Origin of the sequence: Nonomuraea sp. NEAU-A123 (genome assembly GCF_018603905.1) — a bacterium.
In the GTDB taxonomy this organism is placed as follows: domain Bacteria; phylum Actinomycetota; class Actinomycetes; order Streptosporangiales; family Streptosporangiaceae; genus Nonomuraea.
The window spans coordinates 563,490-620,344 of record NZ_JAHFZZ010000006.1 but is presented as its reverse complement, the minus strand read 5'-3'; the positions used below and the strand labels follow the sequence as shown (position 1 = coordinate 620,344).

The window sequence follows — 56,855 nt, the reverse complement described above, 5'->3', positions numbered from 1 at the left end:
CTGGTGGGAGGAGCACGTCGAGCAGCGGCACGTGGCGACGCTGGGGGCGGTGCACGCGGGGTTGCGGGCCGCCATCGCGCTGGGTGTGCTGAGCGGGCCGGAGTCGGCGGCGGCCGGACAGGCGGTGGAAGGCATCGCCGCCCTCGTGGCCGCCGAGGGTCTGTTCGGCGGGCGTTTCACGAAGTGGCTGGGCAGTGACGCCGTGGACGCCAGCCTGCTCGCGTGCGTCGAGCCGTTCGGGCTCTACGCGGCCGATCATCCGGTCGGCGCGGCGACGGTGGCCGAGGTGGAGCGGCAACTCGCCGTGGACGGCGGGGTGTACCGGTACCTGGCCGACACCTTCTACGGCGGCGGGCGGTGGGTGCTGCTGGCCGGGTTCCTCGGCTGGAACCACGCGCGGGCCGGGCGGCACGAGGAGGCCCTGCGGTACCTGGACTGGATGGCGGCCCAGGCGACCGCCGAGGGTGACCTGCCCGAGCAGGTGTCCGACCGGCTGCTGGCGCCCGAGCGGCTCCAGGAGTGGCTGGACCGGTGGGGCACCGTGGCCACGCCGCTGCTGTGGTCGCACGGGATGTATCTGATTCTCGCCGACGAGCTGGGGGTGCGGGCATGATCCGGCATCGGCCGTACGGGTCCGGGCATCCGTACGCCACGACCGAGGACCAGCGCGTACCGGCCTGGCCGATGGACGGCGAGGCGGTGAAGCTGCGGGTGCGGGCTTCGGCGAAGGTCGTCTCGGTGGTGTGCGAGTGGACCGCCGACGGGGAGGCGCCCGTCGAACTGCCGCTCACCAGGTCGGGTGCCGCACCGGACCCGGATGCCGCGGAACCGGCGGCGGACCCGGACGCGGCGGAAACAGCGGCGGAGGCGGAGGCGGCGGAGACCGTTGACGGCGGGCATCTGGCCGCGGCGCAGGCCAGGGCCGCGCGGGCCGCCGCCGGGTCGTGGGTGGCGCGCTCGCCCGTGCTGCGCGCCGGGCCGCAGTACGCCTACCGGTTCCGGGCCGTGATGGACGGCGGTGCGAGTCGTACCAGCAGGTGGTTCGAGGTGACGGCGGCGGCGTGGGGCCGGACGGGCGGGAAGCTCGTCGTGCGCGGTGCCGACCGGGTGGTGCCGGGGAGCGTGCGGTGGCTGGTCGGCGGTGACGGCGCGCGGCGGGTGCGGTTCGAGCTGGCGCTGGCCGAGGGTGAGCACGTGGTGGGGTTCGGCGAGCGGTTCGACGCGGTGGACCAGCGCGGGCGGCGGCTGGACGCGGTGGTGTTCGAGCAGTACAAGGCGCAGGGGGCGCACGGCAGGACATACCTGCCGATGCCGTTCGCGCTCGTGGTCGGCGGGGCGGCGAGCTGGGGGTTCCACGTCGAGACGTCCCGGCGGACCTGGTACGACGTCGGCGCGTCCCGGCCGGACCGGCTGGTCGTGGAGGCGGAGGTGGGGCCGGACGGCGAGCCCGCGGTGCGGCTGTACGACGGCGAGAGCCCGGCCGGCGTGCTGCGGGACTTCCTGGAGGAGGTGGGGCGGCCGACGGAGCTGCCCTCGTGGGTGTTCCGGCTGTGGGCCAGCGGCAACGAGTGGAACACGCAGGACCGTGTGATGGCCGAGATGGACCGGCACCGCGAGCACGACATCCCGGTCGGCGCGCTGGTCATCGAGGCGTGGAGCGACGAGACGACGTTCACCGCGTTTCGGGGTGCCGAGTACGAGCCGTCGGAGGAGCCGCATCGGCTGGCGGACTACGCCTTCCCGCCGGACGGGCCGTGGCCGGACCCCAAGGGCATGGTGGACGAGCTGCACCAGCGGGACGTCAAGGTGCTGCTCTGGCAGATCCCGTTGCAGAAGATGCGCCCGCACCCACGGCATCAGGCCGCCGTGGACGCCCGGCAACTCGTCGAGAACGGCTACGGGGTCAGAGAGGCCGACGGCCGGCCGTACCGGAACCGGGGCTGGTGGTTCCCGCTGGCGCTCATGCCCGACCTGTCGTCGCCCGAGGTCCGCGACTGGTGGACGGCCAAGCGGGCCTACCTGGTGGACGAGGTGGGCGTGGACGGGTTCAAGACCGACGGCGGCGAGCACGCGTGGGGCCACGACCTGCGCTACGCCGACGGACGCAGGGGCGACGACGGCAACGGCCTCTTCCCCGTGCACTACGCGCGGGCCTTCGGCGAGCTGCTGGAGCGCTACGGCAAGGCGCCCGTGACGTTCAGCAGGGCCGGGTTCGCCGGGTCGCAGCCGCACGGCGCGTTCTGGGCCGGGGACGAGGACTCGACCTGGGAGGCGTTCCGGTCGTCCATCAGGGCCGGGATCACCGCCTCGGCCTGCGGGATCGTCTACTGGGGCTGGGACCTGGCCGGGTTCTCCGGGGACCTGCCCGATGCCGAGCTCTACCTGCGGGCGGCCGGGGCGTCGGCGTTCATGCCGATCATGCAGTACCACTCGGAGTTCAACCACCACCGCGTGCCCGTCAGGGACCGCACCCCGTGGAACGTGGCCGAGCAGACCGGCGACGACCGGGTGCTGCCGGTCTTCCGGCGACTGGCCAAGGTACGCGAGCGGCTCGTGCCGTACCTGGCGGGGCAGGCCGGCCAGGCGGTCGGCGGCGGGGCGCCGCTGATGCGCGGGCTGTTCTTCGACCACCCGGACGACCCGCGCGTCTGGGACCGTCCGCTGCAGTACAAGCTGGGCGACGCGCTGCTGGTGGCCCCGGTGACGACGCCCGGCGTCGCCGAACTGCCGGTCTACCTGCCGCGGGGCGAGTGGGTCGACGTCTGGACCGGCCACACCCATCACGGCGGGCGCGAGGTCACGCTGCCCGCGCCGCTCGACCGTCCGCCGGTCCTCTGTACGGCGGAGCACTGGCCACACCTCTCCCCCGTGTTCACGACCTGATACCTCGAACTTCACCCTGTAACTTCCCCGGCACCGCCGATCATTGGCAGCCCGGTGCCAACAGCACCTTCACCAGCCCCGCCTCGGGAACGGGAGGCACTGCCACAGGGGCCTTCTGACCGCCGGATCCGGCGCGTCCATCGAGGTCGCGGTGTTAGCCTCGAAGACGTGCTCGGATCCGGGACCACACTCAACGATCGCTACACGCTGGTCAGCCGCGTGGGCGGCGGTGGCATGGGCGAGGTGTGGCGGGCCTCCGACACGGTGCTCGGCCGGACCGTGGCGGTCAAGGTGCTGATTCCCGCGCTGACCGAGGATCCGAAATTCGCCCAGCGGTTCCAGAACGAGGCCAGGGCGATGGCCACGCTGCACCATCCCGGCGTGGTCGACGTCTACGACTACGGCGCCAGCGAGGTCGACGGGCGCCGGGTGAGCTTCCTGGTGATGCAGTTCGTCGAGGGCGAGTCGCTCGACCGCGTGCTGCGCCGTGAGGCGCTCGACCCGGCGACCACCATGCGGCTGGTCGCCGAGGTCGGCGACGCGCTGGCCGCCGCCCACGCGCAGGGCATCGTGCACCGCGACGTCAAACCGGCCAACCTGATGATCCGTCCTGACGGCAGCGTCGCGCTCACCGACTTCGGCATCGCCCACTCGGTCTCCGCGGTCCAGTTAACGGCCACGGGCGCCATGCTCTGCTCGGCCGGCTACTGCGCCCCCGAGATGGCCACGGCCAGTGACGTCACCCCGGCCGTCGACGTCTACGCGCTCGGCGTGGTCGCCTACCGGTGCCTGACCGGGCACCTGCCGTTCGATGGCGACACCCCTGTCCAGATCATCTACAAGCACCTGCACGCCCCTGTCCCGGCCCTGCCCGACGACGTGCCGCCGGGGCCGCGCCAGATCGTGACGAGGGCGCTGGAGAAGACGCCAGAACGGCGCTGGCCGACGGCCGCGCTGATGGCCGAGGCGGCGAGGAGGGCCTTCGACGCGCCTGACTCGCTGGCCTCGCTGGACTCAGTGGACCCACCGGACCTGCCGCCCACGCCGTCCTTGCCGGATTTTCCGGATTTGCCGCCCAGCCCACGCGGCCGCCGCGCGCTGACCGCCGCGCTGGCCGTGGCCGTCGCGCTCCTGGTGAGCGTGCTGGTCGCCGGGTCGGTGTGGATCCGCAGTAACCAGGCGGCCGAGCAGAGCGGCAGCGTCCTGCCCCCCGTCACGACCGCCTCGAGCACCCGCCCGGCCTCCGCCACGCCGAGCAAGAAGCCGCTGGCGCCTCCGTCGAAGTACTCCCCCACCGCGCGGCCGATCGTCTCCTACACACCGACCGCCACCGCGACGGCCACCCCCCGCCCGACCGTGACCAAACCGACGGCCACCCCGACCTCCGACGACCCCAAGCCGACCGACAAGCCCACCACCACGCCCAAACCGACGGAGCCCACGGTCGAGCCCTCGGTCAGCGAGCAGCCGAGCGACATCCAGTGCATCAAGGAGCCCTGCCCCAGCTAGCCGTCTGGCCGCCTCGTCCGGACAGGTGGTCATCCGGCCATGAGAAGGTAATCGGGTGGATACGACTCGCGATCTGCTCGTAGCGCTGGCCCGTCGCTACGCCTTCGCCGACCTCGGGGCGCTGGCCCCGTCCGAGGAGATCGCCGGCGTGTGCGAGTTCGGTCAGCGGCTGCTCTCACTGGACGCCGAGGACTTCGCGGCCGAGGCGAAGCCCGTGCCCGCGGAGCTGCGGCGGCGGGCACGAGCCTGCCACATGCCGCAGACCGCGCGTGAGCAGCCACGCGGTGCCCTGGAGTCGTTGCGGCCCGCCTACGGGCTGCTGCTGGAGGTCATCGCCATCCGCTGGCACCGCCGCGAGCTGAGCTCGATGATCGCCGCCGTCCACATCGCCAGCGAATACCTGCCGCTGCTGGCCTACGAACCCCACCTCGGCCATGCGGGCGACCCCGCGCGCTGGCCCGCGGGGCTGAGTGCGCCGGGCAGCAGGTTCGGCGTGATCGGCGACCGCGAGTGCGACCACACCAAGTCCGAGCAGTCGGCCACCAACCGGACCCTGCGGGTGGCGAGCGAACCACCCGAGGGCTGGCGCGCGTACTTCGACCGGCAGCACAGTCAGGTGGCGGGCGCGTTGGCCGTCTGCATCGCCACCTGCCGCAACCCCTGCACGGCGATGGACTGGATCGAGCCGGAGGAGCGCGCCGACCTGCACGTGCGGGCCCGCACCGCGCTGGCGTTCGCGGAGACCCCGCTCGTACGCCTGCGGCACGCGGCGCCCGTCGGCCACGGCTTCGGCGTGCCCTCGCCGGAAGAGGTGCTCGACGCCTGGGAGCGCAGCCGGTTCGCGCTCGACAAGAACGAGATCGGCTCGGCCGCGCTGAAGGACGACGGGTTTCCGCTGCCCGGCCTGCCCGCGCTGTTCTCGGCCGTCGCCCGCGCCCCGATCGCGCCCGCCACACTGCTGGCCGGCGTCAGCGAGCACGTCGCCGGCCTGCTGCTCCGCTGACACCCTGGAAGCCTCCAGGCTGCCCCCGGCGCCTACCTCGCTTAGAAAGGCGGGGTGGGCGTCGCCCACCGCGGGGGCGCAGGCGACGCCCGTTCTATCGCCCGGCGGTGACCCGCTCCACCTGACGGCGGCCCGCTTCATCACCCGGCGGTTGCCCGCTCGGCTGCCTGACGGTGACCCCCTTACCGTCTGGCGGTGACTCGCTCTACCTTCTGGCGGTGGCCTGCTCGCCCAGCGTGCCGATGCCGTACAACAGCCCGCCCACCAGGTCGCCGACGCTGAACGCGGTGGCCATGGACATCGCGGTCATCCGGCACGTGCTGTCGGGCAGCCTGCGCCGGGCGCTCTCGCCGGTCACGATCTCCAGCGCCCGTCCGGCCACGTCCACGAAGATCACCACCGCCTTGTCGGCCTCGTCACCGAGCGCGGCGTGCAGCCGCTCGGCGAAGTGCCGCCGACCGCCGACCGGCGCGCCGAGGAAGGCACCGAAACGCAGGCCGCTGCGCCGCTCCGCGAGGGCGAGCGCCTGCCTGATGTCGTCGGCCTGGGCCGAGGTCAATCCACGCATCGTCATCACCACCCCGCCGAGGCGCCGCCGACGCGCCTGCCGGGCTCGGCCGTCGCCGCCATCGCGACCCAGTCGGACTCGGGCACCGGCGCCCACCGCGCGACCTGATCGGCGAGCACCAGGCCCGACGTGCTCACGCCGTGCTCGCTGCCGGACGGACCGCCCAGCCACACCGGGCCCGTCTCCGTCCTGCGCGTCGAACCCCGCCCGGGCACCATCACCACCAGGCTGATCAGCACGAACAGACCGAGCGAAACCCCCAAGAGAAAAGCCAGAATCTCCAGCGCGCTGTTCACACCACGAACGTAATCCCGGTTCGGCTGTCCGGCCAGACCCGGTCGTGAGAGAGTCTGACTCAAGATCCCCCAGACGAGGTCAACTTAACTGTGGATGCGATCGGAAGGTATCCCGTCGAGCGCGTTCTCGGCTCGGGCGCGTTCGCGTCGGTGTGGCTCGGCCGCGATGACCGGCTCGACTCCTATGTGGCGATCAAGGTGCTGGCCGACAACTGGTCAGCCGAACCGGCCGTGCGCGAACGGTTCGTCAAGGAGGCCCGGCTGCTGCGCCAGGCCGACTCGCCGCGCATCGTACAGGTGTACGACATCGGCGAACTCCCGGACAGCCGTCCATACTTCGTCATGACTTATGCCGACATGGGGTCTTTGGCGGGGCGTGTCCTCGACGGCCCGCTGCCGGTGCCCGAGGCGCTCCGCATCCTCGGCGAGATCGCCGAGGGCGTGGCGGTGCTGCACCGGCTCGGCATCGTGCACCGCGACCTCAAGCCGTCGAACGTGCTGTTCCGCGCGCTTCCGGGAGGTGGCGAGCGCCTCATGGTGGCCGACCTCGGGGTCGCCCGATCGCTGGCCGACGCCACCAGCCACACCATCGCGGCGGGCTCGCCCGGGTACATGGCGCCGGAACAGATGCGCCTGGACGGCGCACCGGACGAGCGAGCCGACGTGCACGGGCTGGGCGCCATGGCCTACCACCTGCTCACCGGCCAACTGCCCGCCTCGGGCCCGGTACGCCTGGCACCGCACCGGCTGCGGCCGGAGGTGCCGGTACGGGTGGGGGCGGCCGTCATGAAGGCCATCGACCCGGACCCGGACCACCGCTGGCAAAGCATCGCCACCTTCGCCACCGCCCTTTTGGCCCCTGCCGACGGCCCCCCAGAGCCGGACTCCGAGCGGCGACCGATGGCCGCAGACGTCGACCCCACGAACGACACGGCCACGGTTCACAGGAGCGACCGCGCCGGTGCGGGCGCAGCGGTAGACGATGACGCGGACGCGGGTGTCAGCGCGGGCCCCGGCGCAAGCGCGCAAGCTGGCCCAGGGCCAGGCCCAGACACGGGCGAGGGCGAGGATGTAGGAGCGGGAGTTGGCGCCGACGCAGGTGCGAGGGCGAGAGCGGAGGCAGGGGCGGTTGTTGCCCCAGATGCGGGCGCTGTAGTGAACGCGGGTGCGGATCCGGGCGCGGGTGCGGATCCGGGCGCGGGGCGGGGCAAGGGGGTGGTGGCCGGGGTGGGAGCTGTGGCTCTTGCCTTGGCTATGGTCGTCGCGGTGCTCACGCTGCGTCCCGTTGACCAGCCGTACACTCCGCTCGGCTCACCGTCCGGGACGGTACGGCCGTCCGGGACGGCGGCTCCGCAAGCGGGGTTGCGGGGCGATGCCGACATCCCCCAGAAGTACCGGGGCCTGATCATCCAGGCGGGCACCTGGTGCGGCGACGTCGAGGGGCTGTCGCCGGCGCTGGTCGCCGGGGTGCTCAAGATGGCCGGCGACTTCGACCCCGACCTGAGCGACCCCACCGCCGACGAGTACGGCATCGCCAGGTGGACCCCCAGGGTCCTCCAGTACTGGCAGCCCAACGGCATCAACGACCCGATGCCCAAGCAGCCCTTCTCCCCCGAGCTGTCCATCCCCGCGATGGGCCGCTTCTTCTGCGGGCTCGGCCCCCAGGTCGCCAATGTGCCCGCGGATCCGGCCGCCAAGCTGGCCGCCCTCTTCGTCTCCGGCGTGGTGCCGGTGCGGCGGGAGCAGGGCGTACCGGCCAAGTGGAAGGCCCACGTGCAGCAGGTCCTGAAATATCGGGACCAGTATCAGTCCTGACGGAAGACGCACACCGTACAGGCAAGCCGCAGGTTGTCACGGCAGCAGTCGCAGGTCCGCGTCCGTGACCAGGTCGAACCGGAGTGCCAGGTTGATCAGCGCGGCCCGCTGCCAGTCGGCCTTGCCGCCCTCGTCCGGCCGCTTGACCCTGAGCTTGGTCCCGGCCAGGTAGTCGATGTGGAAGTTCACTCCGCTTCTGGTCAGCTCGTGTCCCGCCAGCCGCTCGATCAGTTGCGGCACCGTCGGGACGACCGTGCTCGACGGGTCGTGCAGCCGCGCCTCACAGAGCGCGACCAGGATGAGGAAGTACTTGGCCGTCCGGTCGAGCGGGAAGACGCCTCTCGTCGTCGTGCCCGTGCCGGGGACCGCCGCCGACGTGCCGTACACGTGCTCGGGCGCGAACACCAGGAAGCCGGTCGTGCCGTGCTCGGCCGGCAGGATCACCCGCGAGAACTCGAACGGCACCGGCATCCCCATCCGCAGCGGCGGCACCTTGACGAACTCGCCGCCGCCCTCCGGGTTCTCGACCACATAGGTGCGTTCGGCGCTGAGGTTGCTGATGAGCCAGTAGTCCTCGACCGCCTGGATCCGTCCCGCCAGCCGCGACACGGCCCGGTCGGCCACCACGATGTCGACCGGGACATCGTCGGCGCCGCGACCGAACGTGGCGGTCTCGCCTGGCTTGAGGTCGGCCGCCACGGCCGTGTCGGTCTGGATGAGTACGGTACGCATGCGGATGGTTGTACGCCTTTGCCCGCTGTCCCACCAGCTATAAGGTTCCAGGGGCTACCAGACGGGCGGTCGCCGGTCGCCCCAGAAGGCGCCTCTGGCCGACTCGACCTGGGCCGACAGCGAGATCAGCGTGCCTTCGCCGCCCAGGCGGCCCGCCAGCATGACGCCGATCGGCAGCCCGTCGGCGGTCCAGTGCAGGGGCAGGTTCACGGCGGGCTGGCCGCTGACGTTGTAGATCGCGGGGAAGGCGGCGAACCGCTTCATCCGCTCGAACGTCTCCTCCACGTCGTCCACGTCCTCGAACCAGCCCACCGGCCGCGGCGGCATGGTGACGGTCGGCGTGAGCACCGCGTCGTAGGCGTTGGTCACCGCGAGCCCCGCCCGAGTGGCCAGTTGCAGCGCGCCCTGGGCCTGCAGGAACGCCGGGGCGGAGGTGGCGAAGCCACGCTCACGCAACCACCTGGTGAGCGGCCGGAGCAGCTCGACCTGGTCGTCGGCCACGGGGTGCATACAGGCGAAGGCGAACCACATGACGGTGAACTCCGGCACGGTCTCGGCCCCGAACGGCGGATCGATCTCGACGACCTCGTGGCCGAGCGCGGCCAGCGTCGCGGCGGCGGCCTCGTAGGCGGCGAGCACCTCCGGAGCGACGTCGGCGCCGGGCACGACGGGCCGGGCGTAGCGGGCGATGCGCAGCCGTCCCGGCTCGCGCGTGGCGCACTCCAGGAACGTGCCCTCGTGCGGCGGCGCCAGGTAGAGATCGCCGGGGCTGTTGTGCGCCATGACGTCGAGCAGCGCCGCGGCGTCGGCGACGGTGCGGGCGAGGGGACCGTTCGTCGACAGGCCGGCCAGGTCGGGGATGATCGGCGCGAAGCTGATCCGGCCGCGGGTGGGCTTGATGCCGAACAGCCCGCACACCGACGCCGGGATGCGGATCGAACCGGCCCCGTCGCTGCCCTGCGCGGCCGGCGCCAGTCCGGCGGCCACGGCCGCGGCGGCGCCGCCGCTCGACCCGCCCGCGGAGGTGCTCAGGTCCCACGGCGAGCGGGCGGGCGGCGAGAGGTAGGTCTCGGTGTAGCAGGGCAGCCCGAACTCCGGCGTCGCGGTCTTCCCCAGCATCACCGTGCCCGCGTCACGCAGGCGCTCGACCACCGTGTCGTCCACGGGTGCGACGAATCCCCGGTATGTCGAGGACCCGAACATGATCGGGACGTCCTTCACCAGGTTAAGATCCTTTATGGGGATCGGCACTCCGGCGAGCGGTCCGTCTGGCAGCTTCTTCGTCAGGCGACGCGCCTGTTCGAGTGCTCTCTCTGCGGTCACGGTCACATACGCGCCCACTCGCGGATCGATTCGCTCGATCCGATCGAGGTAGTGCTGTGTGAGTTCGACCGGCGAAATCTCCTGGTCACGGATGGCTTGCGCCTGCTCGAGCGCCGAAAGCTCGTGAAGTTCTCGCACGCTACCGCACACTAGGCATCTCTAGAGAAGAACGTAATAGATACCCGGAAAACGGGCGTAGAACACGGTGAGCTGGGCCATAAAACTATGGACAAGGCAACACTAGGAAACGACAAGACCCTCGGGCTACGGTGAGTTACGTGGACTCCGATCATCAGCGAGAAGACGGTCACACCTCGTCACCCATCTGGGTGAGTGACCGACCCGAAGGCGAGCCGGCCCCCGCCAAGCACTCGGCGCCCACGTCAACCTACGCGCCTATCGAGCGCGCGTCCCTGGGCAGCCTGCTCCAGCAACCGCGTGTCCGCCGTGTGCGCAATCGCGCGCTGCTGGCGATCCCGGTCGGCGTGGTCGTGGGCTTCCTCGTGGGCGACTGGCGGGTAGGCGTGACCGCGGGCGTGATCGCGGCCATCCTCGACACCGTCTACCGAGCGCGGTCCAAATCGACCGTGCCGGCCTGGCGGCGTGCCTCCATCGCGGAGCGCCGTACCGAGGCCCAGCTGCGCAAGCTCGAACGGAACGGCTACCGTACGCTGCACGCCAGGGCGATCCCGGACAGCGAGGCCCAGATCGACCACCTCGTGGTGGGCCCGACAGGCGTGTACGCGGTCGACTCCGAGAAGTGGGACAAGCGGCTGCCCGTACGCGTCCAGATGGGCAAGAAGCTCTTCCACGGGCCGTTCGACATGAAGCCGCGCCTCACCGAGGCCAAGTGGGAGGCGTCGCGGGCCAGCGAGCTGATCAGCGAGGCCTACGGCAAGGAGATCTCGGTCGTGCCCTCGCTGGCCATCTACGGGCCACCGGTGCCGTGGAAGATCATGACGATCCGAGGTGTGGACGTCTATGAGGGCGGCCGTGCCCGCAAGTGGATCACCAAGCGGGAGCGGGCGCTGACCAAAGCCGAGATCGACCGCCTGCACGAGATCGCGGCCCAGGTCCTGCCCGCGAGATACGGCGAGGACTGAGCCGCAAAGCCAGGTCCGGCTGCGGGCCTGGGACGTGAGCGGCGACCGCGTGGACGAGCCGACCGGTGTCGAGGACGGCAAGGGCCGGTTCGTGGCCAGGTAGACCGAGCTGGCCCCCCGTACGTGTTCCGAGCGATGGACAACTGTCTCAGTAACCGGGCGATGGTCGTACCATGTGAGGACTCGTAACGATGGGAGAAGTCCAATGCCCGCCCTCAGGTCACGTACGGTCACCCACGGCAGGAACATGGTCGGTGCCCGGGCCCTGCTCCGGGCGACCGGCGTAGCCGGGAGCGATTTCGGCAAACCCATCATCGCCGTGGCCAACAGCTTCACGCAGTTCGTCCCCGGCCATGTTCACCTGCGCGACGTCGGCGACGTGGTGTCCGCCGCGATCCGTGAGGCGGGGGCGATCCCGCGTGAGTTCAACACGATCGCGGTCGACGACGGCATCGCGATGGGCCACGGCGGCATGCTCTACTCGCTGCCGTCGCGCGAGCTGATCGCCGACGCCGTCGAGTACATGGTCCAGGCCCACTGCGCCGACGCGATGATCTGCGTCTCCAACTGCGACAAGATCACACCGGGCATGCTGCTGGCCGCCTTCCGGCTGAACATCCCGACGGTCTTCGTCTCCGGCGGGCCCATGGAGGCCGGCAAGACACCCGGCCGCAAGCTCGACCTGGTCGACCCGATGGTCGCCGCCGCCGACAGCAGCGTCTCCGATGAGGATCTGCTGGAGATGGAGGAGAACGCCTGCCCGACCTGCGGGTCGTGCTCGGGCATGTTCACCGCCAACTCCATGAACTGCCTGGCCGAGGCGATGGGCCTCGCGCTGCCGGGCAACGGCACGATCCTGGCCACGCACAAGGACCGCAAGAAGCTGTTCGAGGACGCCGGGCGCCAGCTCGTGGAGATCACCCGCCGTTACTATGAAGAGGACGACGAGTCGGTGCTGCCGCGCTCGATCGCCACCAGCGAGGCGTTCGAGAACGCGATGACGCTGGACGTGGCCATGGGCGGCTCCACCAACACGATCCTGCACATCCTGGCCGCGGCCCGTGAGGCCGAGGTCGACTTCGGGCTCAAGGAGATCAACGAGATCTCCCTGCGCGTGCCGTGCCTGTGCAAGGTGGCTCCGGCGACGAACAAATACCACGTCGAGGACGTGCACCGCGCGGGCGGCATCCCGGCCATCCTGGGCGAGCTCGACCGCGCCGGGCTGCTCCACCGCGACGTGCCGACGGTCAACGGCGGCACGCTCGGCGAGACGATCGCCGCCTGGGACCCCCAGTCGCCCACGGTGCGGCCCGAGGCCCTCGAGCTGTGGCACGCGGCGCCGGGCAACGTCCGCACGGTCAAGCCTTACTCCCAGGACAACCGCTGGGACTCCCTCGACCTCGACCGGGCCGATGGCTGCATCCGCGACCTGGCGCACGCCTACAGCGCGGACGGCGGGCTCGCGGTCCTCTACGGCAACATCTCGCGTGACGGCGCCGTGGTGAAGACGGCCGGGGTCGACGAGTCGATCTGGAAGTTCAGCGGGCCGGCGGTGGTGTTCGAGTCGCAGGAGCAGGCGGTCGAGGGCATCCTGGGCGACCAGGTGAAGGAGGGCGACGTGGTCGTCATCCGCTACGAGGGGCCGAAGGGCGGGCCCGGCATGCAGGAGATGCTCTACCCGACGTCGTTCCTCAAGGGCAGGGGTCTGGGCAAGGCCTGCGCGCTGGTCACCGACGGCCGCTTCTCCGGCGGCACGTCCGGGCTGTCGATCGGGCACGCCTCTCCGGAGGCGGCTGAGGGCGGCATGATCGCGCTGGTCGAGGACGGCGACACGATCGAGATCGACATCCCCAACCGGTCGTTGGAGCTGCGCGTCCCCGAGGCCGAGCTGGCGGCCCGCCGCGAGCGCCTCCTCGCCGACCTGGGCGGCTACCGTCCCCGCGACCGCAACCGCCCCGTCAGCGTGGCCCTCCAGGCATACGCGGCCATGACCACGTCGGCTTCTACCGGCGCGTCTCGCGACCTCACCCAGCTGTCTAAATAGCTATTTTTTCTAGAGAGCTTATTTTTTACGGCTAAGCACGGTGGGCCCCACCCACCGTGCGGGGCTGGGGTCTGTCCAGGGGCACGCTCCTCCGGTTCCCCGGCTGGGCGCCGTGACGTGCGTCTTCTTGGCCATGGCTTCCGTGTGGTCGTGCCGGTCGTGATGGCGGGCGATTTCCTGGTCATGGCTTCCGTATTGGCCGTGGTGGCGGGCGGCTTTTCACCCTTATCCGGGCGATACAGGGTGCTTACCAAGCGTACAGGCTTTCGAAAACTGTCGGTGGTCGTCTCTATTGTGGGGGTATGGCTACAGGCGTGAACTCTCACACTCGCCCGCTGACCACCGCCGAGATCGCTGCCCTCGCCCTGTCCCTCGCTCATCTGGGGTCCGGTCCGCAGGCCGTCACCGCCAGGCGCGGTCTGCAACACGTGTTCGAGCATCTGGAGCTCGACGACGACGTCATCGCCACCACGCTCACGACGCTCACCGAACCGTTGCCCGTGGACATCGCGTCGCGGGCCAGGCTCATGGCGGATGCCATCACCAGCCGCCTGATGGTTCGCCTGCACTATCGGGATGCCTCCGGACATGTCACGACTCGGGATGTGGAGCCCGTGACGTGTCTGGTGCACCGCGAATACTGGTATCTCGTCGGGGTCTGCCGGATGCGGCGGGCCATCCGGGCGTTCCGGTTCGATCGGATTCTCGCGGTCGAGCCGACGCTGACTCCGTCCCGGCCGCACCTGGCCGACCGGTTCCTGCCGTTCCAGCGGCGCAAGCGGGCTCGCGCCGCGTAAGAAGCTCCCCGCCGGGAAACTGGGCGGGTCTTGACCCGCCGCGCCCCAGCCGTTGGCGCGGCGGGTGGCAGGCTCCCGCTCATGCTTCTTCGAGGGATCCTGCTGGCCCTGGTGGCCGGGGTGTCCGGCTGCGCCAATGGCGGCGCGGCCGCCGCTCCTCGCGCGGTGACGGTCGCCCCTGAGCGGCTGCCCGAGGGTGGGGCGTCGGGCGCCGCCGCCATGCGGGTGGGCAACGCCGCCCAACTGCCGAAGACCGCCCGGCAGGCGCTCGACCAGGCGCTGGATCACTACCTACAGGGGCGGCCGGGCCGGACGGCGGTCTCGGTGCAGGACCTGACCACCGGCGTCCGATACGCCTTCCACGAGGAACGGTCGTTCATGCTGGCCAGCGTGGCCAAGGTGGACATCCTGCTGGCGCTGCTGCTGCGGGCGCAGCGCGAGCACCGGCAGTTGGACGCCCACGAGCGCGCGCTGGCCGACCGCATGATCCGCTTCAGCGACAACGAGTGCGCGCACGATCTCTACGTGGCGATCGGCGGCCAGGCCGGCCTGACCAGAACCCTGCACCGGCTCGGCGTGCGCGACACGCGTCCCGGCACCGGACGGTTCTGGGGCTCGACGCGCAGCAACCCATCAGATCAGGTGAAGGTGCTCGGCGTGCTCACCGACCCGGACGGCCCGGTCTCGGCCGCCAACCGCCGCTACGCGCTCGGCCTGATGTCGTCCGTGACCCCGAACCAGGCTTGGGGCGTCAGCGCCGCGGGCGGCCAGGTGGCCCTGAAGAACGGCTGGCTGCCCGCCGAGGCGCACGGCGGCCTGTGGACGATCAACAGCGTGGGCCGCCTTCTCGTAGCGGACCACGAACTCCTGATCGCCGTGCTGTCGGAACGGAGTCCGGACATGCCCACGGGTATCGCGACAGTCGAACGCGTGGCCGGCCTGGCGGTCAAGCGATTCACCGGTGCACGTGCGCACGTCACGGCGCTCGGCCGGTGAACCGGAGGAGCGTGCCCCTGGAGAGACCCCAGCCCCGTGCGGCGGGTGGGGCTCACCGGGCCTGCCGTAAATAAGAGCCTCTAACCACCAACTGCGCGCGGGCTGCGCCGATTGACTACAGCAACCCCCGCCTGACTAACCCCGCGCCTAACTACAGCACCCCCCACCACAGCAACCACCCGAGCGCGGGGCGGCGGCGCCGCCGGTCATCGCGACCGTGGAGAGCAACCTGACGGTGTCGTCGTGCCCCTCGGGGCACGCGGCCGCCTCGTCGGAGGCGGACATCGGACGGGTCACCTCGAAGGTCGACCCGCAGGCACGGCAGCGAAAGTCATAGCGCGGCATGCCCAAAGACTACGCCAAAGCTCCGAAGCTCACCTGGGCGTAGTCGGAGACGGGTTCGTAGCCGATCGACCGGTAGACGGCGTTGCTCGTCGGGTTGGCCAAGTCGGTGAAGAGCACCACCTGCTCGCAGCGCGTCTCCAGCGCGACCTGGCTGGCGAACGCGGTGACCGCGGCACCGTACCCACGCCTGCGACGTGTCGGCGGCGTGTACACCGGCCCGATGCGGCAGACCCCGCCCGCGGCGGGCGACAGGGCGGCCAGCGACACCGGGGCCCCGTCCGCCTCCCACAGGAAGAGCTGCCGACCGGCCAGCCGGTGCTGGACCTGCTGCGCGGGATCCCGGCCGATGCCCAGCCCCACCTCGTCGCCGAACGCCAGGAACCAGGCGACCAGCAGGGGAAAGTCGGCGACGTCCGCCAGACGGCCGTGGCCCGCCGTGTCGGGGATGGTCAGGGTGCCGAGGCGATAAAGGCGCTCCGACAGCACGGAGCCGGGTTCGCCGAGCGCCTTGGCGAGCGCTTCGGTCAGCTCCAGCGGGCCCATGACCTCGGGTATCTCGCCCTTCAAGGCGCTGACCAGCGGCGCGATGGACTCGACCGGCATGCGGGCCAGCCCGACCGGATGCGGCGGGGTGCGGAACGCCGCCCCGCGGACTTCCCCGTCGCTGGTCCACCAGCCGAAGTAGGCGTCGTCGGCCGGCATTCCGGCGCGGATGTTCGCCAGCACGGTCAGCGGCACCGTGTTGCCCACGGGGTCGGCGAGCAGGAACGCCTCGACGACGGCCGCGTACTCCTCGACGTCGGTGGTGAAGGTCCACATGTCCTGGATCCTGCCAGGAGCCGCGAAGCAGGACAAAGACATTTCAGGCCCGGATCCGAGGGATCCGGGCCCGAAGGTCAGGCAGCCGCTTCCAGGTAGGGCGCCCATTGGGGATCGCCGACGAGTGAAGCGCCGATGAGCCGCCAGTGAGCGCCCCGTGGCACCGCCGGGGCGACGCGTAGCGTCCACCCCAGCTCCTCCAGGAACTTGTCGGCCTTCCGGTGGTTGCACGGCGTGCACGAGGCGACGCAGTTCTCCCAGGTGTGGGGGCCGCCCCTGGACCGGGGGACGACGTGGTCGATGGTCTCGGCCCGCAGGCCGCAGTAGGCGCAGCGGTAGTCGTCGCGCCGCATGAGCGCGGCCCTGGTCAGGGGGATGCGAGACCGGTAGGGAATACGGACGTATCTGCGGAGCCGGATCACCGAGGGGACGTCCAGCGTGCAGGTCGCGGAGCGCAGGACCGCGCCCCGGCCGTCACGATGGACGATGTCGGCCTTGTCCCGCAGCACGAGCACGATGGCGCGATGCAGCGAGAGAGTGGTGAGTGGCTCGTAAGTGGCGTTGAGCAGCAGGACTTGGCGCGTCATCGGGCCGCTCCCTGCTGCATGGGTATCAAGGGGGACATGCCGTGGCATGTCCCGGCTGTCGGCCCCTCCTGGGGCACTGGTGCTTCCGTCACGTGGACCTCCGCCGGACGGTCCAGCGGATGGTCACCACGGCACCGTCCTATCACCAAGTCTGACGTTTACCGCATGGTCCCCGCCACCCCATAACCCCCAGCCGGAATGACCAGAGAGACGCACGGTACGTTTTATGCCCACTTCACCAGGGCTTTACGCACGCTGCATGGCAGTAGGGTTCGGGCATGACGCGAGAGCCCTACCCCACAGCACGCCGCGCGGAAAGCGACGAGATTTTGCACAAAACTCCCGTCGCGGACCCCTATCGCTGGCTTGAGGATCCCGACAGTCCGGAGACACAGGGATGGCTGCTCGCGCAGGCCGACCTGTTCAAGCGGCAGAGTGAGCCGCAGCGGTTCAGGGACCGCATCGCCGAGTTGCTCAGGTCGGGTTCCGTGGGGGTGCCCGCGTGGCGCGGCACGCGTCACTTCTTCAGCCGCCGCACGCCGGACCAGGAGCACGCGGTCTACTACGTCGCCGAGGACGACGGAGCCGGCGGCACGGAGCGGGCGCTGATCGACCCCATGGCGCTCGACCCGTCGGGCCTGACCACGCTCGACGCCGTACAACCCGACAAGGAGGGCCGCCTGCTCGCCTACCAGATCTCGGTGGGCGGCAACGAGGAGTCGGTTCTCTACCTCATGGACGTGGCCACCGGTGCCCGGGTGGAGGGCCCGATCGACCGGTGCCGCTACTCCCCCATCGCCTGGCTGCCCGGCGGCGAGGCGTTCTACTACGTGCGCCGGTTGCCGAGCACGGAGCTGCCGGAGGGCGAGTCGCAGTTCCACCGCCGCGTCTACCTGCACCGCGTCGGCACGTCCACCGAAGACGATGTGATGATCTTCGGTGAAGGCATGAAGATGACCAACTACTACGGCGTCTCGGTCTCGCGTGACGGCCGCTGGCTGCAGATCTCCGCCAGCGAGGGCACGGCGCCACGCAACGACCTGTGGGTGGCCGACCTGACCGCGTCCGCGCCCGACCGGCCCGATCTCCAGGTCGTACAGGAGGGCGTGGATGCCCAGACGGGGCTCTCGTTCGGCCGCGACGGCAGGCTGTACGTCCACACCGACCGCGACGCGCCGCGCGCCCGGATCTGCGTCACCGACCCGGCGACGCCCGGTGTCGAGGCCTGGCGCGACCTGATCCCCGAGGACGCCGAGGCGGTGCTGTCCGACTTCGCGATCCTCGACGACCTCGACCGCCCGGTCATGCTGGTGGGCTGGACCCGCCACGCGATCAGCGAGATCACGGTGCACGACCTGGCCACCGGCGAACGGATCGGCGAAGTGCCCGCGCCCGGCCTCGGCTCGATCGGCGGCATCGCCGAACGTCCGGAAGGCGGCTACGAGGCGTGGTTCGGCTACACCGACAACACCACGCCGCCGACCATCCAGCGCTATGACGCCAGGACCGGCGAGACCACGCTCTGGGCCGCCTCACCGGGCGCGGTGGACGTGCCATCGGTGCGCACGTCCCAGGTCGTCTACCGGTCGAAGGACGGCACCGACGTCCGCATGCTGGTCATCTCGCCGGTCGACGGCGACGGGCCGCGTCCGACCATCCTGTACGGCTACGGCGGCTTCGGGCTGTCGATGACCCCCGGCTACTCCGCGTCGGTGCTCGCCTGGGTGGAGGCGGGCGGCGTCTACGTGATCGCCAATCTGCGCGGCGGCGGCGAGGAGGGCGAGGACTGGCACCGCGCCGGCATGCTCGGCAACAAGCAGAACGTCTTCGACGACTTCCACGCCGCGGCCGAGCACCTCATCGCGACCGGAGTGACGACAGCCCGGCAACTGGCGATCTCCGGCGGCTCCAACGGCGGGCTGCTGGTGGGCGCGGCGCTGACGCAGCGTCCCGAGCTGTACGCGGCCGTCGCCTGCTCCGCTCCGCTGCTCGACATGATCCGTTACGAGCAGTTCGGGCTGGGGGCGACCTGGAACGTCGAGTACGGCTCCGCCGCCGATCCCGAGGGGTTCGGCTGGTTGCTGGGATACTCGCCGTATCACCATGTTCGCGAGGGTGTGGCGTACCCCGCGACGCTGTTCACGGTCTTCCAGTCGGACACGCGGGTGCATCCGCTGCACGCGTGGAAGATGTGCGCGGCGCTCCAGCACGCGTCCACGGGTGAGGGGCCGATCGTGCTGCGCAACGAGACCGAGGTGGGCCATGGCGCCCGTTCGATCAGCCGGTCGGTCGAGCTGTCGGCTGACACGCTGACGTTCCTGGCCAGGCATACCGGCCTATAGTCGGAAATATGAGCATGCTGGGGCTGGCCATGGTGGAGGCCGTCCCCAGCTCTGCTCTGCGGCCGTACGTGACGCGGCTGACCGCGTACCGGGAGCACTACGTCTCGCCGTTGACGCGGTCCGAGGCGGCGATGCCGGGTGCGGTGCTGATCCTCGGGTTCGGCGCGGCGATGGGGGTGGGCGGGGCGCGCGTCACGTCGTTCACCGGCGGGCTCAGTGACCGCTTCACCGTGACCCGCACGCTCGGCCCGGCCGAGGGCGTGCAGGTGTTCCTCACTCCGTTCGGGGCGCGGCGGCTGTACGGAATGCCGATGCGGGAGCTGACGAACCTCGTGGTCCCGATCGAGGACCTGCTCGGCGGCTGGGCCCGCACGGCCGTCGAGCGGCTGGGCGGGACGGCGTCCTGGCCCGAGCGGCTGGCCCTGACCGACCGGCTGCTGACGGAGCGCATCCTGGCCGGGCCGGAGATCGGCCCGGAGGTTCCGTGGGCGTGGGCGCGGCTCCTCTCCTCGGGCGGCCGCGTGGGGCCGTCGTGGCTGGCCTCGTCGCTCGGCTGGAGCCACCGCCATCTCGTCGCCCGCTTCCACGACCAGGTCGGCCTCACGCCGAAGACGGCCGCCCGGGTGATCCGCTTCCAGTCCGCGCTGCGCCTGCTCCGCTCCGGCCGGGCGATCGCCGGCGTCGCCGCCGACTGCGGCTTCTACGATCAGGCGCACATGAACCGCGAGTTCAGGGCGCTGGGCGACACGACGCCCGGTCAGATTCGTCCAAGACCCGCGGCTGTCCCCGTCTGATACTGACCGCATGACACGAACCGTTTACGCCCTGGCCCGCTACCAGAACTGCGCGACGGCCATCGACTTCCTGACCGCCGCCTTCGGGTTCCGGGTGCACGAGGCGTCCAAGAACGACCAGGGCGTGGTCAACCACGCCGAGCTCCTCGTCGGGGACGACCTGATCATGGTCGGGGAGGGCAAGCCGGGCGGTCCCGGCATGTACATCGCCGTCGACGACCCCGACGCCCACCTGGCCCGCGCCCGGGCCGCCGGGGCCACGATCACGATGGAGCTCACCGATCAGCCTTACGGGTCGCGCGAGTACGCCTGCCAGGATCCCGAGGGGAACGTCTGGTACTTCGGGACTTACCGCCCTTAAGCCCTTTTGGTAGCCCTGCCGGTTTTGGTGGCCCTGCTGGTGCCCGTCTTGACGCGGCCTCCCTCACCCGCGCCGGAACCGGCAGGTTGGGGCATATGACCAGCGAAACAACGGCCATCGGCCGTCCGATACGGGTTGAGGTGTACGCCGACCTCGCGTGCCCCTGGTGCCGACTGGGCACGCACCGTTTCCACCGCGCGGTGGAGGCGTTCGGTGGTGCCGCCGAGCTCGTCCACCTGCCCTACCAGCTCGCCGCCGACGCCCCGCAGGAGGCTCGGCCGCTGATGGAGGCGGTGGCCGAGATGTTCGGCCGTGAACAGGCGGCCTTGATGACCTCGGGCATGGCCGAGTTGGGGGCGAGGGAGGGGGTGGAGTATCGGTTTGATCGGGCGGTGGCGGTCAACACGTTCACCGCGCATCGGCTGCTGTGGTTCGCGCTGCGGGAGTACGGTGCGGGGGCCCAGGCAACGCTCGCTACGGCGCTGTACGAGTCGCACTTCCGTGACGGCGGCGATCTCGGCGACCACGCCGTGCTGAGCGACGCGGCGGCGCGGGCCGGCGTGCAGGGGGCCGAGGAGTTCCTCGCCTCGGCGGAAGGCGTCACCGAGGTACGCGAGCAGGTCGCCGCGGCTCGGGCGGCCGGGATCACGACGGTGCCGACCTTCGTCTTCCCCGGCGCCGAGCCGCTCAGCGGCGGGGTCGACACCGCCACCCTGCTCGCCACCCTGCGGCGGTCATCCGGCACGTCTCCCCGCCCCGAGTCGCGGCTGCCCGCCGCGCCTCTCGGCCCTGACCGGCCATCCGGCGCCGCGTCCTTCGACGCCGGGCCACAACCGGCCGCCGCGTCGCCCGACCCGGTGTCGCGGCCGTCCGCCGCGACCCGCACCGACCCTCGGGGATCGCGGGAGGGGGCATGACCACGTTCACCGAGGCGGAGATCTCGTATCTGATCAGCCAGCCGCTGGGCCGCTTCGCCACGGTCGGTGCCGGGGGCGGGCCGCACGTGACGCCGGTGGGCGTCTTCTACGACCCCGAGACCGAGGTCGTTGTGATCGGCAGCGTCGCGGACATGGTGGCGAGCAAGAAGTTCCGCGACGCCAGGGCTCGGCCGGACGTGGCGCTCGTGGTCGACGACCTGGCGTCCGTCGATCCGTGGACACCGCGGGGCATCGAGATCCGCGGCCTCGCGGAGACGCACCTCGACGGCGGCGAAGAGCTGGGTGAGCGGCTGGGAGCCGGGTTCCCGTTCGACGCCGCGTGGATCGGCATCCGACCGCGCCGCGTCCTGGCCTGGGGCCTCGACGGCGACACGTACGGCCTCTCCGCCCGCGACGTCTGACGACACGGAGGCCACGCGCTGAACGCCGGCCCACTCCCGACACGTCCTGAACGCCCGTCCACGCCCGACGCGCCCTAACGCCCGACGCGCGCTAAGCGACCGCCCACGTCGGACCCATCCCCAAGACCCAATGTGCCCCGAACGGCCGCTCAGGCGCGGTGTGCCGCCGCTGTGAAGTGCGTCTCCTCCGGAGCGGGGACCGGGAGCGGGTGGGCGGCCGCGGGACGCAACCCATCGAACATCATGCTGAGATAGCGCCGCCAGAGCCCAGGCACCGTGTCACCGAGTGGCGCGGTGGCCTGCGAGGCGGCGTTGATCAGCAGCACGATGTCGTGTCCGGTGACGTCGTCGCGGACAGACCCCTCGCGCCTGGCCTCGGCCGTGAGCGCCTCCGCGACGGCCGCCAGGCGCTGGCTGGCCCGCCGCACCTGCGGATCGGCCCGGGCGATCGCCCCCGCCGCCTGGCAGAAGGCCCGATCGCTGACCTGCGCCTCGACACCCGCACTCATGAACGCCAGCAACGCGTCCGCGCCACGCGCCGCCATCGCGGGGCCCGCGCCTGCCTGCACGCTCGCACCAATACCTGCGCCCACCTGCACGCTCGCACCGATGCCCGCGCCCGCCTCCGCACTCGCATCAATACCCTCGCCAGCACCCATACCTGCCCCCGCTCCCGTCCCCCGCAGGAGCGCCTCTCCGATGGCGGCCAGGTCGTCGAGTTGGTCGGCGAAGATCGCCGTGATGAGCTGCTCCTTGGTGGCGAAGTGGCGGAACACGGTCCCCTTGCCGATCCCGGCCCGCACCGCGATCTGCGCCACCGAAACATCCATCCCATGCTCCGCGAACTCCGCGGCAGCCGCGTCGAGCAGCAACCGCCTGTTACGCATGGCATCGGCCCGCATCGTCCCCACAAACCGACCCTATCCCAACCGGACCGGCCGGTCATATTATGCTGAGCACTCATAACATGACCAACCGGTCCGGTTAAGCGAGGAGACGCCCATGCGGGCATTGGTGGCAAGGCAGTACGGCTCGGCGGACGTACTGGCGATGGAAGACATCCCGGCACCGGAACCGGGCCCCGGCCAGGTGCGGGTGCGGATCACCGCCGCGGGACTGAACCCGGCCGATCTCCGCATCCTGAGCGGGGTGATGCGGGAGTCGGCTCCGCTGGCGTTCCCGCACGTCCCGGGCAGCGACTTCGCCGGTACGGTCACCGGCGTCGGCGACGGAGTCTCCCGATTCGCCCCAGGGGACGAAATATTCGGCCTCGGCCTCCCCTACGCGGCGAAGGCCATGGCGGACCTCACTGCCACACCGCCTTCCCTGACCACGGGCACCATGGCCGAATACGCGCTCTTCGACGCCGACACCCCGGCCCTGGCCCACCGCCCGCCGGACCTGCCCGCCGACCACACCGCCACTCTCCCGATCGCCGGCCTGACAGCTCTGCCCCTGCTGCGCGCCGGAACGTTCACTCGCGGCACGAAGGTGGTCGTGATCGGCGCGGCCGGCGGGGTCGGCGGCGCGGTGGTCCCGCTGCTGGCCGCGTGCGGCGTCCATGTGATCGCCACCGCGATACCCGACGACGAGCCGTACGTTCGCGCGCTGGGAGCCGCCGAGGTGATCGACTACCGCTCGACCGATCCAGGCGCGGAGACCCTGCGCCGCCACGCGGACGGCGTGGACACCCTGGTCAACCTGGCCCAGTCGGGCCCCGCCCTGGTCGGCACGGCCCGCGCCATCCGGCCGGGCGGGCGGCTGCTGAACATCGCCTTCCCCAGCCCCGACCCCGCGGCCTTCGCCGACATACGGGTGGACACCGTCTACACCCACGCCGACCCCGGCGACCTGGACGAACTGGCCGCGCTGGCCGTACGCGGAACCCTGCCGAACACCATCACCCACCGCTACGGACCAGCGGAAGCCACGCGAGCCTATGCAGACCTCGCGAACAACCACACGATCGGCAAGCTTGTCGTCATGTGGCCATAAGGCCGCAGGTCAGCGAGGGAAGATGACCGTCTTGTGGCCGTCGAGCAGCACCCGCTGCTCGGCGTGCCACTTCACGGCCCTCGCCAGCGCGACGCACTCCACGTCCCGGCCGAGCGCCACCAGGTCCTGTGCGGAGTGGCTGTGGTTCACGCGCGCCACCTCCTGCTCGATGATCGGCCCTTCATCCAGGTCCGACGTGACATAGTGCGCGGTCGCGCCGATCAGCTTGACGCCCCGGTCATGCGCTTGGTGGTACGGCCTGGCGCCCTTGAACGACGGCAGGAACGAGTGATGGATGTTGATGGCCCGCCCCGCCAGCTTCTCGCAGAGATCCTCCGACAGCACCTGCATGTATCGCGCCAGCACCACCAGGTCCACCTGATAGTGCTCGACCAGTGCCAGCACCTCCGACTCCTGCCTCGCCTTGGTCTCGGGCGTGACGGGCAGGTGGTGATAGTCGATGCCGTACGACTGGGTCAGGGGGCGGAGGTCGGGATGGTTGGACGCGACGGCGACGATCTCGATGTCCAGGGACTTGGCGCGTACGCGGTAGAGCAGATCGTTCAGGCAGTGGTCGAACTTACTGACCATGATGAGCACGCGCGGCTTCCTGGCCACCTCACGCAGCTTGACCTCCATGCCGAACTCCGGCGCCAGGGCGGCGAAGGCCGTACGCAGGTCGTCTTCCGGCAGCGGCGCCGCGAACTGGACCCGCATGAAGAACCGCTGCGCCTGCTGATCCCCGAACTGCTGGCTCTCGATGATGTTGCAGCCGCGCCCGGCCAGCAGGCCGGAGACGGCGGCCACCACACCGGGCCGGTCGGGGCAGGACAGGGTCAGGATGTACTCGGCAGAGCTCATGGTTTCACTCTCGCGGACAGGGGATCATGGGGTGGCTTCTGGCTGACCTGGGCAGACTATCTCTCACCGGCCTACTCATGGAGCGCCCGCCTGTGGAATCCGCCGTACTGATCGCGATCGCGTGCCTGTTCGCGTTCGTGTCCGGGATGAACGACGGCGGTGCCCTGCTCGCGACCGGGCTGAAGCTGCCGGCGATACGTCCAGCGGTCGGCATTCTCACCCTGGTGGTGCTGGTGGCGTTGGTGCCGCTGGTCACCCATCGGGTCGCGCTGACGTTCGTGAATCGGCTGGCCACGTTCCAGGGGGCGGGGGCGAAGATCGCGATGGCGGTCGCGGTGGTCGCCGCGCTGATCGTGGTCATGACGCTCAGCGCGAGAGGCCGCCCGACCAGCCTCACCCTGGCCATCGTCGGCGGCCTCACCGGGGCCGGCCTGGGCTGGGGGCTGCCGGTCTCGGCCGGGTCGGTCTCCCTGGTGCTGGCCTTCGGCCTGGCCGCACCCGTCGTGGGCGGCTTGCTGGCCTGGGTGATGATCCGGCTGCTGGTCAAGGTGACGACCAGCCACGGGCTGACGCGCTGGCACTGGGCGGGCTTCCTGCTGCAGACCATCGCCTACTCCGCCAACGACGGCCAGAAGATGCTCGCCGTCTTCATGATCGTGGTGGGCTTCTCGGACGCACCGCTCACCTACACCTCGCTGGGGGCGCTGCTGTTCGGGCTCGGCACCGGGTACGGCCTGCCCAGGGCGGGACGTACGCTCAGCCGGGAGATCATCGTCTCCCGGCCCCTGCACGGCGTGGCGGCCGAACTGGCCTCAGGCATCGCGGTGATCGCCTGCTCGGCACTGGGTATGCCGGTGAGCATGACCCAGGCCATCGCCGGCGGCCTGATCGGCGCCGGCGTGGCGCAGGGCGCCGGCCGGGTCCGCTGGTACGCCGCCGTCAAGATCGTCATCGCCTGGCTGCTGACGCTACCGGCGAGCGCGCTGCTGGCTGGCGTCGCGGCGTACGTGGTGAAGGCGGTGACGGCGTGAACCACCTGGGGCGAGGGGGCTGGACGTGAAGCGGTTGCGGCGGATCCGGGCGCTGATGTCGGGACACATGGACAGCGCGCTGAGCGAGGCCCTGCTCGGCCAGTTGGCGGCGACCAAGGAGGGCGCCTGGCTGGCGATGGCCATGATCGGCGGAGAGGTGGGCAGGACGGGCGCGCACGAGAAGATGCGCGTGATCGAGCACCTCGGCGACGAGGAGCGACGCCACCTGGTGGAGGAGCTCAAGTCGGCCCTGGTCACGCCGATCGACCGGGAGGACCTGTTCCGCCTCTCCCGCTCGATCGACGACGTCCTGGACTCGCTGCGCGACTTCGTCCGGGAGTCGTACCTGTATCGGGTGCCGGACCAGATCCGCTTCACCCCGCTCCTCGACCAGGTCATCGAGGGCATCGACGCCCTGGAGAACGCCGTACGCGTCCTCGCCTCCCACCCCTCGGCCGTGGTCCACGACGCGCTGGCGGCGAAGAAGACGGGCGGCTCCATCAGGCGCATGTACCAGTACGAGATCGCCCGCATCTTCTCGGGCGAGCTGACCGCGAACGCGATGAAGGAACGCGAACTGGTGCGCCGCCTGGAGATCGTCGGCGTGGCCATCGGCGAGGCCGCCGACGCCATCGCGGACGGCGCCATGAAGCGTTGACCCATACGCGCTTGAGGTGGCTGGAGGAGGAGAAGGACGCGTGGAGGCCCAGATCAACAGTGACCGTCCCGCCGCGCGGGTGGTCTGCATGGACGCCGACGGCCGGGTACTGCTCCTGCGATGGCGTGACCACGTCAGCGGCGAGGCGCTCTGGGAGCCGCCGGGTGGCGGGATCGATCCCGGCGAAACGCCCCTGGAGGCGGCCGCCCGGGAGCTGGCCGAGGAGACCGGCCTGCCGGGGGCGGCGGTGTCCGGTCGGTGGGTGCCCGTCCATCGGGACTTCACCTGGCTCGGTGTGCGGTACGTGAAGACCGAGCCGTTCTACCTGGCCTGTTTCACCAGGCGAACCCCCGAGGTGGATCCGGGTGAGCTCACCGAGGAGGAGGTTCGGGCCTACCTCGGCTACCGATGGTTCACCACCGACGAGCTGCCGCACGGCGTCCAGCCGCCCGAGTTGGCCGAAGTGATCGCCGAGCTCACCGCACCGAGCTGAGTCCGATACGAGTCACAGTTCCAGGGTGAGGCCGCCCGTGGCCACGGCGAGTTCGCCGCCATACGTCTTGGCGGCCGCTGCCAGCGCGGGCTCGGGTGGGCTGTCCGGCCACAGGTGGGTGAGCACCAGCCGGGCCACACCGGCACGAGCCGCCGTACGGCCCGCGTCGAGGGCGCTCGACAGATAGGGCGCGTCCTCGTCGGGCACCCGTTCCGGATAGGTCGCCTCGGCCAGCAGCACGTCGGCGTCGCGCGCCAGCTCGGCCAGGGCGGGGGCGGGCCCGGTATCGCCCGTGTACGCGACCACCCGGCCGCCGCCGGTCAGCCGGAGTCCCGCGTTGGGCACATGGTGCGGAAGCGACCAGGTGTCCAGGCGGAAGGGCCCGATCTCGTACGGCCTGCCAGGAGCCAGGTCGTGCAGGAGGAAACTGCCGGCCAGCATGCGAGCCTTGTCCAGCGCGAGCACGGCGGTGAGGGCATCAGGCGGCGCGTACACCGGTAGGGCGGCCGGCGGTGCGTCGCCCAGGGCGCGGGCCCGGAGCAGCGGGTTCAGGTCGGCGCAGTGGTCGGGGTGGCCGTGCGTGACCAGCACCGCGTCGATCTCCTCGGCGGCCGTCAAGGCCAGCAGCCTGGGCAGCGTGGCGTAACCGGGGTCGATGAGCACCCGGAAGCCCTCATGCTCGACCAGATAGCCGTTGCACGCCTGCCCGGCCGCGGGCCACGCGCCGCAGCCACCCAGCACTGTGATTCTCACCATAGCCAGGAAACATAGCGGCTTCAGGCGCCGCGACAGTGGCCTCCGCCGGCGGGGTCAGCATCAGCCCGAGCGGCGGTGGCCCAGCTCCGTCAGCGTGGTCAGCATCAGGCCGCGCAGCAGCCCGCCTGCCACCTTCTCGTGTTCGCCCTCCACCGGCAGCCCCTCGGTCACCCGAGCCCGGTAGATCTCCCGCTCTCGCGGGTCGGTATAGGGCTGCGCCGTCATCCCCACCACGACCGTCGCCCGGGTGCCGCCCCTGGGCAGCACCGCCACGGCATGCGTGCGCAGGCAGGTCTCGTCCGGGGCGCCGTACCAGCCGCACTTGATCCCGGCCTCCGGCGAACCGAGCGCCTCGCGGGCGCCGAACTGCTGCTTGCCCGTGACCTCGCGCATCCACTCGAGGATCGTGCCCGCCACCGGGTCGCCGGCGGCGGCGGTCTGGGCGAGCGCGGCGTAGGCGGTGGCGACCTCGTCGGCCGCCACCTCCACCGAGCCGAACCTCGACGGGTCCCCGTTGGGCGGCGCCCAGAGGACGCCCGTGCGCTGGTAGATGTCGTCCAGGATGACCCGGGGTCCGACCGCGAGCCAGAGGTTGAGCGTGTCGGCGTTGGACGAGACGACCACGGCCGGCTCGGCGTGGCGGCGCCAGCGTTCGTGGTCGGGGAAGTGCGCGGCCGTCACCCACGCGTACAGCGGCTTGAGCAGCGAGGCGCAGCGCAGCCGGGCCAGGCCGACACGGACGCTCACGGCGCGGGCGGGCGGGCCGCCGTAGCCACGCCTGATGCCCGCTGCCTGGGCACTGGCTCCTTCTTGGAGGTCACGCAACAGCTCGTCGAAGGACACAGGGCCAACCGTAGTCCTTATGAGCGAGCTCCCAGCGCGCTTCGTACCGATCCGTGTCCGGAGAGTCGCTGTGGCGCCGGGCCGTCTGGTGCGATGGCCAGGAGGCGTTCCACTCGGCTCCACTGTTCCGTATACGGAACGACACTCTCCCAGGCCGGCTACCGTGTCAAGAGCCACGCCACCGCGATAGGCGCGGCACCGCAGACCGGGCTAAGGGCCGCGCCACCACCAGGCCAGCGCGATCGCGCCGAACACGAGAGCCGGCCCGCCGACCGCGACGAGCAGCCGCCTGCCCCTGGCCACCTCCCCGTCCGTCACGAAGGCCGCCATGGCACCTGCCACCGCGAACGCCACCGCCGCCGTCACCACGTGGGCGAACCTGGACGACCAGGACGGGAGCACCTCACCCGCCAGCGTGACGAGCAGCAGCATGGCCGCCGTCACCCAGGCCACCCGGAAGGCCGGGCGTACCTCCACCCGGTTGAGCGCCACGACCGACAAGGCGAACGTGCACACGGTGATCGCCAGGAGGGTGCCGAGGGCAGGGGGCAGGCAGTTCCAGTCCTCGCAGGCGATGGCCGTCCATCCGATGCGGGCGGTGGCCCACCAGAGAACGCCCAAGGCGGCGTAGACGGCGGCCGCCCTGACCGCCCGTTGTTTCGGCATGCCTACATACTGGTCGACCGGAGACGGGCCGCCTGCTCGTCGTCGGCCGCCGCTTCGGCCGGGTGGCCGAGGGCGCGTTGGACGATGGCGCGGTTCTCGTAGAGGGCGGGCTGGAAGGGTTCCAGCGTGATGGCCCGCGTCAGGTCGGACAGCGCGCCCTCCCAGTCTCCCGACTCGTAGCGCAGGACGCCCCGGTTGCCCCAGGCCGACACCAGCTCGGGAGCCGCGTCGACGGCCAGGTCCAGCGCCCGGCGCGCGTCGCTCAGCCGTCCCGCCGCGGTCTCCAGCTGGCCCAGCACGACCAGCAGGTACGGATTGCCGGGCGACTGGACGAGCCCGATCGTCACGTCGGCCCTGGCCTCCTCGTCCCGCCCGAGCATGGCCAGCAGGCCCGCCCGGTTGATGTAGGCGTCGAGGTAGGCCGGGTCCAGCTCGATCACCCGGCCGAGGTCCATGAGGGCGCCGGCGAAGTCTTCGCGCACGATGCGCAGCTCGGCCCGGTTGTAGTACGCCTCGGGCAGCGGCGGTCCGGCCAGCATCGCCCGCTCGTAGTCGGCCAGCGCCTCCCCGTGCCACCCGAGCCGGTAGAGCAGGTTGCCGCGGTCGAGGTAGTAGTCGGGGAACGTCGGGTCGATCGCGATGGCCGCGCCGTACTCGTCCAGCGCCTCCTTGTCCCGCCCGAGCGACGCCAGCAACTGGGCGCGGTTGGCCAGCAGCACCATCCGGTGCACCGGGTGCCGTTCCCCCAGCTCATCGGCCAGGTCGAGGGCCGACTCCACCAGGTCGAGCGCCTCGTCGGCGTGACCCCGCCGCAGCTCGATCAGCGCGAGCCCGTTGCGGTCGAAGCCGAGCTTGAAGGCGCGTTCCACGGGGTCGGGCAGCAGGCTGGAGATGGCTATCGCCTGGTTCATCCAGCCCGTGGCCCGGCCCAGGTCGCGCTGGGCGGGGTCGGGGTGGCGGGCGTCGAGCATGGCGGTGCCGTACGCGCCGGCCGAGTGGACGGCGGGATCCTGGCTCGACCGGCGGGCGGCCTCCCACAGGATGCGGGCCTCGAGTGTCTGGCCGAGCGCGCCGAGCGCGGTCGCGGTGCGCTGCGCGAAGAACCACCACTGCGCACTGCCGGGCTCAGTGAGCGAGAGCCCGCGCTGCCCCAGCTCGGCCAGCGCGGGCAGGAAGCCCTCCCTCGTGCAGCGGTCGACGAGTTCGCGCAGTTCATCGGCGTCACGCGCATCCTCGGGAGGCTCTGGCCCGGCAGCATAAACCATGATCATCAGGATGTCCGGCGGGATCCGGCGCATCATCACGTCGAGCAGTTCGGCGTCGGTGGAGTCGGCCTCGGCGGCGTTGCACACCGCCAGCGCTCTGCCGGGCGGCACCACCGCGCGGACGAACTCCGCGATCCCGTTGGCCAGCCGCAGAGTCCGGCGCGGCGCGGGCACCAGAATGCGCTCCTCATCGGCCAGGTCCACATCCAAGGACATCCTTCGGGCAGGCACCCGGTCGCGTAGACCGGGTGCCGCCGCTCGGATCTCGATGTCATGGGCCGCCACGAGATCCTTGGAGCTGTCCAAGGCGGCCGGGACCAGGTGGTGCAGCAGCGCGGATCCGACGGTGTAGGGACCGAGCGGTCGTCTGTGCCCGTTGATCACCGGCATCAGCAGCTCTACGGCCTCCCATCGGGCGGGCGGTGCCCCCTGAGCCCTGAGATGGGATCTCCCCTCGATCACCCCTTATGGATGACGCTGGAGGTCCCAGCAAGCCTGGCGGTGCCAGGCTTGCGGACGGCGATGCGCTTCATGATGCACCTTCCACTGTGGGTTAATATTCACCACTATCGGACACTTCAGCGAATATCAAGATTTATGGCGAATAAGTGGTTGGTGCATCAATAAGAACCTCTTGTTTTTTGACTGCAATTAGTGGCCTATTGGGACCGAAACCAGCGGGAGATTGACACCGTCCTCTTCTGTCCAGATTTTTCGACCAACGCGCACAGACAACGGCCGGTGAGGTCGATCGACTGGCAGCCTTCGTGAGAGAGATTCTTCGCTTTGACGATGTTGATGGCCTGTTCGATCAGCCGATCAAGACTGGGCTCCCTTGTCCCCTTGTGCGAATGCGCGTTCCACGGGCACGCCTCAGGGCGCACACAAGCGCTCTTCGTGGGGTACGACACCGCGGACCGCTCTAACTTCAGCGGGTCGTCCCGCTTGACCTTCAGGTCGGCCAGCACCTTCCTGGCCTTCCTGCTCGCCATGACCAGGGACCGGTCTCGTCCGTCTGCCGGTGAGCCCCTGCCGGGCACCGCCAGGAGCATCGCCACCGCCATCAGCCCGCCGCCCACGATCATGCTCAGGCCCACCTGCTCGTGGAACCAGATCACCGCGATCGCCGTCACCCACAGTGGCTGCGACGACATCAGCACGGCGCTGGGGACGGCCGGCACGTGCGCCTGGCCGTACGAGCGGGCCAGGAAGCCCAGAGCGCACGAGACGACGGACAGGTGGGCGAGTATCCCCCAGTCGGACAGGGTGGCGGGCACGGCGAACCCGTCGCGCGCGGCCAGCACGCCGGTCATGGCGCCGATGGTGGCGAGCTGGATGACGGTGAGCGCGTACGCGTCGAAGGCCTTCTCGGCGCGCGAGAGCCGCGCCAGCAGCAGCGTGTGGCCGGAGTAGAGGGCGGCGGCGCCGAGCGTCACCCCGAGCGCGAGCACGGAGATCTCCCGGTCCTCGGTGCCGCGCATCAGCGTGAACGCGGTCATGCCGGCCAGGGCCAGCCCCACCCCCGCCCAGACCCGGCCGGGCACCCTGACCCGGAACATCACCAGGGCCAGGATCGGCGTGATGACCACGTTGCACCCGACGGCGAATCCCGACACCGCCGAGGGGAGGCTGTCGAGGGCGATGGCCTGGGCAGACTGTCCGACCCCGAACATGATGCCCAGGATGACCCCGTTGATCCAGGTGTCCCGCGACAGGCGCCAGAGGCTGCGCGGCCGGATCAGAAAGAGCGTCAACGCCGCGAGGACGTATCGCTCGGCGAGCAGATCCTCGACGGGTAACCGCAGGATGAGATCTTTCATCAGCGGGAACGCCGACCCCCACGCGGCACTGACGAACAACAGAAGCACGGCTCCCATAAGGGGTCGGGGAGCGGGCACGACTGCCATGTCAAAAAGCATCTCACTACTATCAGCAGCCGTCGGTGTACAGGCAGCAGCCGGTGATGTTCCTCTACCACCGAGAGGAACGAGCCTCACCCGCAGTTGCGTACATCCGTATCCGCAGGAGTGTTCAGTGCACTATTTCCGCCACATCCGCTCCCCGCACCCACGGCCTGACTACGGAGCGTGCCCGCCCGCGCCACGGGCGCAGGCGGGCGCGTCCGCATAAGGGCACGTCCGTAAAGGAGAGAGCAAGGATGGGCGAGCGCGGCGCTACGACTCCAGCGCGTCCGCCGACTCGACGGCCAGCCGGTCGCTGCCCCGCCGGAGGCGTTTCTCGCCATAGACGACGACCAGGTCTCCGACCTGCCGCCGGGAGATCTCCCGCCAACCGTGCCGCTCGTACAGTGCCAGAGCGGCTCCCTGGTTGAGCGTGGTGTCGCCGCGTACAAGGTGGAATCCCAGCTCCACCGCTCGTTCCTCCAAAGCCAGCAGCATGGTGGCGCCGAAACCGCGCCTCTGGAAGCCGGGATGGACCCGCAGCCGGCACACCTCGGCCGTCTCCGAGTCGATGGGTCTCAGGCCGCCCATGGCCACGACCCGCGAGCCGAGCTCGCCGACGAGGAAGTCGCCACCGCACGCCAGGTAGAGCTCCTGGATGCGGGGGAAGTCGTCGTCGTAGTAAACACCGTCGCCCGGCGCCAGTCCCACCTCGGCGAGGCAGATCTGATGCAGGGCGAGGATGGTGTCAAGGTCAGACCAGCGATAGCGCCGGATCTTCAGCTTCATGCACCGCCATTCCCTTCCCCGATGGCCAACTCAGAAGGACGCAGTTGCTCCTGGAACGCGGCCAGGTCGGGATGATTCGCGTCCCGCGCCTTGATCGACTGTTCGAGCGCGACAGCCGGGCGCATGATGAAATCGGTGCGGTACTCGGGGCCGAGCAGCTTCATCGCCTCGATGCCCATGGCGATGGCCTCCCCGACTTCCCCCTCGATCACGCGGCATTGCGCGCGGTCGAGCCTGATCAACGTCTGGTCGATGATGTGATCCTGGTATTTGTCGAGGGCCTGGTCGAGTACGACCTCGGCCTCCAGGGTCTGACCGAGCTTCGTGAGCACGTCACCCTGGTAGAAGTACAGCTGGCGTTCGGTGTAGCCGAAGGCCATATCCTCGCGTTCGTGTGACTTCATGTGCGAGAAAGCGTTCCTGGCCCGCGCCAGCGCGCGTTTGGCCTGGTCGACGACCTCTTTCTTGCTGTCGGTGCCCGAGATCATGGCCAGCGCGCGGGCCTCGACGACCGGGGCCATGGCCTGCGCGGCACACGGTGTCTGGCCGGCCAGGTCGCGGCTCTTCTTGGCCAGGTTGAGCGCCTCGCGGGCGTCGCCGTAGTAGAGCGGGACGAGCGCCTCGCGGGCCGTCACCCAGGCACGCAGCGCGCGGTCGCCGGTCTCGTCGGCGGCGGTGCGGCCGGTGCGGAAGAACGCGCGGGCCAGCCGGTGGTCGCCGAGGTTGATCATGATCATGCCGCTCAGCCCGGCGAGCTGCGCGGCCATGCGGCACAGGCGTTCCTGCAGGTCGATGGGCTGGCGGAACGACATGGCGCTGCGGACGGCGCTGAGTTCGAGCAGCACGTCGCACAGCAGCCGCAGCGGCGCGGTGGTGGTGTACTGCCGCCCGAAGGCGAGCGTGGCCTCTTCCCACTGGTCGAGCATGGCGGGAGAGACGGTGGCCGAGACGAGGATGTTGTCCATCCGCCGCCTGATGCCCTCGGCGGCGCCCAGCACCTCGCCGTCGAACTTGGCGGTCTGGGTGCTGTTGGACAGCAGCTTCAGCAGCGTGCGCCGCAGGATGTTCTCGTCCTCCTCGTCCGAGGGGGACGGGATCGCGTCCGGTCGCTGGTGGATCAGCAGCTCGCGCGGGGAGTTGCTCCCGGCGTTGGTCCGCTCCTTGACATCGGCTCCGAGCACTCCCGGCATCCGGTGGCCATGGCCGCAGATGCACGGACCGTCATAACCGAGGGCGCCCGGCTCGACCCGGTAGACCGAGCAGAGGTAATGGAGATATTCGGGGCCCGGCCGTTTCAGCCCGCTCTCGTAGGCGGACAGCAGGGTCTCGCCGATGCCGGGCGGGGCCTTGGCGTCCCGATCGAACAGGGCTCTGACCTGCTCGATGACGTCAGCCAGCGCGATGCCGTGCGCGAGACGATGCCCTTTGATCTTGGTGGTGCCGAACTGGGGCCCACAGTTTTCGTGGATCTCCTCAGCGATCTGAGCGGAGGTGCGCCCGGTGGCGAGCCCTTTGGCCCGGATCCGGCGCGCCATCTCCGTCTCTCTGTGCTGCCTGCCGGACATCCCGGCCCCTCTCACGCATGTCCCGTCGGTCCGCAACTGCTAACCGAGCGTAGCCTTCAGGTCGCGCTGTGCCTACCAATGACTATGGCCCATTACTGACAGGTTGGAAACGCCTTCTTGGAGGTTCCGGTTAAGGATCGTCCTCCGGCGGACTGTTTCTTACAACCTACGAGGTAGAAGCGGCTCCCCGTGAGCAGAAACACGTCGTTGCGCACTCCGCCGAGTTGAGTCATCTTTGGCCCACCAGCAACGATTCAAGGGAGGGACGAAAGGTGGGGGACGACAACTTCGGGCACCTGGAGCGTTTAGTGTCAGAACTCGACGCTCGCGGGTTGCTCGCACGAGTGGTTCGAACCCAAAGCGGGCGGGTGTTCGTCCGGGTAATCAACCCGAACGCGACGAGCCTTACCGAGAACGTCACCTGCCGGCCTACTGCGGTCGCCGAGCTTCCGGACTGGTGGTACTGCTGGTCCTGGGGCGAGCGCATGCACACGGCCGACGACCCGGCTGGTGCGGCGACCAAGGTCGCACGCGTACTCGCCGCTGTGGGCGAGTGATCCAGCGGTGATCCGGGTGGAGCGCAGCCACCACGGCTCATCGCACCCACGGCGGCTCCTCGGGGCCGGCGGGGTGGTCGGTGCGGAGGGTCTCCTGCTATACCGCAGGGGCTCTGGCCATCCCGCCGGTTCCGCTTCTTGCGGGACTCGTGCTTGTACGGCCAGCCAGCCGTACACAGGAGATGCCCTCCAGGTCCGCCTGGAGGGTGTTCGGGGGACCCCTCCCGGAAACGGCGCGGGACATGCTTCCGGGTGTGTGTCCCAGCCGAGCCGTACGTCACCGGAGCGTCAGGCCTCGCCCTCCGCGGCCCAAGGGGCCTGATGACCCCGTCTTCCCCGGCGTGATGTGACTGCGGCCGGTTCGGTCGGCGGTATCTTTTGGAGCGATCCGCTCGAAAAGACCGTCGACCGAACTGCTTCCGGAAGGGGATCCAACCAGTGTCCCTGCTGGCACCGCCTACTAGCCCTGCGCCGAGTCTCCTGGACCCGTCAAAGATGATCAACGATGTGGGTGCGGCCTGTGAGGGTGACAAATTCCTCTGCGGGTTCTTGCAAGACTGGCTACCCGTGGGCGCCTTCGCCCCGATCATCGCCACGCTCATCACGGTCATCCTGATCCTGGTGATCGCCCTCATCGTGCGGAACATCGCCAAGCGCCTGATCACCCGGGTGGTCAGCAGCGCTTCGACCGGCAGTTCGATCACCGGCCGGTTCCGCAGGTCCAGCGCCGCGACCGAGGGCATCGACGCCCTCCTCAACGAGCGCCGCAAGCAGCGCGCCGAGACGATGGGGTCGGTGCTCAAGCACATCGCCTCGGTCGTCATCATGGGCACCGCCGTGCTGACCGTGCTCGACCGGCTGACGATCCCCATCGCTCCCCTGCTCACCAGCGTCGGCATCCTCGGCGTGGCGATCGGCTTCGGCGCGCAGGAGCTGGTCAAGGACTTCATCGCGGGCATGTTCATGCTGCTGGAGGACCAGTACGGTGTGGGCGACGTGATCGACTCGGGCGCCGCGGTCGGCACCGTCGAGGCGGTCACCCTGCGGATCACCAGGCTGCGTGACGCCGACGGCCGCGTCTGGTACGTCCGCAACGGCACCATCACCAGGGTCGGCAACGAGTCGCAGGGCTGGTCGCGGGCTTACCTCGATGTCCCGGTCGCCTGGAACAGCGACGTCACGACCGTACGGGCCATCCTGGAGAACGTGGCCGAGGAGATCTGGGCCGACCGCGACTTCCGCGAGACGCTCATCGTGCAGGAGCCCGACGTGTTCGGCGTGGAGCAGCTCTCCGACAGCTCGCTGGTGTTCCGGATCTCCGCCAAGACGCTCCCGGCCAAGCAGGCGCAGGTCGCGCGGGAGCTCAGGCTCCGGGTCAAGACCGCGCTCGACGGCGCGGGCATCCCCATGGTCGCCAGCGCATAGGCTTGTACGGTGACTGAAACCTCCTTCTACGACGCCGTCGGGGGCGAGGAGACCTTCCGGCGACTCGTACACCGCTTCTATGAGGGGATCGCGCAGGATCCGCTGCTGCTCCCGCTCTACCCGGAGGAAGACCTCACCGGGGCCGAAGACCGGTTGCGGGGGTTCCTCGTTCAATACTGGGGCGGCCCCAGCACCTACAGCCAGGAGCGCGGGCACCCGCGGCTGCGGATGCGGCACAACCCGTTCGTCATCGGCGAGGCCGAGCGCGACGCCTGGCTGCGGCACATGCACGACGCCGTCGAGTCGCTGGAGCTGCCGCAGGAACTGGAGACCAAGCTCTGGGACTACCTGGTCTACGCGGCACACAGCATGGTGAACTCTCCGACATAGCGGGCATGACCGCCCCATGGACATCCCCTGGTGGCGTGACGCCGTCGTCTACGAGATCTATGTTCGCAGCTTCGCCGACGCCTCGGGAGACGGCGTCGGCGATCTCGCGGGAGTACGCGAGCGCCTGCCGTACCTGGCGGAGCTCGGAGTCGACGCGATCTGGCTGACCCCCTTCTATCCCTCCCCGATGGCCGACGGCGGCTACGACGTGGCCGACTACCGCGGTGTCGATCCGCTGTTCGGGACGCTGGGCGACTTCGAGTCGCTGGTCACCGACGCGCACGAGCTCGGGCTGAAGGTCATCGTCGACGTGGTGCCCAACCACAGCTCGTCCGCGCACCCCTGGTTCCAGGCCGCGCTGCGCGGCGAGCACCGCGACCGCTACATCTTCCGCGACCAGCCGAACAACTGGCAGTCCACCTTCAGCGGCCCGGCCTGGACGAAGCTGCCGGACGGCCAGTACTACCTGCACCTGTTCGCCCCCGGCCAGCCCGACTTCAACTGGCGCAACCCCGAGATCCACCGGGAGTTCCTCGACGTACTGCGGTTCTGGCTCGACCGGGGTGTCGACGGGTTCCGCATCGACGTCGCGATGGGCCTGTACAAGGCGAAGGGGCTGCCGGACGTCAAGGACCAGTCGTTCAAGGCGGTCTCCCCGGTATGGGGCCAGCCCGAGGTGCACGAGGTCTACCGGGACTGGCGCAAGCTGCTCGACGGCTACCCCGGCGAGCGGATGGCCGTGGGCGAGGTGTGGACGGACAGCTCCGAGGACCTGGCGCTCTACGTGCGCCCCGACGAGCTGCACCAGAGCTTCAACTTCGCCTGGCTGCAGGCGCCCTGGTCGCCGACCGCGTTCAAGAAGGTCATCGACGACACGCTGGCCGCGGTGCCGTTCGCCACGTGGGTGCTGTCCAACCACGATGTCGTACGGCACCGCACCCGCTACGAGAGCGCCGACCCGGGCACGGGACTGATGAGGGCCAAGGCGGCGCTGCTCACGATGCTGGCGCTCCCCGGGTCGGCATATCTCTACCAGGGGGAGGAACTTGGCCTCCCCGAGGTGAAGGATCTTCCCCCGGAGGCGCGGCAGGACCCGGTCTTCATCCAGTCGAAGGGCGAGCTGGTCGGCCGTGACGGCTGCCGGGTGCCGCTGCCGTGGTCGGCCGACGGGGGGTCGCTCGGGTTCTCCCCCGATGGGGTGGCGCCGTGGCTGCCGCAGCCGGCCGGCTTCTCGGCGCTCAGCGTGGCGGCCCAGAACGCCGACTCCGCCTCGACACTGGCCTTCTACCGCCGGGCCCTGGCCTGCCGTCGTGAGCTGGTGCGCTCGATCCCGTACACGCTGGAATGGCTGGACTCCCCCGAAAGCGCGCTCTTCTTCACCCGCGGGTCGCTGATCTGCGCCGTCAACTGCGGCACCGAGCCGGTGCGGCTGCCGCCGCACGACGGCGTCCTGCTGCCCAGCGGGCCGCTCGATGGCGACCTGCTGCCACCCGACACCGCCGTCTGGCTACGCGCCCGCTCATGAGGGCCGGGGCACGTCCTGTTCCGCGGTGGCGGGCCGCTCGCCGCGGGCGGGGATGACGGGCAGCGAGATCAGCGCGCACGCCAGCCCCGCCGCGAACCCGGCCCAGTAGCCGGTGGCCGTGATCAGTACCCCGGCCACCGGCGTGACGGCCAGGGACACGATGTTCTGGATGGTGTTGTGGGTGCCGAGCACGCGCCCCGCCGACGCGGGACCGGCGAGCTCGCCCGCCGAGAGGTAGGCGAGGCCGTTGCCCGCCACGGTGATCACCGCGGCCAGCGCCAGCATGGCCGGGCCGAGCCAGGATTCGGTGACCGTGCCCAGCACCAGCAGGGCCAGCACGGCCAGCGAGCCGAACGTCAGCAGCCGCAGCGGCGCCATGCGCAGGCCGGTCCTGTCGGACCAGCGTCCGGCCGCGATGCGCACCGCCGCGCCGCCGATCGCCGCCACGCCGAAAAGCTGCCCCGCCCGTACGCCGTCCCAACCGTAGACACCGACCAGACAGGCCACCCCGTACGTGCTGACGACGACCTGAGGCACCACGTGCAGCGCGCTGGTCGCGTGCACCCGCCAGAGCGCGGGCTGCCGGTACGGCGAGGCGGCGGGCGCCGTCCGCGTGCCCGAGATCGTGTGTGGCGGCTCGGCCAGGAAGAGGGCGGCCAGCACGGCGGCGAGCAGGCTGACTCCGGCGCAGACGACGAACACGCCCGAGATGCCGTGGGCCCGTGCGATCGGCGGCAGGACGAACGCGGCGACGGCCATGCCGAGCGTGTAGGAGACCTGGCGCAGGCCCATCGCGACGCCGCGCTCCGGCGGCTCGAACCAGCGCAGCACGATCCGGCCGCCGCCGACCATGGCCGCGGACCCCATGGCCCCGGCCAGGGCGAGCAGCGGGATCACCGCCCAGATCTCGGTCACGGAGGCCGCGGCGGCGAGCAGCGCGGCGGCCAGCCCGACGCCGATGCCGAGCACCAGCCGCTCACCCCGCCGGTCGGCCAGCATGCCCCAGGCGACCAGGGAGAACAGGATGCCGAGGCCGGGGGCGTTGCCGATGATCGCGGCGACGGGCAGCGAGACACCGAAATATCGCTGGATATCCGGCATGACGAGCGGCAACCCGAACAGTCCCAGCGTGACGCTGGCGTGCGCGTTGACCCCCAGCCCGAGCATCACCCAACGCTTCATACGGCCATGAATCGCCGCAGATAGTCGCGTTCATCGGAGCTGAGCCGGCGCGGCGCGGCACGCTCCACGTCGTAGGCGACGATCACCGAGGTGGCCCGGACGAACAGCTCGTCGTCGTCGCGGATCTCGTGCTCCAGCGTGAACCGGACCGCTCTGAGGTCCGTCACCCAGGTCTCCACCCGGACCGGCTCGGCACGGAAGCCGAGCGGGCGCAGGTAGTCGATCTCGTGACGGGAGACGACGAGCCCTTTGAAGGGGGCGTCACCGGCCTTGTACGGATCGATGTGGAGCATCCCCAGGCGGGCGTCCTCCAGATAGTCGAAGAAGCGGACGTTGTTCACATGCCCGAGAGAATCGATGTCCGCGAATCTCACCATTCGGGGGAAGATATGCCGCTGGGCCAGGGAATGTTCAACCACGGTGGCCACCGTACCCGTCCCGGTCGGGTGGCCTCGCTCCGGGCCGTACAGGCCGGCACCACGGGGCCTGTCATTTCTAGATTTCGATACTAGAATTTAGTTCGCATCGTCAGGCAGTCGAGGATCGAGGTGCCACATGAGCGGGATCGTCGAGGGTCGCGTGGTGATCGCCACGGGCGCGGCCAGGGGCATCGGGCGCGGCCACGCGCTCGAGTTCGCCCGGCAGGGCGCGAAGGTCGTGGTCAACGACCTGGGCGCGGAGGTCGACGGCACGGGCTCGTCCGACGCTGCGGCCGCGGTGGTCGAGGAGATCGAGGCGCTGGGCGGGGAGGCGATCGTCAACGGCGAGGACGTCTCCGACTTCGACGGGGCGGCCCGGCTGATCCAGGCCGCCGTCGATCGCTTCGGCGACCTGCACGTGCTGGTCAACAACGCGGGCATCCTGCGCGACCGGATGCTGGTCAACATGACGGCCGACGAGTGGGACGCGGTCATCAGGGTGCACCTGCGCGGCACGTTCGCGCCGCTGCGCCACGCGGCGGCCTACTGGCGGGCCAAGTCCAAGGCCGGCGAGCGGGTGAACGCGCGGATCATCAACACCACCTCCTCCTCCGGCATCTATGGCAACCCGGGCCAGGGCAACTACGGCGCCGCGAAGGCCGGCATCGCGGGCTTGACGGTCATCGCGGCCAAGGAGCTGGAGCGCTACGGCGTGACCGTGAACGCGATCGCCCCGGCCGCGCTCACCCGGATGACCGAGAACCTCGCCCCGGGCGGCACCGGCGCCGATCCCGACGACATCGCCCCGCTGGTGGTCTGGCTGTCCAGCGCCGAGGCCAGGGGCATCACCGGGCGGGTGTTCAACGTGCGGGCGGGGGTGATCAGTGTGGCCGAGGGCTGGCACGCCGGTCCCGGTGTCGACAAGGGCGGCCGGTGGGACCCGGCCGAGCTGGGCGCGGTCATCCCGGCCCTGGTCGACAAGGCCGCGCCCAACGCGCTGACCGACGGCCGGATCCCCGGACGGGAGGACTGACATGGCGCTCGACCACGACCTGATCGGCGTCGAGAGCCCGCCGTACGACCGCGGGTGGTCGGCCAAGGACACCATGCTGTACGCGCTGGGCGTGGGCGCGGGCGTGGCGGAACTGGCCTTCACCACGGAGAAGGGGCAGCGGGTGCTGCCGACGTTCGCGGTGCTGGCCGCGCAGGCGCCGTCCGGGCGGCGGCTCGGCGACTTCGACCCCGCTCTGCTGGTCCATGCCGAGCAGGCGTTCGAGCTGCACCGGGAGCTGCCGGCCGCGGGCGGCGTACGGACCACCTCGAAGGTGACCGGGATCTACGACAAAGGGTCCGGCGCCCTGGTGACCAGCGAGGCTCGTGCCGTGGACCAGGAGAGCGGCGAGCCGGTGATCACCAGCCGCAGTGCGGTCTTCATCAGGGGCGAAGGCGGTTTCGGCGGCGACCGGGGGCCGCGCGACGAGCTGTGTACGTACGGGGTTACCGGGCGGGCGCTGCTGCACGCGGTGGCGGGCTCGGATCCGGGGCGGTTCGGGGCGATGTCGGGCCGGTTCACCAGCCCGGTCTTTCCCGGCGAGTCGCTCACGGTCTCGATCTGGGTGGACGGCTCGGCCGTACTGTTCCGGACCGCCAAGGACGACGGGACGGTGGTGATCGACAGAGGGCGGGCGGTGATCAGCCCTCGGCCAGGACTCTGAGGGGGTCGAGGCGGCGGATCAGCGTCATCGCCGCCTCGATCACGTCGTGGGCGTCGGTCTCGGTGTCGCTGGTGGCGACCTCGCGGGCCGCCTCGCCGATGATGCTGGTCAGCGCGGCGACGGTGAACCGGTCGAGCGGGTCGGCGCCGGCGCCGAGCAGCACGGCGTTCTGGCGTACCCACTCCCTGCCCCGGGTGCGGCGGACCAGCTCGAACCCAGGCGGCCCGTCACCGTCGATGAACAGCCTGACCAGGTCGCGCCGCTCCCACGCGCCCGCGAGGTAGGCCCGCGCCCCGGCGATGAGCAGCTCGACGGGGTCGTCGACGCCCGCCTGCTTGGCCCGCGACACGCTGGCGGCCGCGGCCTCCTCGTGCGCCGCCTGGTGGCCCTCATAGAGCGCGAGGAACAGCTCGGTCTTGCCGCCGAAGTGGTGGTAAAGGCTGCCGACACTGGAGCCGGCGCGGGCCACGACCTCGGAGACGTTGGCCTCGGCGAAACCGTGCTCGCCGAAGACCTCGCGGGCCGCCATCAGCATGCTCTGGCGGGTCTGGGCCGTCCGGCTCCACTCCCACGACGACTTCCTTGCCATGCGTCCCATCGTACCGGGATCAATTCTAGAATTTGATTCTTGACAGGATCGCGTCCTGGCTGGCTTCCTGGAGGAACGTTCTAGAAATTGGGGAGGCGGTCATGGACTTCTCGCTCAGCGCCGAGGAACGTCAGATCCGCGACACCGTCCGCTCCTTCGTCGAGAAGGAGATCATGCCGCTGGAGCCCGAGGTCCTGCGCAACGAGCGCGAGGGCCGCCCGGCGCTCCCCCCGGCGGTCGTCCGCGACCTGCGGGACCGGGCGAGGAAGATGGGCTTCTGGGGCATCAACACCCCCGAGGAGTACGGCGGAGCCGCGCTGGGCCCGGTCATGTCCGCGATCATCGTCATGGAGCTGGGCCGGACCTTCGTCCCGTTCATGTTCGGCGGCAGCGCCGACAACATCCTCTACGCGGGCACCGCCGAGCAGCAGGCGCGTTACCTGCTCCCGACGATCGAGGGCGAGCGCCGCTCCTGCTTCGCGATCACCGAGCCGGGCGCGGGCTCCGACGCGCGTAACATCCGCACCCGCGCGGTCCGTGACGGCGCCGAGTGGATCATCAACGGCGAGAAGACGTTCATCACCGGCGGCAGCGAGGCCGACTTCGTCATGGTGTTCGCCGTGGCCGAGCCGTACGGCGTGACCTGCTTCCTCGTCGACCGCGACATGGGCTGGACGTCCGAGCCGATCCAGACCATGGGCGAATGGGGTCCGGCGTCGCTGGTGTTCCAGGACGTCCGGGTCCCGGAGGCGAACATCCTCGGCGAGCTGGGCAAGGGCTTCGAGCTGGCCATGCAGTGGATCGGCCAGGGCCGTTACATGATCCCGGCGCGGGCCATCGGCTCGGCCGAGCGCATGCTGGGGATGGCCATCGACTACGCCAAGATCCGCAAGTCGATGGGGCAGACGATCTCGGAGTACCAGGCGATCCAGTGGATGATCGCCGACTCGCAGGTGGAGATCGAGGCGGCCAAGTGGCTGACGCTGTACGCGGCCTGGCGGGTGCAGGAGGGCCTGGACGCCCGGCACGCCGCGTCGATCGCCAAGCTCAACGGCGCGGTCATGGCCAACCAGGTCGTGGACCGGGTGCTGCAGATCCACGGCGGCATGGGCTACACCAAGGAGTTACCGATCGAACGCTGGTATCGCGAGCTGCGCCTGCTGCGCATCTTCGAGGGCACCGACGAGATCCAGCGCCGTACGATCGCCCGCAATCTGATCAAGGGCCACGCCCGGCTGGGCACCATCGGGGAGTGACATGTCGGCCGACGCGCCTTGAGAGCCGGCCTTGACCCCGCGAACGAAGAGCCGGGCCTTCTCCGTTCCGGTGAAGCTCAAGGGCTGGGGACTCCGTTGCCGTTGCGGCCGCGACCGGCGAGTACGTCGTCCAGCGACGGCCGGGGCTCCGCGCCGCGGGGACCCACCTGGGCGAGCTGGATCAGCACGCCGTGCACCTCCTTGGGGTGCAGGAACACCTCACGCCAGCGCTGGTCGCGGACGTTCAGGCCATGGAGCCGGTAGCCGCGCTCGGTCAGCCTGGCCACGGCGGCGTCGAGGTCGTTGACGTGGAAGTTCAGGTGGTGGACGCCGCCCCGGCCGCGGGTCAGCTCGAAGAAGCTGTCGAAGAAGTCCGACCCGGCCAGCGGCTCCATCAACTCGACCTTGCCGCCGCCCTCGTACGTGAGCTGCAGGGTGCGGTAGCCACTACGCCGGTTGTCGCCACCGCCGCCGAGATGCCGTCCCCCGAGCAGGTCGCGATAGATCGGCAGCAGGTCCCGGATACGGGGCGCCGCCACGGCTGTGTGATCGAAGGTCACCTCTAGCCCGTCCAGTTCCAGGTCCATACCTGACTCCCTTCCTAGAATTCGATTCTAGATCTTAGCGGAGCGCGCCGCACTCTTGACGTGGGGCGTTGTGAGGCGCAGCATTTCGTAAACGGATTCTAGAGCTACCTTCTAGAATTTGTAGCGAGGGGCCTGCACGACGAGAAAGGCGAGTCATGAGGCTGTCCTACGTTCGCGAACTCGACGAGTACCCCACCGGCGCCCGACGCATGAAGATCCTCGCGATGGCCGTGCTCGCCATCCTCATCGGTTCGTACGAGGGGCAGATCGCCCCCGTGGTCCCGCTGCTGCTCAAGGACCTGCACATGACGCTGGCCACCTACGGCGCCGTGTCGGGCGCCGCGGCCATCGCCGGGGCGATCGCCTCCATCCTGGGCGGCCGGCTCACCGACCGGCTCGGCCGGGTACGGCTGCTGGTGCCCCTGATGATGCTGACCGCCGTGTGCTGCTTCGTCATGACACTCGTGCACAGCCCGCGCGACCTGCTGCTCGCCCGCATCCTGCTGGCGTTCGTGGACGGCGTCGCCATGGCCAGCACCGCGCCCCTGATCCGCGACTTCTCGCCGCGGCTGGGCCGGGCGCAGGCGTTCGGCTTCTGGACCTGGGGGCCGGTCGGCGCCAACTTCCTCGCCGCGGCCATCGCGGGCTGGACATTGCCGATCTTCGACGAGTCGTGGCGCTCGCAGTTCGTCATCATGGGCTGCTTCTCGCTGGTGATCTCGCTCGTCATCGCCGTCAACATCGCCGACCTCTCCCCCGAGCTGCGAGCCAGGATCCAGCACACCGAACAGGCAGCCACCCAGGTCGTCGATCTGAGCGAGCCGGCCCGCCTCCGCTCGCTGTTCGCCAGGCGCAACATCTGGGCGCACGTGGTGGGCATCTCGCTCTGGCTGGTGCTCTACATCACGCTGTCGCTGTTCGGGCCGACGATGCTCGTCCAGTCACTCGGCATCAGCGCCGCCCAGGCGAACACCATCATGGCGGCGTTCTGGAGCCTGAACCTGATCACGCTGATCATCACCGGGCGCCTCTCGGACCGTACGCAGCTGCGCAAGCCGTTCTCACTGGGTGGCACGATCGCCGCGGTGCTCGTCACCGCCTACCTCGCCGTCGTGCTCGGGCAGGAAGGCGTCTCAACGGGCACGCTCATGCTGGTGGGCGCCCTGCTCGGCGGCTCGCTAGGCGTGGCGTACGCGCCCTGGATGGCCAACTACTCCGAGGACGCGGAGGACGCCGACCCGCGTCTGCAGGGCACGGCCTGGGGGCTGTTCGGGTTCCTCACCAAGGGCATCGCGGTGATCGGGCTGCTCGCCATCCCGTACGTGGTCAAGGTCACGAACTGGCAGACCTGGCTGTTCATCGCGCTCGGCTGCCTGATCCTGTTCATCCCGGCGATCGTCATGTTCAACGGGCCGTGGCGGCGCACCGCCCGCACCCCCGTCACCGTCGCCCTCGGAGAGGCCGAAGGCTGACCAAGCCGTCCGCCGTCGCCGGGGGACGTGCCTTCACTTGGCGCGAGTAGATGGCGTGCCCGCGGGAGTCGGCCGTTGGTGCGGCGGTCGCGCCGGGTGGCGGGGGCCTTTGCGCACGTCACGGCGGCCGACCGCCGCCGCTGGAGGAGCGTGCGCGCGAGACTCTGCCACCGCGAAATGCCAACGGTGGGTGGCTGCCCGGCGCTACGATGAGCGGCCATTGATCAGCTCGTTTAGGGGGCATGTCGGTGGATTTCGGGGTGCTCGGCGTGCATGCGCATCCGGACGATGAGGCGATCTGGACGGGTGGGACCCTGGCCAAGTACGCCGACGAGGGGGCCAGGACCGCCGTCGTCACGTGCACCTGGGCGGAGGGAACCCAACGGGCCGGTGAACTGGCGCGTTCTCTGGACATCCTCGGCGCGGGCAAACCACGGGTGCTCGGGTACGCCGACGCGCACAAGCCTGAGTCCGCGCCGGACAGCCCCCGCTTCCTGGACGTGCCCTTCGACGAGGCGGTGGGACGGGTGGTCGAGAACATCCGGGAGTTCAGACCCGACGTCGTGCTCACCTTCGATGGGTACGGGTCGTCCGGACATCCCGACCACATACATGTGCATCGGGTGACCATGGCCGCGGTCGAAGCGGCCGGCTATGACCAGCTCTATCCGGACGCGGGCGATCCCTGGCGACCGCGCGCCCTCTATCTGGCGACCATTCCGCGATCTGTGGTGATCTCACACTGGCAGGCGGTGTTCGGAACGCCTCCTGAGCCGGGCCAGACACTGCCGGGTGTCTCCGATGAGCAGGTCACCACCCACCTCGACGTCGCGCGGTGGGCTGAGCGCAAGTGGGCGGCCATGCACGCGCACGAGTCCGAGGTGGGACGCGGCGCGTCAATGACGTTGCTCACTTCACTGCCGGAGCAGGCCCGCGCCCAGATGCTGGCGAACGAGTGGTATCGGCGCATCTCCTACACCGGCGCCCAGGAGACCACCCTTGCAGGGTCTTGACCTCAACTCTTGAAGCGGGCGCCGCCGGGGGCTCGGATCACCATGCTCCCCTTGAGGAAGGCCGCGCGAGGTGGCTACCGGAATCTGGGCTGAGCCTGTCGAACGCAGCGACACCCACGACTCCATCGGCGGCAAGAACAACGACAGCGGCCCCGTGATCACATCCGTGACCATGGGGCCGCTGCTTTTGGTCTACTTCGCCAACGCTGTCTTACGGAGGGCGACTGGCCGTACACGGGCATGAAACGCCAGCCGCCTGGGCGGGCGGGGTGAAATCAGTCGCGGTGGAGCTTGCGGTAGGTGATGCGGTGGGGGCGGGCGGCATCCGCGCCCAGGCGCTCGATCTTGTTCTTCTCGTAGTCGGCGAAGTTGCCCTCGTACCAGAACCAGTTCGACCCTTCCTCCCACGCCAGGATGTGCGTGGCGATGCGGTCGAGGAACCACCGGTCGTGGGAGGTGATGACCGCGCAGCCCGGGAAGTCGAGCAGCGCGTTCTCCAGCGAGGAGAGCGTCTCGGTGTCGAGGTCGTTGGTGGGCTCGTCGAGCAGGAGGACGTTGCCGCCCTGCTTGAGGGTGAGCGCCAGGTTGAGGCGGTTGCGCTCGCCGCCCGACAGGACGCCGGCCTTCTTCTGCTGGTCGGGCCCCCTGAAGCCGAACGCCGCGATGTAGGCGCGGGATGGCATCTCGACGTTGCCGACCTTGATGTGGTCGAGCCCGTCGGAGACGACCTCCCAGACGTTCTTGTTCGAGTCGATGCCGCCGCGGCTCTGGTCGGCGTAGGAGATCTTGACGGTGTCGCCGACGGTGATCGAACCGCTGTCGGGCGTCTCACTGCCGGTGATCATGCGGAACAGCGTGGTCTTGCCGACGCCGTTGGGGCCGATGATGCCGACGATGCCGTTGCGCGGCAGGTCGAACGAGAGCTTCTCCATGAGCAGCCGGTCGTCGAAGCCCTTGCTGAGGTCGTCGGACCTGATCACCGTGGTGCCCAGACGGGGGCCCGGCGGGATCTGGATCTCGTCGAAGTCGAGCTTGCGGTGCTTGTCGGCCTCGGCCGCCATCTCCTCGTAGCGCTGCAGACGCGCCTTGCTCTTGGTCTGGCGGGCCTTCGGGTTGGAGCGAACCCACTCCAACTCATCCTCGAGGCGCTTCTTGCGCTTGACGTCCTTCTGGCCCTCGACCTTGAGGCGCTGTGTCTTGGCCTCTAGGTATGTGGAGTAGTTGCCCTCGTAGGCATAGGCGCGGCCGCGGTCGAGCTCGAGGATCCACCCGGCGACGTTGTCGAGGAAGTAGCGGTCGTGGGTCACGGCCAGAACGGTGCCCGCGTACTTCTCCAGGTGCTGCTCCAGCCACTGCACACTCTCGGCGTCGAGGTGGTTGGTGGGCTCGTCGAGCAGCAGGAGGTCAGGGGCCTCCAGCAGCAGCTTGCACAGGGCGACGCGGCGGCGCTCACCACCGGACAGCGTGGTCACGTCGGCGTCGGGGGGCGGGCAGCGCAGGGCGTCCATGGCCTGTTCGAGCTGGCTGTCGACGTCCCACGCGTTGCGGTGCTCAAGCTGGTCCTGCAGCTTGCCCATCTCGGCGAGGAGCTCGTCGCTGTAGTTGGTGGCCATCTCTTCGGCGATCGCGTTGTAGCGCTCGAGCATCGCCAGCGTCTCGGCGACCCCCTCCTGCACGTTGCCGAGGACGGTCTTCTCCTCGTTGAGTGGGGGCTCCTGCTGGAGCATGCCCACGGTGAAGCCCGGCATGAGTTTGGCCTCGCCATTGGACGGCTGCTCCAGGCCGGCCATCATCCGGAGCAGCGTCGACTTTCCGGTGCCGTTCGGGCCGAGGACGCCGATCTTGGCTCCCGGCAGGAACGACAGCGTGACGTCGTCAAGGACAACCTTGTCGCCGTGCGCCTTGCGCACGCGCTGCAGCGTATAGATGTACTCCGGCATGGCATCTAGCTTAGGGGCTCTCGACCCGGGCTTCCGCCGCTGTATCGCCGAGCTGCGGTATAGCAGGCCGGGCAGGCGCGTCATGCGGCGGGACGGTGGTGCGCATGGGCATGGTGGTGGAGGTCTCGTCGCACGGGACGATCTAGCTGCGGCCTCGTCGGGTGGCCCCTCTACCAGCAGACCCACCCCAACACCGGGCGGTCGGCCATCCGGGCGAGGGCGAGGACATCGGGTGCTGTGCTGGACGGTCGGCTCCCCGCAAAAGGCAGGGAAATCAGATCCGGCCTCAGACAGCCGACGGTCCGCGAAACGCATGGACAACAGATATTGCGCCAGACAGACACCTCCCCGGGAGGCACACAGCTACTACGTCTACTACCGGCTGCTCTACGGCACGCACGGCAGACTCACCGGCGCTCTGGAGAAGCTGCTCGAATGATCCAGCTCTCTTCGGCAGCCCCACGGCCATAGCGAATCGGGCTGTGGGCTACCGGACGGCCGGTGTACGGCTCCTGGTGGAGGCGCCCCTGGTGGAAGGGCACGGTCCCGGTTCTTTTCGGTGAACCACCGGCTGCGTCGCAGCAGGCCCGTCGCAGCTGGCCAAGGCCCTGCCACCGTACGGCGATCCGAACGAACAGCAAGAGCCTCGACACGTGTGACCAATCTGACGTTCCTCTCAATTGCCACACATTTCATACTGATCTTGCATGTAAACGATCTTTATGTCCCTGGAGATGAAAAGTGCATAGATCTGCATTCACCCTGGTCTCGGCCACCGTCCTGGCATTGGCCGCCACCGGGATCGCCGTCATAGCGCAACCGACCCCCGCCGCGGCCGCCCGCAAGGAGGTGCAGTGCACCGGGACGGACGACGCCACGACCATCAACAACGCCATCAAGGCATCGAAGGCGGGCGACGAGATCGTGATCTTAGGACGCTCGGTGACAGCGGACGAGCCGGCCGTGTGCGTCATCAACAAGACCATCGTGCTGCGCGGAGATCGCACGTACCGCGGTGACTCACGAACCGGTCTGCGGATCAAGCAGGCGGACAGTGTGAACCTGCCCGCCCTGCTGGCCTCGGACACGTGGGACGCGGATCAGGCGTACTCGGGCAACCCCATTCGCGTTGAGCGGCTCACCCTGGACGGCAACCGCACCAAGAACACCACCGGGACCGTCGGCCTGATGCTGCGCTCCTGGGGCAGCAGAATCTCAGACATACAGATCGAGCAGACCTCCTCGGACGCCATCCGTCTGAGCAACCCGTCGAAGAACGGGACGACCATCGATTCCGCCAGCAACACGATGGTGAACGGGGTGATCAGTGACGTCTACATCACCGGCTCCGGCGGCGCGGGCGTCAAGGTCCTCGACCCGGCGGGCGGTGTGATCAGCGACTGGACGTTCACCCGCTCATGGGTGCGCGACAGCGGCACCAGCGCCGTCGAATCGGACAACACCGCCGGCTGGCTCCTCAGCGACCTGCACCTGTACGGCAACGCGAGCAGCGCCCTCGACCTCAACCGCTGCTTCGGCACTTCGATCCAGGGCAACTACATCGAGGATTTCGGCTACAAGGCCACCACGGAAAAGGCGTGGTTGTACGGCATCCGCTGCGTCGTACAGCAGGGGGCGACCACCACGATCTCCAACAACAAGATCCACAACTTCCGCGACGAGGGCGAGGCACCGCCGACGGGCCCCTATTACTACTACATCGCCGTGGACGGGGTGGAGTCGGGCGACGGGAACGTGGTGGTCACCGGCAACGCCATCCTGGGCAACGGCACCGCCGATCAGACAGGGCTGCAGTACGAGAAGAAGAGCGGCGCGTCGCTGACCGTCGTCTCCACCGGAAACCTCGTCAAGAACGTGTCCAAGCCCCTGGTCAAGGTGCCGAATGACGCGACGGTCATGGTGAGCGCGGGCCTCTGACCGTTCATAAAGGTCCTCGGAAAGCATGAGAAAACCAAGCACGGCCCCAAACCACCGAACCCCGGGAAGGACGAAGAAACCGCGTGCAGCGACAGGCGGCTAAGTCCTCGGAAAGCACGGGGAAATCAAGCACGGCCCCAAACCACCGAACTTCGGCAAGGACGAAGAAGCCGGGTGCGGCGTCAGGCGGCTGAGTCTCCGGGGAGGGCGGGTGGGGGTGGTTGGACGGCGGGGATGCAGACGCGGTCGCGGCCGAGTTCTTTCGCTCGGTATAGGGCCAGGTCGGCGGCGGCCAGGAGTTCGATCAGGTCGTCGCCGTGGACGCTCATCAGGGCCACGCCCGCCGAGACGGTGACGCTGATCATCGCGTCGTCGGCCGGGATGGCCATGCGGCCGATGCAGTAGCGGAGGCGTTCGGCCACTCGGCGGGCCTCGTGGACGTCGGCGCGTGGCAGGAGGACCACGAACTCCTCGCCGCCGAAGCGGCCCACCACATCGTAGTCGCGCAGTTGGCTGCGGAGGGTGGCCGCGACGCCGACGAGGACCTGGTCGCCGGCGAGATGGCCGTGCTTGTCGTTAACTCGTTTGAAGTGGTCGATGTCGATGATCAGGAGGGCGAGCGTCTCGCCGGTGCGGCGGGCGCGGACGATCTCGGTGTCGGCTTCCCGCTGCCAGGCGGCGGCGTTCAGCAGGCCGGTCTTGGAGTCGGTGCGGGCCGCCGCCTGAAGCTGGGCGTGCAGGAGGCTGCGCTGGAGGAGGACGACCGGCGGCAGGGCGAGGATCAGCAGGGCGAGGTTGAGCCCGCAGGCGATCGCGACCGTGACTCCCAAGCAGAGCTCCACGATGTCGAGGAGCACGCTCTCCCTGTCCCAGAGCACCTCGCGCCAGGAGATGTCGGGGTTGGCGGTGTGCGCGGCGATCGCGATGAGGATGGTGTTGAGCAGGGCGAAGATCATGGCGGCGCCGACCGCGAAGGCGATCGGGGGGCCGCTGCCCCGCGAGAGCACCGCCGAGTTTGGCACGAGCCAGTGGAACGTCACGGACGCTGTGCAGGCCGCCAGCCCGATGACCGCCGCGCTGCACACCCGGCGATAGAGGACCGTCGCACGGACCCGCCATTGCAACAGGACCTGCAGCACGATCGGGGCGAACAGGGAGTAGACCGGCGGTAGTAGCAACGCCACCGGCAACCACCACGCCGACAGCAGGTCGCGGGACACACCGGCGGGCATGCCCAGACGTCTGGTGGCCTCGATGCAGACCGCGCCGCAGCCCATGAGGGCGCCGAACGTCAGCAGCTCCGGCCATCGGAGCTCGGTTGACATCATGAAAAAGACGGTCGCGGCGAGATTGAGAGTGACAATTCCGCTCAGGTAGTACAGAAGCGGGCGGCGCTGTCCGAGCAGCGGCCAGCGGTCGGCCAGCGTTGACACACCGTTACGAGGCTTGACCGAGGTGTGACTGGTCGCCGCCATCTCGTCCCCTCCCTGACTAACGATGTGTAACACATTAATTGCGGAGTGTGCGTTGCGCGATGGGAACCCACTACGTTTGACGTTGTGACCACATACGTGCTGTAGTCGGCGAATGACACCGCTCACTCCGCGGGCGGACCGTGCTGGAAAGGAGCAGCCATGGTGCAGGGCGTGACCTGGACCTGAATGACGCTCTAGTCATCTGAAACCGGCAACGCCATCGGCCGAGTTTCGGTGCCAGGTCCTTCGGGGCTCCATGGCATCACCGCGTACGGCCGGTGCACCCCTCCCTCCCGCTCTCACTCCTTTGCGGGCGCATGAGCGGGCACCGGCTTGATCGACCGATGCTCCGCTCATGCGTGAGCCGTTGTGCCGCAGAGCCTGTTATGCCGCCGCCCGCTCCTCCGTCGGCCAACCGGCGTCCTCCGCCTCGGTCTCGTTGTCGCCAGCGCCCAAGATCCGTACGGTTGCGCCGCCGCTACTGTATGTGGGAGTAGGAACGGCTGCGGACGGGGACCTCGTTGACGAACCACCGGCTGACGAACCACCGGTAGATGTGGCACCGGTTGGCGTAGAGGCGGTTGGCGCTGTACCAGTTGGCGCGGCACCGACCTGCGTAGAGGCGGTTGGCGTAGAGGCGGTTGGCGCAACACCTGTTAGCGAAGCGCCCGTCGGCGAAGGGCCGGTTGAGGCAGCACCCGTTGATGACGAGGCAGATGGCTTGGCGCTGGGCTGCTTGGTGGCTGAGGTGCCGCCGCTCTGCTTGGTGGCGCCTGTCGTAGCGGTGCTTTCGAGGGTGCGGTTGCGGCGGGTGGCGGTGCCGGTGCCGGTGCCGGTGCCGAGCACGCTGGCGGATGTCTGCTCCTTGGCGCCGCCGGTCAGTGCACGCCCCTCTCCGACCGGGCCGCTCTCCCCGGATGTGTGCATCTGTGAAGCCGAGCGATCCTGCTGCGGCGATATCGGCCGGTCCGGCGATGCCGCGACCCCATCAGCGAAAGCTCGCGTCTCCGTCAGGTGGTCGGGCGTGCGCTTCTGCTGCTCCGCGACGCGAACTACGGCACCTTCATACCGCGCATCCGCCCGCGCATTCATCTGCGCGTCTGCCCGCGTATCCGTCCGGGCTTCCATCTGCGCATCCGCCCGCATATCTGTCCTGGCATCCGTCCGCGCATCCAGCCGGGTTGCCGTGAGGCGGTCGGGGGTGGGTTTGGCGCCCAGGGCCCAGTCCTGGGTTTCCTCGTCCAGGCGGTCGCGCATCTCCTTGCTCACCGAGACGGTGCCGCCGCCGCGCTCCGGCTTGGCGAAGACGCCCGTGCCCCAGCGCAGGTCGTGGCCCACCGCGCTGGCCTCCACCTCAGGCATGAAGCGCCGGTCGCCCTCAGGGCCGAACTCCCTGATGCGGAGCTTGCCGGAGACGACCACAGGCTGCCCTACCTGCACAGATTTGGCGACATTGTCACCGAGGGCGCGCCAGCAGCGGACCGCGAAGCACACCCGCTCCCCATCTGCCCACTGCCCGGTCTTCTTGTCGAAATAGCGGTGGGTGGTGAGCACCCGGAGCGAGGTCACCCTGGCTCCATCGTCGAAGCTGTATTGCCGTGGCTCTGCTGCGACGTTGCCGGTGAGCGTGATGTAGATGTCGTTCATCCCGTTGCCTCCCCTGTGGCGGGCGGGGTGCCCGCGACCTGGGAATACGGTGCCTCAGGAGGGGATGGGCGGGAGGAGGCGAACGGGGTTCTGTGGATAAGGCCACTGCGGGGGCGGTGGCCTGTGGACGGAGTCACCTAGACCGGCCGCGCGCAGCACCGCGGAAGCCGACCACATACACGGAAATAACGAAGTCAGCCGGCCAAGCCGCGCATGGCGCTGTAGAAGGCGTGGTGGCGGCCGAGCTCGCGTTCGACCGGCTCCACCACCATGCTCTCCGACACCGCGGCCACCCGGCGGCGCATCTCCCGCTCCAGCCGTTCGCGCTCCCTCGACGCACCAAGCACGACGAAGTTGCGCGACGCAATGCCCGACAACGCCCCCAGCCCCAGTACGGAGGCCATCATCAGCCCCACCCAGGGCAGCGCCGCGCTGTCGCCGAGCAATTGGAGAGCCGCGGGCAGCTGGCCGGGGACGGTCAGCCCCACCGCCAGCCAGGCCAGTCCGCCGACGAAGGCTCCGACCAGGAAGTACTGCCAGATCTTCAGCAGCCGCCACCAGCCAGGAACCCGGTCGAGCTCGGGCGCGACCTCCGTGAGGTCCTCAGTCAGCGCTTTGGGCAGTTGGCTGGAGCGGGAGCGGGCCGCGCGGTGCACGGCAGTGCGCCACACCGGGTGCATCCCGACTGACAGCCCGTCGGCCAGTGCCTGGACGGCGTTGGACACCTCGGCGGCCTGCGCGCTCACCGACCCGGTCGTGATGCCGCGGATCTCGTCGCTGACATCCTCCAGGCGCAGCGATTTGAGCGGATCCGGACGGAACTTGGCCAGCCAGCGCGGGTACGGCCAGCCCACCCAGCGGTTCGACCGCTCGGCGTAGACGTTCTCCATGGCCTCGCCCACGGCCGGAACCCCCACGGCGTCGCAGAGCGCGTCCGTCAGGCCGAGCCTGCGGGCCTCGTCGACCGACGCCGGCGCGGAGAGCGCCTGGCCGACCGGCATGGTCTGGGACAGGCGCTGCTCCAGCCGACGCAGGTCGGCTTCGAGCTTGTGAATGGCCGCCCGCCGTCGGCTGACCGCGCTCGAGATGACGCTCTTGAGGCTGTCGACGCCCCGGCCGCTGACCGCCGATGTGGGCACCACGCTGGGATGTTCGACGCCTTCGCGGCGGAGCAGGTCGTTGAGGTCGATGACCAGCTCGGCGAGCTCTTCGGTGCTGAGCCGGTCGGCCTGGTTGAGCGCGAACACGGTCACCGCCTCGTGCCCGGCCAGGTCGGCGACGTAGCGCCGGTGCGTGGAGGCGTCGGCGTACTTCTGCGGGTCGAGCACCCACACCACGAGGTCGGCCAGGCCGATGAGCCGGTCGGCCTCGGTGTCGGTGAGCGCCCTGATCGAGTCGTGGTCGGGCAGGTCGAGCAGGATCAGCCCGTGGAGCTGGCTCTCGCCCTTGTCCAGCGCGCTGGCGCGGGCGAAGCGGTGGCGCCACTGGATCTGCAGCCAGTCGAGCAGCGGCGCGGCACCCTCCAGCCCCCACACACAGGCGTGTGTACGGGCGGTGGTGGGCCGGCGCACGCCCGTGGGCGACAGCTCCAGCCCGGAGATCGCGTTGAACAGCGACGACTTACCGCTGCCGGTGCCCCCGGCAAGGGCGACGACGGTGTGCTCCGACGACAGCTTGAGCCGGTCGCCGGCCCGCGTCAGCAGCGTGCTCGCCTCAGAGAGCAGCTTCTGGTCGAGCCGCCCGGGCCCGAGCTCGACGATCTTGGTCAGGGCGGTCAGCCGCGGAGCCAGGCCCGGCCTGGTGGTGACGGCGGTCATCGAGCGACCTCGAGGTTGTACGACGCTTGGTAGAGGCGGGTCGCGATGGACTCGTCGGGTATCCCGGCCGAATCGAGCGCTTGCACGTAACGCATGGATTCCTCGTCGAACAGCATGCCGATCCTGGCTCGGAGGTCACTGAGCGCCTTGGCGCCGATGCCGCGCAACGACTCGGCGCCGAGTAGCGCGTTGACCAGCCGGTGCGGGACGCCTTCGACGGTGCCGCCGCTGAACATCGCGACCATGAAGATCAACGATAGCGAGTCGGCGTCGAACGACACGAATTTGGACACCGATCGCTTGGCCACACCCTCCGTACGTACCAGCTCCGTGACGTGCTCCTGCCAGGCGGCGATGGCCCGGGTGGCATGACGTACGAGCTCGTCGGAAGGGCGTTCGAGGCCGGCGCCGATCGTGCCGCCCAGCTCCGAGCGGTGCCGCCAGCGGGCGACCACCTCCTCGGCGGCACGGTTGGCGGCGGCGACGATCAACGACTCCAGACCGGCACGCAGCGCCGAGCGGAACGCCGTGACGCGCTCGGGCGCCTGCCTGCTCGACCTGCCCCGCTTGCGGAACTGGATGGTGCGCATAAGGTCGCCGGACCCGGCGAAGTCCTGCCAGCGGGCCAGCACCTCGCCGTGGACCAGCATGCCGTTTCTGGTCGCCTTGTCGATCTCGGCGAGCGCGCTCATGTAGGCGGCTTCCACGTCCGCGCGGAGCTCCGTGCGGAACGCGACCTGCCCCTCCAGGTGCCTGGCCAGCGCGGGGACGCGGGTACGGAAGCTGTCGAGCACGCCGTTGAGCGTCTCGTGTACGGCCTGCGCGCGGCGGTCCTCGTCGACGGAGAGCTCGGCCAGCCAGAGGCGCAGATCGGTCATCTCGTGGTCGGGCAGTCTGCCGTCGACCACCTTCGCCTCGCCGATGACGAACCTGTCGACCTCGCCCAAGCCATATTCGGTGAGCATCCGGACGAAGTGCTTCAGCACGACCTCACGTGCCTTGGGCTGGACGCGTGAGAGCACGATGGCCAGCCGGGCGCCGCGTTCCTTGGCCAGGCGCAGCAGGTTCCAGGCGGGGGCGTCGGCGTAGCGGGCGGCGGTGGTGACGAAGATCCACAGGTCCGCGGCGTCGAGCATGCGGTGGGCGATCTCGTGGTGCTCCTCGACGACCGAGTCGATGTCGGGGGTGTCGAGCAGGGCGACGCCCTGCGGCAGCTTCTCGGTCGCGACCACGACCAGGCTGCCGGTGCCGGCTTCGGGCGACGGCTTGTCGATCCGCCGCAGACCGCCGAGCAGGTCGCCCTTGGTGAACCACTGCCGGTCGTCCGGGTGGCAGACCAGCACGGGGATGCCGGTGGTGGGCCGCCGTACGCCGGTGCGGGAGATGTTCTTCTCGGCGAGGGAGTTGACCAGTGTGGACTTGCCCGCGC

Annotated in this window: 55 protein-coding genes (2 of these 55 cut by a window edge); 30 read left to right on the top strand and 25 right to left on the bottom strand. The window is 69.8% G+C overall.

Annotated features, from left to right (window positions below; genetic code table 11):
• From KLK06_RS21975 to KLK06_RS21960, 4 genes are all read left to right on the top strand, one after another.
• Positions 1-613, top strand: the 3' portion of a protein-coding gene (locus tag KLK06_RS21975; protein ID WP_308168391.1) for a glycoside hydrolase family 15 protein. 461 nt of this gene lie to the left of the window's left edge; only the last 613 of its 1,074 coding nucleotides appear in the window; its start codon lies beyond the left edge, outside the window; its stop codon occupies positions 611-613.
• The gene (locus KLK06_RS21970) at positions 610-2,883 is read left to right on the top strand and encodes a TIM-barrel domain-containing protein (RefSeq protein ID WP_214637401.1); all 2,274 of its coding nucleotides are present in this window, start codon (positions 610-612) and stop codon (positions 2,881-2,883) included. Before KLK06_RS21975 ends, KLK06_RS21970 begins: the two co-directional genes overlap by 4 nt.
• A gap of 168 nt (positions 2,884-3,051) precedes the next feature.
• Positions 3,052-4,392 carry a serine/threonine-protein kinase gene (locus tag KLK06_RS21965; RefSeq protein ID WP_214637400.1) on the top strand — a complete coding sequence of 447 codons (1,341 nt, stop codon included), beginning with the start codon at positions 3,052-3,054 and terminating at the stop codon, positions 4,390-4,392.
• Positions 4,393-4,447: 55 nt separating this feature from the next.
• Positions 4,448-5,395, top strand: coding sequence for a hypothetical protein (locus KLK06_RS21960; RefSeq protein ID WP_214637399.1), 948 nt, complete (start codon positions 4,448-4,450; stop codon positions 5,393-5,395).
• A 205-nt stretch (positions 5,396-5,600) separates the two neighbouring features.
• Here the strand turns inward: KLK06_RS21960 and KLK06_RS21955 are convergent, their stop codons facing one another.
• Together KLK06_RS21955 and KLK06_RS21950 are read right to left on the bottom strand one after the other, a co-directional pair.
• Positions 5,601-5,963 (bottom strand): DUF5130 family protein, encoded by a 363-nt coding sequence (locus KLK06_RS21955; RefSeq protein WP_214637398.1) that lies wholly within the window; start codon positions 5,961-5,963, stop codon positions 5,601-5,603.
• A gap of 5 nt (positions 5,964-5,968) precedes the next feature.
• Positions 5,969-6,259, bottom strand: coding sequence for a hypothetical protein (locus tag KLK06_RS21950; RefSeq protein ID WP_214637397.1), 291 nt, complete (start codon positions 6,257-6,259; stop codon positions 5,969-5,971).
• Between the two features lie 90 nt (positions 6,260-6,349).
• On the opposite strand from KLK06_RS21950, the gene KLK06_RS21945 reads away from it, so the two are divergent.
• Positions 6,350-8,074, top strand: a complete 1,725-nt coding sequence (locus tag KLK06_RS21945; RefSeq protein ID WP_214637395.1) for a serine/threonine-protein kinase — start codon at positions 6,350-6,352, stop codon at positions 8,072-8,074.
• Between the two features lie 36 nt (positions 8,075-8,110).
• On the opposite strand, the gene KLK06_RS21940 is transcribed toward KLK06_RS21945, so the two are convergent.
• The gene (locus KLK06_RS21940; RefSeq protein WP_214637394.1) at positions 8,111-8,806 is read right to left on the bottom strand and encodes an FHA domain-containing protein; all 696 of its coding nucleotides are present in this window, start codon (positions 8,804-8,806) and stop codon (positions 8,111-8,113) included.
• Positions 8,807-8,860: 54 nt separating this feature from the next.
• Positions 8,861-10,267, bottom strand: coding sequence for an amidase (locus tag KLK06_RS21935; RefSeq protein ID WP_214637392.1), 1,407 nt, complete (start codon positions 10,265-10,267; stop codon positions 8,861-8,863).
• A gap of 191 nt (positions 10,268-10,458) precedes the next feature.
• Here KLK06_RS21935 and KLK06_RS60030 point away from each other — a divergent pair, with 191 nt between their 5' ends.
• The 5 genes from KLK06_RS60030 to KLK06_RS21910 all read left to right on the top strand — a co-directional run bounded on the left by KLK06_RS60030 (position 10,459) and on the right by KLK06_RS21910 (position 15,069).
• Complete coding sequence (locus KLK06_RS60030; protein ID WP_308168384.1) at positions 10,459-11,232, top strand: nuclease-related domain-containing protein; 774 nt, start codon at positions 10,459-10,461, stop codon at positions 11,230-11,232.
• A 205-nt stretch (positions 11,233-11,437) separates the two neighbouring features.
• On the top strand, positions 11,438-13,276 hold the full coding sequence (gene ilvD / locus KLK06_RS21925; RefSeq protein ID WP_214637388.1) for a dihydroxy-acid dehydratase: 1,839 nt from the start codon (positions 11,438-11,440) through the stop codon (positions 13,274-13,276).
• A 117-nt stretch (positions 13,277-13,393) separates the two neighbouring features.
• On the top strand, positions 13,394-13,594 hold the full coding sequence (locus tag KLK06_RS21920; protein WP_214637491.1) for a hypothetical protein: 201 nt from the start codon (positions 13,394-13,396) through the stop codon (positions 13,592-13,594).
• Positions 13,591-14,073, top strand: a complete 483-nt coding sequence (locus KLK06_RS21915) for a WYL domain-containing protein (protein WP_308168383.1) — start codon at positions 13,591-13,593, stop codon at positions 14,071-14,073. Before KLK06_RS21920 ends, KLK06_RS21915 begins: the two co-directional genes overlap by 4 nt.
• Positions 14,074-14,154: 81 nt before the next feature.
• Positions 14,155-15,069: a serine hydrolase gene (locus tag KLK06_RS21910; protein ID WP_214637384.1), complete on the top strand. Its 915-nt coding sequence runs from the start codon at positions 14,155-14,157 to the stop codon at positions 15,067-15,069.
• A 147-nt stretch (positions 15,070-15,216) separates the two neighbouring features.
• Here KLK06_RS21910 and KLK06_RS21905 read toward each other — a convergent pair whose 3' ends face one another.
• The 3 genes from KLK06_RS21905 to KLK06_RS21895 form a co-directional block, all read right to left on the bottom strand.
• Entirely contained in the window at positions 15,217-15,414 is a 198-nt protein-coding gene (locus tag KLK06_RS21905; RefSeq protein WP_214637382.1) for a zinc ribbon domain-containing protein, read from the bottom strand.
• A gap of 9 nt (positions 15,415-15,423) precedes the next feature.
• Positions 15,424-16,233, bottom strand: coding sequence for a GNAT family N-acetyltransferase (locus KLK06_RS21900; RefSeq protein WP_214637381.1), 810 nt, complete (start codon positions 16,231-16,233; stop codon positions 15,424-15,426).
• Between the two features lie 77 nt (positions 16,234-16,310).
• The gene (locus KLK06_RS21895; protein ID WP_214637380.1) at positions 16,311-16,820 is read right to left on the bottom strand and encodes an HNH endonuclease; all 510 of its coding nucleotides are present in this window, start codon (positions 16,818-16,820) and stop codon (positions 16,311-16,313) included.
• 278 nt (positions 16,821-17,098) lie between these two features.
• On the opposite strand from KLK06_RS21895, the gene KLK06_RS21890 reads away from it, so the two are divergent.
• The 5 genes from KLK06_RS21890 to KLK06_RS21870 all read left to right on the top strand — a co-directional run bounded on the left by KLK06_RS21890 (position 17,099) and on the right by KLK06_RS21870 (position 21,656).
• Positions 17,099-19,162: a prolyl oligopeptidase family protein gene (locus KLK06_RS21890; protein ID WP_214637379.1), complete on the top strand. Its 2,064-nt coding sequence runs from the start codon at positions 17,099-17,101 to the stop codon at positions 19,160-19,162.
• 8 nt (positions 19,163-19,170) lie between these two features.
• Entirely contained in the window at positions 19,171-19,956 is a 786-nt protein-coding gene (locus KLK06_RS21885; protein ID WP_214637378.1) for an AraC family transcriptional regulator, read from the top strand.
• 10 nt (positions 19,957-19,966) lie between these two features.
• Complete coding sequence (locus KLK06_RS21880) at positions 19,967-20,317, top strand: glyoxalase/bleomycin resistance/extradiol dioxygenase family protein (protein ID WP_214637377.1); 351 nt, start codon at positions 19,967-19,969, stop codon at positions 20,315-20,317.
• A gap of 95 nt (positions 20,318-20,412) precedes the next feature.
• On the top strand, positions 20,413-21,234 hold the full coding sequence (locus KLK06_RS21875; protein WP_214637376.1) for a DsbA family protein: 822 nt from the start codon (positions 20,413-20,415) through the stop codon (positions 21,232-21,234).
• Positions 21,231-21,656, top strand: coding sequence for a PPOX class F420-dependent oxidoreductase (locus tag KLK06_RS21870; protein ID WP_214637375.1), 426 nt, complete (start codon positions 21,231-21,233; stop codon positions 21,654-21,656). Before KLK06_RS21875 ends, KLK06_RS21870 begins: the two co-directional genes overlap by 4 nt.
• Before the next feature lie 149 nt (positions 21,657-21,805).
• On the opposite strand, the gene KLK06_RS21865 is transcribed toward KLK06_RS21870, so the two are convergent.
• On the bottom strand, positions 21,806-22,558 hold the full coding sequence (locus tag KLK06_RS21865) for a helix-turn-helix domain-containing protein (protein ID WP_214637489.1): 753 nt from the start codon (positions 22,556-22,558) through the stop codon (positions 21,806-21,808).
• Positions 22,559-22,658: 100 nt separating this feature from the next.
• Here KLK06_RS21865 and KLK06_RS21860 point away from each other — a divergent pair, with 100 nt between their 5' ends.
• Positions 22,659-23,651, top strand: a complete 993-nt coding sequence (locus KLK06_RS21860; protein WP_214637374.1) for an NADP-dependent oxidoreductase — start codon at positions 22,659-22,661, stop codon at positions 23,649-23,651.
• A gap of 9 nt (positions 23,652-23,660) precedes the next feature.
• On the opposite strand, the gene purU is transcribed toward KLK06_RS21860, so the two are convergent.
• Positions 23,661-24,512 (bottom strand): formyltetrahydrofolate deformylase, encoded by an 852-nt coding sequence (gene purU, locus KLK06_RS21855; RefSeq protein ID WP_214637373.1) that lies wholly within the window; start codon positions 24,510-24,512, stop codon positions 23,661-23,663.
• A gap of 92 nt (positions 24,513-24,604) precedes the next feature.
• On the opposite strand from purU, the gene KLK06_RS21850 reads away from it, so the two are divergent.
• From KLK06_RS21850 to KLK06_RS21840, 3 genes are read left to right on the top strand one after another with little or no spacing between them, the layout of a single operon-like run.
• Positions 24,605-25,543, top strand: a complete 939-nt coding sequence (locus KLK06_RS21850; protein ID WP_214637372.1) for an inorganic phosphate transporter — start codon at positions 24,605-24,607, stop codon at positions 25,541-25,543.
• A gap of 25 nt (positions 25,544-25,568) precedes the next feature.
• Positions 25,569-26,201 carry a DUF47 domain-containing protein gene (locus KLK06_RS21845; RefSeq protein WP_214637371.1) on the top strand — a complete coding sequence of 211 codons (633 nt, stop codon included), beginning with the start codon at positions 25,569-25,571 and terminating at the stop codon, positions 26,199-26,201.
• A gap of 40 nt (positions 26,202-26,241) precedes the next feature.
• Positions 26,242-26,694 (top strand): NUDIX domain-containing protein, encoded by a 453-nt coding sequence (locus tag KLK06_RS21840; protein WP_308168382.1) that lies wholly within the window; start codon positions 26,242-26,244, stop codon positions 26,692-26,694.
• Positions 26,695-26,706: 12 nt separating this feature from the next.
• Here the strand turns inward: KLK06_RS21840 and KLK06_RS21835 are convergent, their stop codons facing one another.
• From KLK06_RS21835 to KLK06_RS21805, 7 genes are all read right to left on the bottom strand, one after another.
• The gene (locus KLK06_RS21835) at positions 26,707-27,450 is read right to left on the bottom strand and encodes an MBL fold metallo-hydrolase (RefSeq protein ID WP_250905752.1); all 744 of its coding nucleotides are present in this window, start codon (positions 27,448-27,450) and stop codon (positions 26,707-26,709) included.
• A gap of 60 nt (positions 27,451-27,510) precedes the next feature.
• Complete coding sequence (locus tag KLK06_RS21830) at positions 27,511-28,293, bottom strand: hypothetical protein (protein WP_214637370.1); 783 nt, start codon at positions 28,291-28,293, stop codon at positions 27,511-27,513.
• A gap of 210 nt (positions 28,294-28,503) precedes the next feature.
• Positions 28,504-28,959 carry a hypothetical protein gene (locus KLK06_RS21825; RefSeq protein WP_214637369.1) on the bottom strand — a complete coding sequence of 152 codons (456 nt, stop codon included), beginning with the start codon at positions 28,957-28,959 and terminating at the stop codon, positions 28,504-28,506.
• Between the two features lie 2 nt (positions 28,960-28,961).
• On the bottom strand, positions 28,962-30,686 hold the full coding sequence (locus KLK06_RS21820) for a tetratricopeptide repeat protein (RefSeq protein WP_308168381.1): 1,725 nt from the start codon (positions 30,684-30,686) through the stop codon (positions 28,962-28,964).
• A gap of 197 nt (positions 30,687-30,883) precedes the next feature.
• Positions 30,884-32,092 (bottom strand): DMT family transporter, encoded by a 1,209-nt coding sequence (locus KLK06_RS21815; RefSeq protein WP_214637368.1) that lies wholly within the window; start codon positions 32,090-32,092, stop codon positions 30,884-30,886.
• A gap of 306 nt (positions 32,093-32,398) precedes the next feature.
• Complete coding sequence (locus KLK06_RS21810) at positions 32,399-32,914, bottom strand: GNAT family N-acetyltransferase (protein ID WP_214637367.1); 516 nt, start codon at positions 32,912-32,914, stop codon at positions 32,399-32,401.
• Positions 32,911-34,449, bottom strand: a complete 1,539-nt coding sequence (locus KLK06_RS21805) for an XRE family transcriptional regulator (RefSeq protein ID WP_250905751.1) — start codon at positions 34,447-34,449, stop codon at positions 32,911-32,913. Before KLK06_RS21805 ends, KLK06_RS21810 begins: the two co-directional genes overlap by 4 nt.
• Before the next feature lie 398 nt (positions 34,450-34,847).
• Here KLK06_RS21805 and KLK06_RS21800 point away from each other — a divergent pair, with 398 nt between their 5' ends.
• From KLK06_RS21800 to KLK06_RS21785, 4 genes are all read left to right on the top strand, one after another.
• On the top strand, positions 34,848-35,036 hold the full coding sequence (locus KLK06_RS21800) for a hypothetical protein (protein ID WP_250905750.1): 189 nt from the start codon (positions 34,848-34,850) through the stop codon (positions 35,034-35,036).
• A 567-nt stretch (positions 35,037-35,603) separates the two neighbouring features.
• On the top strand, positions 35,604-36,461 hold the full coding sequence (locus KLK06_RS21795) for a mechanosensitive ion channel family protein (protein ID WP_308168380.1): 858 nt from the start codon (positions 35,604-35,606) through the stop codon (positions 36,459-36,461).
• Between the two features lie 9 nt (positions 36,462-36,470).
• On the top strand, positions 36,471-36,851 hold the full coding sequence (locus tag KLK06_RS21790; RefSeq protein WP_214637363.1) for a globin: 381 nt from the start codon (positions 36,471-36,473) through the stop codon (positions 36,849-36,851).
• A 16-nt stretch (positions 36,852-36,867) separates the two neighbouring features.
• Positions 36,868-38,376 carry an alpha-amylase family glycosyl hydrolase gene (locus KLK06_RS21785; protein ID WP_214637362.1) on the top strand — a complete coding sequence of 503 codons (1,509 nt, stop codon included), beginning with the start codon at positions 36,868-36,870 and terminating at the stop codon, positions 38,374-38,376.
• On the opposite strand, the gene KLK06_RS21780 is transcribed toward KLK06_RS21785, so the two are convergent.
• Entirely contained in the window at positions 38,371-39,558 is a 1,188-nt protein-coding gene (locus KLK06_RS21780; RefSeq protein WP_214637361.1) for an MFS transporter, read from the bottom strand. The two genes, KLK06_RS21785 and KLK06_RS21780, sit on opposite strands and share 6 nt — an antisense overlap.
• Entirely contained in the window at positions 39,555-39,935 is a 381-nt protein-coding gene (locus tag KLK06_RS21775) for a thioesterase family protein (protein ID WP_250905749.1), read from the bottom strand. The genes KLK06_RS21780 and KLK06_RS21775 overlap by 4 nt, the downstream gene beginning before the upstream one ends.
• A 178-nt stretch (positions 39,936-40,113) precedes the next feature.
• Between KLK06_RS21775 and KLK06_RS21770 the strand changes: the two genes are divergently transcribed.
• Together KLK06_RS21770 and KLK06_RS21765 are read left to right on the top strand one after the other, a co-directional pair.
• Positions 40,114-41,010, top strand: a complete 897-nt coding sequence (locus KLK06_RS21770; RefSeq protein ID WP_214637359.1) for an SDR family oxidoreductase — start codon at positions 40,114-40,116, stop codon at positions 41,008-41,010.
• Between the two features lies 1 nt (position 41,011).
• The gene (locus KLK06_RS21765; protein ID WP_214637358.1) at positions 41,012-41,692 is read left to right on the top strand and encodes a MaoC/PaaZ C-terminal domain-containing protein; all 681 of its coding nucleotides are present in this window, start codon (positions 41,012-41,014) and stop codon (positions 41,690-41,692) included.
• On the opposite strand, the gene KLK06_RS21760 is transcribed toward KLK06_RS21765, so the two are convergent.
• Complete coding sequence (locus KLK06_RS21760) at positions 41,670-42,281, bottom strand: TetR/AcrR family transcriptional regulator (protein ID WP_214637357.1); 612 nt, start codon at positions 42,279-42,281, stop codon at positions 41,670-41,672. The genes KLK06_RS21765 and KLK06_RS21760 overlap by 23 nt on opposite strands.
• A 101-nt stretch (positions 42,282-42,382) precedes the next feature.
• On the opposite strand from KLK06_RS21760, the gene KLK06_RS21755 reads away from it, so the two are divergent.
• Positions 42,383-43,537 carry an acyl-CoA dehydrogenase family protein gene (locus tag KLK06_RS21755; RefSeq protein WP_214637356.1) on the top strand — a complete coding sequence of 385 codons (1,155 nt, stop codon included), beginning with the start codon at positions 42,383-42,385 and terminating at the stop codon, positions 43,535-43,537.
• A 77-nt stretch (positions 43,538-43,614) separates the two neighbouring features.
• Here KLK06_RS21755 and KLK06_RS21750 read toward each other — a convergent pair whose 3' ends face one another.
• Positions 43,615-44,124, bottom strand: coding sequence for a VOC family protein (locus KLK06_RS21750; protein WP_214637355.1), 510 nt, complete (start codon positions 44,122-44,124; stop codon positions 43,615-43,617).
• A 155-nt stretch (positions 44,125-44,279) separates the two neighbouring features.
• Between KLK06_RS21750 and KLK06_RS21745 the strand changes: the two genes are divergently transcribed.
• Together KLK06_RS21745 and KLK06_RS21740 are read left to right on the top strand one after the other, a co-directional pair.
• Complete coding sequence (locus KLK06_RS21745; protein WP_214637354.1) at positions 44,280-45,596, top strand: MFS transporter; 1,317 nt, start codon at positions 44,280-44,282, stop codon at positions 45,594-45,596.
• A 242-nt stretch (positions 45,597-45,838) separates the two neighbouring features.
• The gene (locus tag KLK06_RS21740; RefSeq protein ID WP_214637353.1) at positions 45,839-46,609 is read left to right on the top strand and encodes a PIG-L family deacetylase; all 771 of its coding nucleotides are present in this window, start codon (positions 45,839-45,841) and stop codon (positions 46,607-46,609) included.
• 275 nt (positions 46,610-46,884) lie between these two features.
• Here the strand turns inward: KLK06_RS21740 and ettA are convergent, their stop codons facing one another.
• Positions 46,885-48,549, bottom strand: a complete 1,665-nt coding sequence (ettA, locus tag KLK06_RS21735) for an energy-dependent translational throttle protein EttA (RefSeq protein WP_214637352.1) — start codon at positions 48,547-48,549, stop codon at positions 46,885-46,887.
• A gap of 313 nt (positions 48,550-48,862) precedes the next feature.
• On the opposite strand from ettA, the gene KLK06_RS61545 reads away from it, so the two are divergent.
• Positions 48,863-48,988, top strand: coding sequence for a hypothetical protein (locus tag KLK06_RS61545; RefSeq protein WP_284735065.1), 126 nt, complete (start codon positions 48,863-48,865; stop codon positions 48,986-48,988).
• 302 nt (positions 48,989-49,290) lie between these two features.
• Positions 49,291-50,487 (top strand): right-handed parallel beta-helix repeat-containing protein, encoded by a 1,197-nt coding sequence (locus KLK06_RS62395; protein WP_214637351.1) that lies wholly within the window; start codon positions 49,291-49,293, stop codon positions 50,485-50,487.
• Positions 50,488-50,669: 182 nt separating this feature from the next.
• On the opposite strand, the gene KLK06_RS21725 is transcribed toward KLK06_RS62395, so the two are convergent.
• The 4 genes from KLK06_RS21725 to KLK06_RS62390 all read right to left on the bottom strand — a co-directional run.
• Complete coding sequence (locus KLK06_RS21725) at positions 50,670-51,962, bottom strand: GGDEF domain-containing protein (protein ID WP_214637350.1); 1,293 nt, start codon at positions 51,960-51,962, stop codon at positions 50,670-50,672.
• Positions 51,963-52,346: 384 nt separating this feature from the next.
• Positions 52,347-53,609, bottom strand: a complete 1,263-nt coding sequence (locus KLK06_RS21720) for a single-stranded DNA-binding protein (RefSeq protein ID WP_214637349.1) — start codon at positions 53,607-53,609, stop codon at positions 52,347-52,349.
• 194 nt (positions 53,610-53,803) lie between these two features.
• Positions 53,804-55,426: a GTP-binding protein gene (locus KLK06_RS21715; protein WP_214637348.1), complete on the bottom strand. Its 1,623-nt coding sequence runs from the start codon at positions 55,424-55,426 to the stop codon at positions 53,804-53,806.
• Positions 55,423-56,855: the 3' portion of a dynamin family protein gene (locus KLK06_RS62390; RefSeq protein WP_308168378.1), read on the bottom strand. 1,174 nt of this gene lie beyond the right edge of the window; 1,433 of the gene's 2,607 nt are visible here — the last part of the coding sequence; the start codon falls outside the window, past its right edge; its stop codon occupies positions 55,423-55,425. Before KLK06_RS62390 ends, KLK06_RS21715 begins: the two co-directional genes overlap by 4 nt.

Coding starts and splice junctions, on each gene's coding strand:
- KLK06_RS21970 (WP_214637401.1), top strand. CDS start 610: ATGATCCGGCATCGGCCGTACGGGTCCGGGCATCCGTACGCCACGACC.
- KLK06_RS21955 (WP_214637398.1), bottom strand. CDS start 5,963: ATGCGTGGATTGACCTCGGCCCAGGCCGACGACATCAGGCAGGCGCTC.
- KLK06_RS21940 (WP_214637394.1), bottom strand. CDS start 8,806: ATGCGTACCGTACTCATCCAGACCGACACGGCCGTGGCGGCCGACCTC.
- ilvD (WP_214637388.1), top strand. CDS start 11,438: ATGCCCGCCCTCAGGTCACGTACGGTCACCCACGGCAGGAACATGGTC.
- KLK06_RS21910 (WP_214637384.1), top strand. CDS start 14,155: ATGCTTCTTCGAGGGATCCTGCTGGCCCTGGTGGCCGGGGTGTCCGGC.
- KLK06_RS21905 (WP_214637382.1), bottom strand. CDS start 15,414: ATGCCGCGCTATGACTTTCGCTGCCGTGCCTGCGGGTCGACCTTCGAG.
- KLK06_RS21900 (WP_214637381.1), bottom strand. CDS start 16,233: ATGTGGACCTTCACCACCGACGTCGAGGAGTACGCGGCCGTCGTCGAG.
- KLK06_RS21895 (WP_214637380.1), bottom strand. CDS start 16,820: ATGACGCGCCAAGTCCTGCTGCTCAACGCCACTTACGAGCCACTCACC.
- KLK06_RS21890 (WP_214637379.1), top strand. CDS start 17,099: ATGACGCGAGAGCCCTACCCCACAGCACGCCGCGCGGAAAGCGACGAG.
- KLK06_RS21885 (WP_214637378.1), top strand. CDS start 19,171: ATGAGCATGCTGGGGCTGGCCATGGTGGAGGCCGTCCCCAGCTCTGCT.
- KLK06_RS21880 (WP_214637377.1), top strand. CDS start 19,967: ATGACACGAACCGTTTACGCCCTGGCCCGCTACCAGAACTGCGCGACG.
- KLK06_RS21875 (WP_214637376.1), top strand. CDS start 20,413: ATGACCAGCGAAACAACGGCCATCGGCCGTCCGATACGGGTTGAGGTG.
- KLK06_RS21870 (WP_214637375.1), top strand. CDS start 21,231: ATGACCACGTTCACCGAGGCGGAGATCTCGTATCTGATCAGCCAGCCG.
- KLK06_RS21865 (WP_214637489.1), bottom strand. CDS start 22,558: ATGCGGGCCGATGCCATGCGTAACAGGCGGTTGCTGCTCGACGCGGCT.
- KLK06_RS21860 (WP_214637374.1), top strand. CDS start 22,659: ATGCGGGCATTGGTGGCAAGGCAGTACGGCTCGGCGGACGTACTGGCG.
- purU (WP_214637373.1), bottom strand. CDS start 24,512: ATGAGCTCTGCCGAGTACATCCTGACCCTGTCCTGCCCCGACCGGCCC.
- KLK06_RS21835 (WP_250905752.1), bottom strand. CDS start 27,450: ATGGTGAGAATCACAGTGCTGGGTGGCTGCGGCGCGTGGCCCGCGGCC.
- KLK06_RS21825 (WP_214637369.1), bottom strand. CDS start 28,959: ATGCCGAAACAACGGGCGGTCAGGGCGGCCGCCGTCTACGCCGCCTTG.
- KLK06_RS21810 (WP_214637367.1), bottom strand. CDS start 32,914: ATGAAGCTGAAGATCCGGCGCTATCGCTGGTCTGACCTTGACACCATC.
- KLK06_RS21805 (WP_250905751.1), bottom strand. CDS start 34,449: ATGGCGCGCCGGATCCGGGCCAAAGGGCTCGCCACCGGGCGCACCTCC.
- KLK06_RS21785 (WP_214637362.1), top strand. CDS start 36,868: ATGGACATCCCCTGGTGGCGTGACGCCGTCGTCTACGAGATCTATGTT.
- KLK06_RS21780 (WP_214637361.1), bottom strand. CDS start 39,558: ATGAAGCGTTGGGTGATGCTCGGGCTGGGGGTCAACGCGCACGCCAGC.
- KLK06_RS21775 (WP_250905749.1), bottom strand. CDS start 39,935: ATGGTGAGATTCGCGGACATCGATTCTCTCGGGCATGTGAACAACGTC.
- KLK06_RS21770 (WP_214637359.1), top strand. CDS start 40,114: ATGAGCGGGATCGTCGAGGGTCGCGTGGTGATCGCCACGGGCGCGGCC.
- KLK06_RS21765 (WP_214637358.1), top strand. CDS start 41,012: ATGGCGCTCGACCACGACCTGATCGGCGTCGAGAGCCCGCCGTACGAC.
- KLK06_RS21760 (WP_214637357.1), bottom strand. CDS start 42,281: ATGGCAAGGAAGTCGTCGTGGGAGTGGAGCCGGACGGCCCAGACCCGC.
- KLK06_RS21755 (WP_214637356.1), top strand. CDS start 42,383: ATGGACTTCTCGCTCAGCGCCGAGGAACGTCAGATCCGCGACACCGTC.
- KLK06_RS21750 (WP_214637355.1), bottom strand. CDS start 44,124: ATGGACCTGGAACTGGACGGGCTAGAGGTGACCTTCGATCACACAGCC.
- KLK06_RS21745 (WP_214637354.1), top strand. CDS start 44,280: ATGAGGCTGTCCTACGTTCGCGAACTCGACGAGTACCCCACCGGCGCC.
- KLK06_RS21740 (WP_214637353.1), top strand. CDS start 45,839: ATGTCGGTGGATTTCGGGGTGCTCGGCGTGCATGCGCATCCGGACGAT.
- ettA (WP_214637352.1), bottom strand. CDS start 48,549: ATGCCGGAGTACATCTATACGCTGCAGCGCGTGCGCAAGGCGCACGGC.
- KLK06_RS61545 (WP_284735065.1), top strand. CDS start 48,863: ATGGACAACAGATATTGCGCCAGACAGACACCTCCCCGGGAGGCACAC.
- KLK06_RS21725 (WP_214637350.1), bottom strand. CDS start 51,962: ATGGCGGCGACCAGTCACACCTCGGTCAAGCCTCGTAACGGTGTGTCA.
- KLK06_RS21720 (WP_214637349.1), bottom strand. CDS start 53,609: ATGAACGACATCTACATCACGCTCACCGGCAACGTCGCAGCAGAGCCA.
- KLK06_RS21715 (WP_214637348.1), bottom strand. CDS start 55,426: ATGACCGCCGTCACCACCAGGCCGGGCCTGGCTCCGCGGCTGACCGCC.